Annotated in this window: 47 protein-coding genes and 2 pseudogenes (2 of these 49 only partly in view); 39 read left to right on the plus strand and 10 right to left on the minus strand. The window is 36.2% G+C overall.

Annotated elements, in window-relative coordinates; genetic code table 11:
* The 3 genes from nrdF to nrdH all read right to left on the minus strand — a co-directional run.
* A protein-coding gene (gene nrdF / locus Q9317_RS03315; RefSeq protein WP_003100111.1) for a class 1b ribonucleoside-diphosphate reductase subunit beta crosses the window boundary here: on the minus strand, positions 1-12 show its 5' portion. The gene continues 948 nt to the left of window position 1, outside the view; the window shows 12 of its 960 coding nt (coding positions 1-12); the start codon lies at positions 10-12; its stop codon lies off the left edge, out of view.
* Between the two features lie 463 nt (positions 13-475).
* Entirely contained in the window at positions 476-2,635 is a 2,160-nt protein-coding gene (nrdE, locus tag Q9317_RS03320; RefSeq protein WP_003100112.1) for a class 1b ribonucleoside-diphosphate reductase subunit alpha, read from the minus strand.
* Between the two features lie 29 nt (positions 2,636-2,664).
* Positions 2,665-2,883 carry a glutaredoxin-like protein NrdH gene (gene nrdH / locus Q9317_RS03325; RefSeq protein WP_003100113.1) on the minus strand — a complete coding sequence of 73 codons (219 nt, stop codon included), beginning with the start codon at positions 2,881-2,883 and terminating at the stop codon, positions 2,665-2,667.
* Positions 2,884-3,406: 523 nt separating this feature from the next.
* Here nrdH and Q9317_RS03330 point away from each other — a divergent pair.
* The 5 genes and pseudogenes from Q9317_RS03330 to Q9317_RS03350 all read left to right on the plus strand — a co-directional run bounded on the left by Q9317_RS03330 (position 3,407) and on the right by Q9317_RS03350 (position 10,166).
* A complete protein-coding gene (locus tag Q9317_RS03330; protein WP_000146945.1) occupies positions 3,407-3,670 on the plus strand; it encodes a phosphocarrier protein HPr in 264 nt (87 codons plus the stop codon).
* A gap of 4 nt (positions 3,671-3,674) precedes the next feature.
* Complete coding sequence (ptsP, locus tag Q9317_RS03335) at positions 3,675-5,408, plus strand: phosphoenolpyruvate--protein phosphotransferase (protein ID WP_003100126.1); 1,734 nt, start codon at positions 3,675-3,677, stop codon at positions 5,406-5,408.
* Positions 5,409-5,544: 136 nt separating this feature from the next.
* Positions 5,545-6,972, plus strand: a complete 1,428-nt coding sequence (locus tag Q9317_RS03340; RefSeq protein ID WP_031238984.1) for an NADP-dependent glyceraldehyde-3-phosphate dehydrogenase — start codon at positions 5,545-5,547, stop codon at positions 6,970-6,972.
* Positions 6,973-7,108: 136 nt separating this feature from the next.
* Positions 7,109-8,862, plus strand: a pseudogene (locus tag Q9317_RS03345) (IS1182 family transposase).
* Between the two features lie 23 nt (positions 8,863-8,885).
* On the plus strand, positions 8,886-10,166 hold the full coding sequence (locus Q9317_RS03350; RefSeq protein WP_003100130.1) for a polysaccharide deacetylase family protein: 1,281 nt from the start codon (positions 8,886-8,888) through the stop codon (positions 10,164-10,166).
* Positions 10,167-10,355: 189 nt separating this feature from the next.
* On the opposite strand, the gene Q9317_RS03355 is transcribed toward Q9317_RS03350, so the two are convergent.
* Entirely contained in the window at positions 10,356-11,444 is a 1,089-nt protein-coding gene (locus Q9317_RS03355; protein ID WP_003100131.1) for a DEAD/DEAH box helicase, read from the minus strand.
* 152 nt (positions 11,445-11,596) lie between these two features.
* On the opposite strand from Q9317_RS03355, the gene udk reads away from it, so the two are divergent.
* The 5 genes from udk (at position 11,597) to Q9317_RS03380 (ending at position 15,033) form a co-directional block, all read left to right on the plus strand.
* Complete coding sequence (gene udk, locus Q9317_RS03360; RefSeq protein ID WP_003100132.1) at positions 11,597-12,223, plus strand: uridine kinase; 627 nt, start codon at positions 11,597-11,599, stop codon at positions 12,221-12,223.
* Between the two features lie 8 nt (positions 12,224-12,231).
* Positions 12,232-12,510, plus strand: a complete 279-nt coding sequence (locus tag Q9317_RS03365; protein ID WP_003100133.1) for a DUF1294 domain-containing protein — start codon at positions 12,232-12,234, stop codon at positions 12,508-12,510.
* A gap of 98 nt (positions 12,511-12,608) precedes the next feature.
* Complete coding sequence (msrC, locus tag Q9317_RS03370) at positions 12,609-13,106, plus strand: free L-methionine (R)-S-oxide reductase MsrC (protein WP_003100134.1); 498 nt, start codon at positions 12,609-12,611, stop codon at positions 13,104-13,106.
* Positions 13,106-14,779, plus strand: a complete 1,674-nt coding sequence (gene dnaX / locus Q9317_RS03375) for a DNA polymerase III subunit gamma/tau (protein WP_003100135.1) — start codon at positions 13,106-13,108, stop codon at positions 14,777-14,779. Before msrC ends, dnaX begins: the two co-directional genes overlap by 1 nt.
* Before the next feature lie 50 nt (positions 14,780-14,829).
* On the plus strand, positions 14,830-15,033 hold the full coding sequence (locus Q9317_RS03380) for a DUF3272 family protein (protein WP_003100136.1): 204 nt from the start codon (positions 14,830-14,832) through the stop codon (positions 15,031-15,033).
* Here the strand turns inward: Q9317_RS03380 and birA are convergent.
* Positions 15,014-15,949 carry a bifunctional biotin--[acetyl-CoA-carboxylase] ligase/biotin operon repressor BirA gene (birA, locus tag Q9317_RS03385; protein ID WP_017794607.1) on the minus strand — a complete coding sequence of 312 codons (936 nt, stop codon included), beginning with the start codon at positions 15,947-15,949 and terminating at the stop codon, positions 15,014-15,016. The two genes, Q9317_RS03380 and birA, sit on opposite strands and share 20 nt — an antisense overlap.
* A 162-nt stretch (positions 15,950-16,111) precedes the next feature.
* Here birA and Q9317_RS03390 point away from each other — a divergent pair, with 162 nt between their 5' ends.
* From Q9317_RS03390 to Q9317_RS03500, 23 genes are all read left to right on the plus strand, one after another.
* Positions 16,112-18,391 carry a leucine-rich repeat domain-containing protein gene (locus Q9317_RS03390; RefSeq protein WP_121791500.1) on the plus strand — a complete coding sequence of 760 codons (2,280 nt, stop codon included), beginning with the start codon at positions 16,112-16,114 and terminating at the stop codon, positions 18,389-18,391.
* Positions 18,392-18,775: 384 nt separating this feature from the next.
* A complete protein-coding gene (gene metK, locus Q9317_RS03395) occupies positions 18,776-19,963 on the plus strand; it encodes a methionine adenosyltransferase (protein WP_003100140.1) in 1,188 nt (395 codons plus the stop codon).
* A gap of 182 nt (positions 19,964-20,145) precedes the next feature.
* Positions 20,146-21,405, plus strand: coding sequence for a UDP-N-acetylglucosamine 1-carboxyvinyltransferase (gene murA, locus Q9317_RS03400; protein WP_305981577.1), 1,260 nt, complete (start codon positions 20,146-20,148; stop codon positions 21,403-21,405).
* Between the two features lie 249 nt (positions 21,406-21,654).
* Complete coding sequence (locus tag Q9317_RS03405) at positions 21,655-23,199, plus strand: MFS transporter (RefSeq protein WP_003100142.1); 1,545 nt, start codon at positions 21,655-21,657, stop codon at positions 23,197-23,199.
* Between the two features lie 58 nt (positions 23,200-23,257).
* Positions 23,258-24,283, plus strand: a complete 1,026-nt coding sequence (locus tag Q9317_RS03410) for a sugar kinase (RefSeq protein WP_003100144.1) — start codon at positions 23,258-23,260, stop codon at positions 24,281-24,283.
* Positions 24,284-24,389: 106 nt separating this feature from the next.
* Positions 24,390-25,073: a FadR/GntR family transcriptional regulator gene (locus Q9317_RS03415; RefSeq protein WP_003100145.1), complete on the plus strand. Its 684-nt coding sequence runs from the start codon at positions 24,390-24,392 to the stop codon at positions 25,071-25,073.
* 111 nt (positions 25,074-25,184) lie between these two features.
* Positions 25,185-25,802 carry a bifunctional 4-hydroxy-2-oxoglutarate aldolase/2-dehydro-3-deoxy-phosphogluconate aldolase gene (locus Q9317_RS03420; RefSeq protein ID WP_003100147.1) on the plus strand — a complete coding sequence of 206 codons (618 nt, stop codon included), beginning with the start codon at positions 25,185-25,187 and terminating at the stop codon, positions 25,800-25,802.
* A gap of 10 nt (positions 25,803-25,812) precedes the next feature.
* Positions 25,813-27,213: a glucuronate isomerase gene (gene uxaC, locus Q9317_RS03425; protein WP_121791501.1), complete on the plus strand. Its 1,401-nt coding sequence runs from the start codon at positions 25,813-25,815 to the stop codon at positions 27,211-27,213.
* A gap of 22 nt (positions 27,214-27,235) precedes the next feature.
* Positions 27,236-28,282, plus strand: a complete 1,047-nt coding sequence (uxuA, locus tag Q9317_RS03430; RefSeq protein WP_003100150.1) for a mannonate dehydratase — start codon at positions 27,236-27,238, stop codon at positions 28,280-28,282.
* 50 nt (positions 28,283-28,332) lie between these two features.
* On the plus strand, positions 28,333-29,172 hold the full coding sequence (locus tag Q9317_RS03435) for an SDR family oxidoreductase (protein WP_003100151.1): 840 nt from the start codon (positions 28,333-28,335) through the stop codon (positions 29,170-29,172).
* A gap of 66 nt (positions 29,173-29,238) precedes the next feature.
* Entirely contained in the window at positions 29,239-30,768 is a 1,530-nt protein-coding gene (locus tag Q9317_RS03440; protein ID WP_016355878.1) for a hypothetical protein, read from the plus strand.
* A gap of 123 nt (positions 30,769-30,891) precedes the next feature.
* Positions 30,892-31,698: an HAD family hydrolase gene (locus tag Q9317_RS03445; protein WP_003100157.1), complete on the plus strand. Its 807-nt coding sequence runs from the start codon at positions 30,892-30,894 to the stop codon at positions 31,696-31,698.
* 30 nt (positions 31,699-31,728) lie between these two features.
* On the plus strand, positions 31,729-33,519 hold the full coding sequence (locus tag Q9317_RS03450; protein ID WP_003100159.1) for a glycoside hydrolase family 3 protein: 1,791 nt from the start codon (positions 31,729-31,731) through the stop codon (positions 33,517-33,519).
* 152 nt (positions 33,520-33,671) lie between these two features.
* Entirely contained in the window at positions 33,672-34,223 is a 552-nt protein-coding gene (locus Q9317_RS03455) for a GNAT family N-acetyltransferase (protein ID WP_003100161.1), read from the plus strand.
* Complete coding sequence (spxR, locus tag Q9317_RS03460) at positions 34,216-35,505, plus strand: CBS-HotDog domain-containing transcription factor SpxR (protein ID WP_003100163.1); 1,290 nt, start codon at positions 34,216-34,218, stop codon at positions 35,503-35,505. Before Q9317_RS03455 ends, spxR begins: the two co-directional genes overlap by 8 nt.
* 26 nt (positions 35,506-35,531) lie before the next feature.
* On the plus strand, positions 35,532-36,392 hold the full coding sequence (locus Q9317_RS03465; RefSeq protein WP_003100165.1) for a methionyl aminopeptidase: 861 nt from the start codon (positions 35,532-35,534) through the stop codon (positions 36,390-36,392).
* 1 nt (position 36,393) lies between these two features.
* A complete protein-coding gene (locus Q9317_RS03470; RefSeq protein ID WP_003100167.1) occupies positions 36,394-37,347 on the plus strand; it encodes a YihY/virulence factor BrkB family protein in 954 nt (317 codons plus the stop codon).
* Between the two features lie 70 nt (positions 37,348-37,417).
* On the plus strand, positions 37,418-38,701 hold the full coding sequence (gene aroA / locus Q9317_RS03475) for a 3-phosphoshikimate 1-carboxyvinyltransferase (RefSeq protein ID WP_003100169.1): 1,284 nt from the start codon (positions 37,418-37,420) through the stop codon (positions 38,699-38,701).
* Positions 38,694-39,212: a shikimate kinase gene (locus Q9317_RS03480; RefSeq protein WP_003100171.1), complete on the plus strand. Its 519-nt coding sequence runs from the start codon at positions 38,694-38,696 to the stop codon at positions 39,210-39,212. The genes aroA and Q9317_RS03480 overlap by 8 nt, the downstream gene beginning before the upstream one ends.
* Before the next feature lie 127 nt (positions 39,213-39,339).
* Positions 39,340-40,776: an LCP family protein gene (locus Q9317_RS03485; RefSeq protein ID WP_003100173.1), complete on the plus strand. Its 1,437-nt coding sequence runs from the start codon at positions 39,340-39,342 to the stop codon at positions 40,774-40,776.
* A gap of 81 nt (positions 40,777-40,857) precedes the next feature.
* Complete coding sequence (gene rlmD / locus Q9317_RS03490) at positions 40,858-42,216, plus strand: 23S rRNA (uracil(1939)-C(5))-methyltransferase RlmD (RefSeq protein ID WP_003100174.1); 1,359 nt, start codon at positions 40,858-40,860, stop codon at positions 42,214-42,216.
* Between the two features lie 269 nt (positions 42,217-42,485).
* Positions 42,486-43,364, plus strand: a complete 879-nt coding sequence (locus tag Q9317_RS03495; protein WP_003100176.1) for an SMODS domain-containing nucleotidyltransferase — start codon at positions 42,486-42,488, stop codon at positions 43,362-43,364.
* A complete protein-coding gene (locus tag Q9317_RS03500; protein ID WP_003100177.1) occupies positions 43,342-43,914 on the plus strand; it encodes an SLATT domain-containing protein in 573 nt (190 codons plus the stop codon). The genes Q9317_RS03495 and Q9317_RS03500 overlap by 23 nt, the downstream gene beginning before the upstream one ends.
* Before the next feature lie 293 nt (positions 43,915-44,207).
* Here Q9317_RS03500 and Q9317_RS03505 read toward each other — a convergent pair.
* Positions 44,208-45,410: pseudogene (locus Q9317_RS03505) on the minus strand (IS110 family RNA-guided transposase).
* Between the two features lie 287 nt (positions 45,411-45,697).
* Positions 45,698-46,803 (minus strand): IS3 family transposase gene (locus tag Q9317_RS03510; protein WP_089180059.1). Its coding sequence is split into 2 segments (ribosomal slippage): positions 45,698-46,527 and positions 46,527-46,803, totalling 1,107 coding nucleotides; the frame shifts between segments, so codons are not numbered across the junction.
* Positions 46,804-47,018: 215 nt separating this feature from the next.
* On the opposite strand from Q9317_RS03510, the gene Q9317_RS03515 reads away from it, so the two are divergent.
* Positions 47,019-47,882, plus strand: a complete 864-nt coding sequence (locus Q9317_RS03515; protein ID WP_017795003.1) for a helix-turn-helix domain-containing protein — start codon at positions 47,019-47,021, stop codon at positions 47,880-47,882.
* Between the two features lie 535 nt (positions 47,883-48,417).
* On the opposite strand, the gene Q9317_RS03520 is transcribed toward Q9317_RS03515, so the two are convergent.
* Positions 48,418-49,593, minus strand: a complete 1,176-nt coding sequence (locus Q9317_RS03520; RefSeq protein ID WP_003099066.1) for an IS256 family transposase — start codon at positions 49,591-49,593, stop codon at positions 48,418-48,420.
* Between the two features lie 601 nt (positions 49,594-50,194).
* On the opposite strand from Q9317_RS03520, the gene Q9317_RS03525 reads away from it, so the two are divergent.
* From Q9317_RS03525 to Q9317_RS03535, 3 genes are all read left to right on the plus strand, one after another.
* A complete protein-coding gene (locus tag Q9317_RS03525; RefSeq protein ID WP_003099068.1) occupies positions 50,195-50,500 on the plus strand; it encodes a lactococcin 972 family bacteriocin in 306 nt (101 codons plus the stop codon).
* Between the two features lie 161 nt (positions 50,501-50,661).
* Entirely contained in the window at positions 50,662-52,641 is a 1,980-nt protein-coding gene (locus tag Q9317_RS03530) for a DUF1430 domain-containing protein (RefSeq protein ID WP_003099069.1), read from the plus strand.
* A gap of 1 nt (position 52,642) precedes the next feature.
* Positions 52,643-53,272, plus strand: a complete 630-nt coding sequence (locus Q9317_RS03535; protein WP_003099070.1) for a putative bacteriocin export ABC transporter — start codon at positions 52,643-52,645, stop codon at positions 53,270-53,272.
* A 540-nt stretch (positions 53,273-53,812) separates the two neighbouring features.
* Here Q9317_RS03535 and Q9317_RS03540 read toward each other — a convergent pair.
* Entirely contained in the window at positions 53,813-55,558 is a 1,746-nt protein-coding gene (locus tag Q9317_RS03540; protein WP_016355882.1) for a glycerophosphoryl diester phosphodiesterase membrane domain-containing protein, read from the minus strand.
* 324 nt (positions 55,559-55,882) lie between these two features.
* On the opposite strand from Q9317_RS03540, the gene Q9317_RS03545 reads away from it, so the two are divergent.
* A complete protein-coding gene (locus tag Q9317_RS03545; RefSeq protein ID WP_003099087.1) occupies positions 55,883-56,602 on the plus strand; it encodes a CPBP family intramembrane glutamic endopeptidase in 720 nt (239 codons plus the stop codon).
* A gap of 180 nt (positions 56,603-56,782) precedes the next feature.
* Here Q9317_RS03545 and Q9317_RS03550 read toward each other — a convergent pair whose 3' ends face one another.
* Positions 56,783-57,355 carry a dihydrofolate reductase family protein gene (locus Q9317_RS03550; RefSeq protein ID WP_003099091.1) on the minus strand — a complete coding sequence of 191 codons (573 nt, stop codon included), beginning with the start codon at positions 57,353-57,355 and terminating at the stop codon, positions 56,783-56,785.
* Between the two features lie 183 nt (positions 57,356-57,538).
* Between Q9317_RS03550 and Q9317_RS03555 the strand changes: the two genes are divergently transcribed.
* Positions 57,539-57,671, plus strand: partial view of a GNAT family N-acetyltransferase gene (locus Q9317_RS03555; protein WP_003099095.1) — the start only. It continues 371 nt past the right edge of the window; 133 of the gene's 504 nt are visible here — the first part of the coding sequence; the start codon lies at positions 57,539-57,541; the stop codon falls past the right edge of the window.

Genomic DNA, 57,671 nt, shown 5'->3' on the forward strand with positions numbered 1-57,671 from the left:
GTATGTTGTCATCTTGCGGTTTTCTCCTAAAGAGTTGTTAGGTGCTAGCACCACTAGCGAACTACTGGATAAGCAGTAGCAGCTAAATAAAAAGTGAAAAGGCTAAAATAGTAACCAAAAGAGGAAAAATTTAAGTCGTTTTCGAATAAGTAGATAAGGGGTATAAAAACCAGTGCCTTTAACATGATATCAATGCTAGTAAGTTTGGTTCCAATAGCGATATCATAATTCTGTAAAAGCCACCGAACATGCGGCTTTTATAAAGTAAGTAAGTGAGCAAGGAAATTCCCCATATAAGGATTTCCATAGAAAGGATAGTTACTTTAGTAACATGCTTAATTGTTAGAATTACGACAGGGTATAAAAGTCGCCGAACATGCGGCTTTTATAAAGTCAGTAAGTGAGCAAGGAAATTCCCCATATAGGGATTTCCGTAGAAAGCATAGTTACTTTAGTAATATGCTTTCTTGCTCAATTAAATCACACAACTTTCGCATTGGTTTGCTCCAACTTCTTCACCATCATCGGTAAAGGTACGAATATAGTAGATTGATTTAATGCCCTTGTTAAAGGCGTAGTTACGTAGTATGGAAAGGTCACGCGTTGTTTGTTTGCTCTCTGTCTTCCACTCGTAAATTTCTTTTGGCAATTCACTTCTTAGGAAAAGTGTTAATGATAAGCCTTGGTCAACATGCTCAGTGGCAGCTGCATAAACGTCAATAACCTTTCGCATATCCATATCATAGGCTGAAGTATAGTATGGAATAGTATCTGTTGAGAGGCCATTAGCAGGGTAATAAATCTTACCAATTTTCTTTTCCTGACGTTCTTCAATTCGTTGGGTGATTGGATGGATTGAAGCTGAACAATCATTAATATATGAAATAGAGCCATTTGGAGCAACCGCTAGACGATTTTGATGGTAAAGTCCATCAGTCATAACAGCCTGACGTAATGCTTCCCAATCTGACCCTTGTGGAATGAAGTGGTCTTTAAAGAGTTCTTTAACAAGGTCTGATTTAGGGATGAATTTACCAGTGACATATTTGTCAAAATAAGTACCGTCAGCATATTTTGAGTTTTCAAAATCAGTGAATGTTGTTTGACGCTCACGAGCAATATTATTAGATTCAACTAATGTCCAATAATTCATTAACATAAAGTAGATATCTGTAAATTCAACTGATTCAGGACTACCGTATTCGATATGGTGCTGTGCTAAATAAGAATGTAAGCCCATAGCACCTAAGCCAAAGGTATGAGCTTGCTCGTTACCATGTTTGATAGTGGGAACAGCATCAATACTTGATGAATCTGTGACATAGGTTAAGGCACGAGTCATTGCTTTAATGGAACGCCCAAAGTCAGGAGAAGTCATCATATTTAAAATGTTAGTTGAGCCAAGGTTACATGAAATGTCAGTTCCCATTTCAACAAATTCTTGTGAATCATTGATGAGACTTGGTTTTTGAACTTGAAGAATCTCAGAACACAAGTTACTCATAATCACCTTTCCGTTAATTGGATTGGCTTTATTGGCAGTGTCAATATTAATGATATAAGGGTAACCGGATTCTTGTTGTAATTTTGAAATTTCAGTTTCTAAATCACGTGCCTTAATTTTTGTTTTAGCAATATTAGGATTGGCAACTAGCTCCTCGTATTTTTCAGTGATATCAATATAGTTAAATGGTATACCATATTCTTTTTCAATACTGTATGGGCTAAAGAGATACATATCTTCATTGTTGCGCGCTAACTCATAAAACTTATCTGGTACTGTTAAACCAAGTGACAGTGTTTTAACACGCACCTTTTCATCGGCATTTTCTTTTTTGGTTGAAAGAAAAGCAATGACGTCTGGATGGAAGATGTTAAGGTAAACGACACCTGCACCTTGGCGTTGACCAAGTTGATTTGAATATGAGAAACTATCTTCGAAAAGCTTCATTACAGGAACGACACCTGATGCAGCGCCAGCATATCCTTTAATAGGAGCACCAGCTTCACGCAAGTTTGATAAGGTAATACCTACGCCACCACCGATACGTGATAATTGTAAGGCAGAGTTGATAGAACGCCCAATAGCATTCATATCATCTGTTACTTGAATCAAAAAGCAAGAGACTAACTCACCACGACGGCTTCGACCTGCATTCAAGAAAGATGGAGTAGCAGGTTGATAACGTTGGTTAATCATTTCAATAGCTAAATCTTTAGCGAGTTCTTCATTGCCGTCAGCAAAGTAGAGGGCATTATACATGACGCGATCTTCAAGATTTTCAAGGTAATAGTTACCGTCGTTTGTTTTAAGGGCGTATTGTTGGTAAAATTTGTAAGCTGCCATGAATGATTTGAAGGAGAAGTTTTCTGCAGCAAGCAGGCTAGCTAGTTCTTCGATAAATTCGGGACGGTAGTTAGCAATAAACTCAGACTCCAGATAATCATTGTCAACAAGAAAAGCAATTTTTTCTGTAACAGAAGAAAACTGCTTGGTATTTGGAATAACATTTTCTTTGAAAAAAGCCTCGAGAGCTTCTTTATCTTTGTGTAATGGGATTTTACCATCAACAGGACGATTGATTTCGTTGTTAAGACGAAAATAGGAGATATCTCCAATATCTTTTAAACTCATAAAACTTTTCCTTACTTATATAATTTGTATTAAATAATTTCTTTTAATTTTGTTGGTTGGAAACCTGAAAAAACAAGTTTATCACTTTCGATAACAGGAGCAGAAGTGAATCCTAAACTTTTCACATAATCAATTTTTTCGGGATGGTCATCCATATTAATTTCTTGGAACTCTGCTCCATTTTGCTCTAGAAATTTTTTAGTCATTTTACATTGCATGCAATTATTTTTAGAATAGATAGTAATCATTTTGGTAGTGCTCCTTTATTTTTTCTCAAATGAGAAATCAGTACTCTAATAGCATATAAAAAATAGAGGTAAAAAGCAAGGTATTTGATTAATTAAACACAATATTTTGGGGCATGTTATTGCAGATGTTACTATATATAGTGCCTTAAAATTATCTGTCAATTCAGATATATAAATCTTTTAAAGCTGATAATGATGATATTTTTTCTTAAAGAATGCTAGTAATCCTGATAAATTTTTGATAGAACAAGACAATATTGAAAATTAGAGAAAAAGTTTCAAGAAAACAAAGAAACAACATGAAAGCCAAATTGATTTTTTCTAACAGGAGAGTCAATTGAGAATAGCTCTTGCCTTAGCAACGATAATTTGGGGATGAAAAAATAAGAAAAATATTTCAGCCTTTTTTCTTCCAAAAACATTTAATCTTGAAAATAAAAGAGCATTGTGCTATAATCTGATATTGTAAGGGTTATCATGTGATGGCTCGAAAAAACACAACTATTAAAAGGAGAACCATACTATGGCTTCAAAAGATTTTCACATTGTTGCAGAAACAGGAATTCACGCACGTCCAGCGACACTTTTAGTACAAACTGCTAGCAAATTTGCTTCAGACATCACTCTTGACTATAAAGGTAAAGCAGTAAACCTTAAATCAATTATGGGTGTAATGAGCCTTGGTGTTGGTCAAGGTGCTGACGTTACAATTTCAGCAGAAGGTGCTGATGCTGATGATGCAATTGCAGCTATCGAAGAAACTATGACAAAAGAAGGATTGGCATAAAAAAATGACAGAAATGCTTAAAGGAATTGCAGCCTCTGATGGTGTTGCTGTTGCTAAAGCATATCTACTAGTTCAACCGGATTTGTCATTTGAGACTGTTACAGTCGATGATACAAATGCAGAAGAAGCTCGCCTTGATGTTGCATTACAAGCTTCACAAGACGAGCTTTCTGTTATCCGCGAAATGGCAGTAGATAGCTTAGGCGAAGAGGCGGCGTCAGTATTTGATGCACATTTAATGGTTCTTTCTGATCCAGAAATGATTAGCCAAATTAAAGAAACTATTCGTGCAAAACAAACAAATGCTGAAACTGGTCTTAAAGAAGTGACTGATATGTTCATCACTATCTTTGAAGGAATGGAAGATAACCCATATATGCAAGAACGTGCAGCAGATATTAGAGACGTTGCAAAACGTGTCTTAGCACACCTTCTTGGGGTGAAATTACCAAACCCAGCTACAATCAATGAAGAGTCAATCGTGATTGCTCATGATTTAACACCTTCTGATACAGCGCAATTAAACAAACAATTTGTTAAAGCTTTTGTAACTAACATTGGTGGTCGTACAAGTCACTCAGCAATCATGGCCCGTACTTTAGAAATTGCTGCAGTTCTTGGAACAAACGATATCACAAAACGTGTTCAAGATGGTGATATTCTTGCTGTTAATGGTATTACTGGTGAAGTTATTATTAATCCTAGCCAAGAGCAAATTGTAGCCTTTAAAGAAGCTGGTGCAGCATATGCTAAACAAAAAGCTGAATGGGCATTATTAAAAGATGCTGAAACAGTAACTGCAGATGGTAAACATTTTGAACTTGCTGCCAACATTGGTACTCCAAAAGACGTTGAAGGTGTAAATGATAACGGCGCTGAAGCTGTTGGTCTATACCGTACAGAGTTTCTTTACATGGATTCACAAGATTTCCCGACAGAAGACGAACAGTATGAAGCTTATAAAGCAGTTCTTGAAGGAATGAATGGAAAACCCGTTGTTGTCCGTACTATGGATATCGGTGGAGATAAGGAACTTCCTTACTTCGACCTTCCACATGAAATGAACCCATTTTTAGGCTATCGTGCCTTACGTATCTCAATTTCTGAGACTGGAAATGCTATGTTCCGTACGCAATTACGTGCTTTATTACGTTCTTCAGTTCATGGTCAATTGAGAATTATGTTCCCTATGGTTGCACTTCTTACAGAATTCCGTGCAGCTAAAGCTATTTTTGATGAAGAAAAAGCTAACTTAATTGCTGAGGGTGTTGCTGTTTCGGACAATATCCAAGTTGGTATCATGATTGAAATTCCAGCAGCAGCGATGTTGGCTGATCAATTTGCTAAAGAAGTTGATTTCTTCTCAATTGGAACAAATGACCTTATTCAATACACAATGGCTGCAGACCGTATGAATGAACAGGTTTCTTATTTGTATCAACCATATAACCCATCAATCTTACGTTTGATTAACAATGTTATCAAAGCAGCTCACGCTGAAGGTAAATGGGCAGGTATGTGTGGAGAAATGGCAGGAGATCAACAAGCTGTACCATTATTAGTTGGTATGGGTCTTGATGAATTCTCAATGTCAGCAACATCAGTCTTACGTACACGTAGTTTGATGAAAACTCTTGATACTGCTAAAATGCGTGAATACGCACAACGTGCACTTACAGAGTGTTCAACAGCAGAAGAAGTACTTGAACTTTCAAAAGAGTACCTTCCTTCAAATTAATACAAAGGGAAGTTGGGTGACCAACTTCTTTTTGTCTAGGAATTGTTAAAATATTCAGAAAATGGTTGTGCCGTTTAGTTGAATTATCACTGAAAAGTGATAGAATAGTGGTACTATCAAAAAAGGAGATATGACTTTGACAAAACAATACAAAAATCTTGTTAACGGTGAGTGGAAACTTTCAGAGAATGATATTACAATTTATGCTCCAGCAACTGGCGAAGAGTTAGGAAGTGTTCCTGCAATGACGACACAAGAGGTTGATTTCGTTTATGCCTCTGCCAAAAATGCTTTGGAGGAATGGCGTCAACTTTCCTATGTTGAACGTGCAGCTTATTTGCATAAAGCAGCTGAAATCCTCGTTCGCGATGCTGAAAAGATTGGTGCCATCCTTTCCAAAGAAGTTGCTAAGGGATATAAAGCAGCTGTAAGTGAAGTGGTCCGTACTGCTGATATTATCAAGTATGCAGCTGAAGAAGGCATTCGTATGGAAGGCGAAGTGCTTGAAGGCGGTAGTTTTGAAGCAGCAAGTAAAAAGAAAATTGCGATTGTACGTCATGAACCGGTTGGTTTAGTGCTTGCAATTTCACCATTTAATTATCCTATCAACTTAGCAGGTTCTAAAATTGCACCTGCCTTAATTGCTGGTAACGTCGTTGCACTTAAACCACCAACACAAGGATCAATCTCAGGGTTATTGTTAGCAGAAGTGTTTGCTGAAGCTGGTGTTCCTGCGGGAGTCTTCAATACTATTACTGGTCGTGGTTCTGTTATTGGGGACTATATTGTTGAGCATGAAGCAGTTAACTTTATTAACTTTACAGGTTCAACTCCAGTTGGTGAACGCATTGGGCAATTGGCAGGTATGCGTCCTATTATGCTTGAACTTGGTGGAAAAGACTCTGCTATTGTTTTAGATGATGCTGATATTGAACTCGTTGCAAAAAATATTGTAGCAGGGGCTTTTGGATATTCAGGCCAACGTTGTACAGCAGTGAAACGTGTTCTTGTTATGGATAAGGTTGCAGATCAACTTATCGCTAATGTAAAAACATTGGTAGATAAACTTTCAATCGGTATGCCTGAGGAAGATGCAGATATTACACCGTTAATTGATACAAAAGCGGCTGATTTTGTTGAAGGTTTGGTACAAGATGCGACTGAAAAAGGTGCGAAAGCTCTTGGTGAGTACAAACGCGAAGGGAATTTGATTTGTCCCTTGATTTTTGATCATGTGACAACAGACATGAGATTAGCTTGGGAAGAGCCATTTGGTCCAGTATTGCCATTTATCAGAATTAACTCAGTTGAAGAAGCCATCAAAATTTCAAATGACTCAGAATATGGTCTTCAGGCTTCGGTATTTACAAATAACTTCCCACGTGCCTTTGCAATTGCAGAGAAACTTGAAGTTGGAACCGTTCATATCAACAATAAAACACAACGTGGAACAGATAATTTCCCATTCTTGGGGGCTAAGAAATCTGGTGCTGGTGTTCAAGGGGTTAAATACTCAATTGATGCTATGACGAATTTAAAATCAATTGTTTTTGATATTGAATAAATAATCACATCAAGAGGCTGGGCAAAAAGTAGCTTCAGAATAGAAAAAACGAGCATTTCCGCAGTTGGAGATGCTCGTTTTCCTATGTCATGGTTTATAATTATAATAACGACAAAACAACTAGAAAGCCATGACTATGTATAAAGAGTATAACACAAATCAACTCAGTTTGGAATTAAATCTTGCCTACGATATTCCAATGAATCATGAGGTTAGATTAATCAGTCTCTTTGTGGACAGTATTCCAAATCATATTTTGCTTGAAGAGACGTCTCACACTGGTCGTCCTGCCTTTCATCCTGCCATGCTTTTGAAGATGACGCTCTTCGCCTATGCCCGCCAGGTCTTTTCTGGTCGCAAAATAGTTCAGATGAATGAAGAAGTCATTCCCATGAAATGGTTGAGCCAGGACACCTACGTTAGCTATAAAACCATCAATAATTTTCGTTCTAGTAAACATGCCAATAACCTAATTAAGACCGCCTTTATTTATTTCACCCTCCTCATGCGTAAGAATGGCATGATTGAAGATGATGCTCTCTTTATCGATGGCACCAAGCTAGAAGCTGATGCTAATCTCTACTCTTTCACTTGGAAAAGAGCTGTTGATAAATACGAAGAGGCACTAAACGGAAAAATCTCAGAACTCTATGACCAGCTGGTTCAAGAGGGGGTAAACCTAGCTCTGTCTAAAGAAGAATGCGAAACCAGCGAGGGGTTAGTGCGCCTTTTAGAAGACACTGAACAGGCCTTGGCGGAAGTTGAGAAATCAATTTCTGAGGAACCAAAAGTTATCAAGGGAGGTTCTGCCAATAAACAAAAGCGACGTCGTATTAAGAAACTGCGCAACCAGTTGAGAAAGGATTATCTCCCTCGTAAGCAACGCTATGAGGAGGCTAGAGAGATTCTAGAAGAGCGTAACTCTTTCTCCAAAACGGACCACGATGCCACTTTTATGCGAATGAAAGAGGACCACATGATGAATGGCCAGCTCAAACCTGGCTATAATGTTCAAGCTGCCACCAATGGTCAATATGTTCTTGCATATGATATATTTCCAAATCCAACGGACACCCGAACCCTGAAACCATTTCTCCAATCCATTCAAACTCTGGACCTCTTCCAAAATATTGTCGCCGATGCCGGTTATGGCAGTGAGGAGAATTATAGTTTTATCATTGATGAGTTGGAGAAATCTCCTCTGATTCCCTATGGCATGTACCAGAAGGAATTGACTAAGAAATATAAAAACAGTCCTACTAATCCAAATAATTGGGACTACCTTGAAGAAACAGACCAATTCATTAAACCAGATGGTGTTGTTTATTCCTTTAAATATTACTCTCGTAGAAAAGATAAGTATGGCTTTGAACGGGATTTCAAGATTTATGAGGCAGAAAAAATACAAAGCACGGAAGAGTTGGAAAAACTTTCCAAAACAGAAAGTGGTCGCCAGAAACAGATCCATTACAATCCAACTTGGAATTACTTTAAAGAACTCATAAAGGAAGAATTACATAGCGAAGATGGCTCTCGAATCTATGCCAAACGGAAAATCGATGTCGAACCCGTTTTTGGCCGATTGAAGAGTGTTTTTGGCGTGCGTAGAGTCCATGTCAGAGGCAATCAAGCCGTCCAAACGGAGGTTGGATTCCTCTTCATGAGTATGAATCTCACGAAATTAGCTAAGAATCTCGACTCTAAAACTTCAAATACTCAAAAACCACACAGTGATTTTTTCATCTTGATTGTTTTCAAGACTGAAATCTCTGCGTGGTTTTATTTGAAGCTACTTTTTGCCCAGCCTCTTGGCGTTTTTGGAAGTTAGTTGCAATATTTTTTGGCAAAAATAGAGTAAAAAATAACTTTATTTCTCCTATTGTGTTATAATAACGATACAATAGGAGAAGCAAATGAAGAAATTAAATACTATCATTTTTGCCATTATCTCGGTTATCTTTATTATTTTTTGGGGGATAACGGTTAATAATTGGCAAATAAACAATCAAGTTAAAGCAATTATCAAGTCTGAAAAAAAACATACTGAGCGCTATTTGAGCATCAAGTCTGTTAAGTCTCTCGAAAATGGTGATAAGACCTTTCATTATTTTTCACCTTTAGCAAATAGTGATCACTTTTATCAGGATAATTTACCCATGTCTGTCTATCAGAAGGCTACAAACGATAAAGAAGACGTTTTTATTGAGCCTATTATTGAAGAGACCCCTCTAAAAAATGTTAAGACTGTAACAATACATGAGGTAAGGTATAAACATGGTTTATTTCAAGTAAATAAAGCATCGGATCAAGTTGTTAGTCGTTATCATGTTAATGAGGCATTTGAGCATGTGAGATTATCACAACTTTTTAAAGAAAAAGAAGAAACAGTTAATCAAAAGTTGAAAGACTTAAGTCATGGCAAGTGGAATCATGAGCATTTAGATGCTATGACAGAAAAGAAACATATTCTAACGGATCAATTTGATATTGCATCAAATCAATTGTTATTGGATGATAAAATTAGTCTACCTTTAAGTGATCTATTTGATATTGTCAATCCAGACTTGCTTGAGGGTGATGTAAAAGTTGCCTATGATGATTATCAAAAGAAAAAAGAGGAAGAACGTCAAAGGGATAAGAAAATTGTAGCTCTTACTTTTGATGATGGTCCAAACCCTGTGACAACTCCACAAGTATTGTCTATTTTGGACAAGTATCATGCTAAGGGAACATTCTTTATGTTAGGGTCTAAAATTTCTGGAAATGAGGATTTGGTCAAAAAAGTCAAGGAAGCGGGTCATGAAATTGGCAATCACTCTTGGGACCATCCTAATTTGACCAAATTAAGTCCGGATCAGGTTTCTTTTCAAATCAAAAATACCAATATGGCCATTGAAAAAGTTACTGGAAAGGCTCCTATTTTCTTTAGACCACCATATGGGGCTACAAATGCAAATGTTCAATCAATTGCAGCTTTAACACAAGTTCTGTGGACTGTAGATACTAGAGACTGGGAAAACCACAATACAGAGGCTATCTTAGCTAATATTAAGGCGCAGTTGCGGCCTGGAGGCATTATTTTGATGCATGATGTTCATCAGACCACTGTTAATGCTTTACCAACCGTCTTGGATTATTTGAAAAGTCAGGATTACAAGTTTGTAACTGTTTCTCAAGTATTAGGACACTCCTAAAAAAACACTTCAAATCGGGATAGAACTGGTTTGAAGTGTTTTATGTTATATGACTTTAAGTCTATTTGGCTCCGCAGGTGTGATACAAATTAACCACCCGTTAGACGGATGGTCATGATTGGTGTCATTAGGCGCTAGTTAGTGTTTAAGACTTATTGGTTTTGTTCAAATTATTTGTTAGATGGGGAGTTATGACTTTGTGACAATCAATTTTTGATTTCTTAAGATAAGCTCTGTGACTTTAGCAAATTTTTTCAGTTTTTTCAGGTCTTCTGGGTGTGTGATAAATGTAATCACAGCACCTTTTTTCCCCATGCGTCCAGTACGACCAGCTCTGTGAGTGTAGTTTTCTTTGTCTCTAGCGACTTCAAAATTAATGACATATTGTAAATTATCGATATCAATCCCTCGGGCGACTAAGTCAGTTCCAAGAAGCAATGAGATGTCATTGTTTTTAAACCGTTCTAATATGGTTTTACGGAATTTAACATTAACATCACTTGCTAGCGAGACAGTAGAGCTGCCATTGAAGCTTAATTTATCCTCACTTGCACCTAAATCAGACAAGCTGTTGAAAAAAACAAGTGCTCTAAAATCAGGAATATTTGAAAACTTACGAAGTAAATCAATGCGTTCTCGTTTATCAACAGAAATGTAGTAGTGTTCAATTCCTGATAATTCTTGATTAGACAAATCAATGGTTATGGTGTCTTCTTCGAGAGTGTTCGGGTCAACTTTATTGGTAGCGCTCATGTAAATCATTTGGTGATTTCTAGGGACATGATGACTAATGTTATTGACAAAATGGTATTGAGAATCGCTGAGTAATTCATCGTATTCATCTAAAATAATAGTGTCTACATTCATCATCTTGATTTTTTTATGTTTAATCAATTCGAAAACACGCCCAGGAGTTCCAATTAGGACTTGGGGCCCTTTTTTTAGACGCTCAATTTGTCGTTTTTGACTGGTCCCTGAAATAAAAAGTTGTGCTTCTATGCCTAAAAGTTGAGCCCATTCTTTGGTCACTTCAAACAATTGTCCTGCAAGTTCAGTATTTGGGGCTAAGATGAGGAGTTGTTGAGATGTTTTACTTGTAATCTTAAGTAGACTTGGCAAAAGGTAGGCCAGTGTTTTACCAGTTCCAGTTGGACTAATCCCAAGGACATTGTTACCTTCTGAAATAGGTGAAAAAACCTCTTTTTGGATTGCGGTTAATTCTGTAATGGCTTTTTCTTGTAGTTTATCTTGCCAAACTTTTGGAAATTCTGTGATCATGAGTCATCCTTTACTGTTCTTTTTTATCATTATAGCATGATTTTACTCATGCTCCTAGGATTCTTCCAGAAAGATTTGCATAAGATCCTATAGCTATATTTTCTAATTTTTGATAGAATATAGCGAAGAACTTTTTAGAGATGGGGTTTAAAATGCGTAAAAAACCGATTATTATTGGTGTTACAGGTGGTTCAGGTGGCGGTAAGACAAGTGTTTCGAGGGCGATTTTAGATAGCTTTCCAAATGCACGTATTGCAATGATTCAACACGACTCTTACTATCGTGATCAAGCACATTTGAGTTTTGAAGAGAGGATTAAAACCAATTATGATCATCCTCTGGCATTTGAAACTGATTTTATGATTGAGCAACTAAAAGAATTGCTAGCGGGACGCTCAGTTGATATTCCAATATATGACTATACGCAGCATACTCGAAGTGATAAAACATTTCGTCAGGACCCCCAAGATGTTATCATCGTTGAAGGTATTTTGGTTCTTGAAGATGAAAGACTTCGTAACTTGATGGATATTAAATTGTTTGTGGATACTGATGATGATATTCGTATTATTCGCAGGATTAAACGAGACATGATGGAGCGCGGGCGCAGTTTAGAGAGTATTATCGATCAGTACACTTCAGTTGTTAAACCCATGTACCATCAATTTATTGAGCCAAGTAAACGCTATGCTGATATCATTGTTCCAGAAGGTGTTAGCAATATCGTAGCGATTGATTTGATTAACACTAAAATTGCAAGTATTTTAGCAGAAACTTAAGGTAGCAAATGTTTTTAGATGTTTTGAGTGTTCTCTTGATTTGGAACCTTATGGTATTTGCCTTATATGGGCTTGATAAAAGAAAGGCTGTTACTAATCAATGGCGTATTTCTGAAAAAACTTTGCTTTGGTCATCTTTTCTTTTTGGTGGGCTTGGTGCCCTTTTAGGTGGAAAATACTTTCATCACAAGACTCAAAAATGGTATTTTCAAGTGGTATGGTATTTAGGAGTAGTGGTGCTGATGGCAACACTATATGCTTTAGTCGTTTTTAATCATTTCAACTAATGGCCAAAGGCTAGCAGAATTCATTTGCTGGTCTTTTTTGTTTTTTAGAAGCAGTCTAATAGTTAAAGAAAGAGAGTTCTTGTGGTATAATAGAAAACATGAATATGACTAGAAAAGAAGAAAATTATCAACTCATGTTAGCTCAAGCTCAAGCTTTGTTTATGAATGAATCTAATGCTTTAGCTAATTTATCCAATGCAAGTGCTTTATTACTAAATGCTTTACCTGATTCTGTATTTGCAGGTTTTTATTTATTTGATGGCAAAGAGTTAATTTTAGGGCCTTTTCAGGGCTCTGTTTCTTGCGTGCACATCGCACTTGGAAAAGGTGTGTGTGGTCAAGTAGCTGAGACAGAAGAAACCCTAATTGTTGCCAATGTTAAAGAACATGATAATTATATTTCTTGTGATTCAAGGGCTATGAGTGAAATTGTGGTCCCAATGGTTAAAGATGGGCAATTGATTGGTGTTCTTGATTTAGATTCTCCTCATGTTGGAGATTATGATGCTACAGATCAAGAGTATTTAGAAAAATTTGTTGCCATTTTACTGGAAAAAACACGTTTTAATTTTGACATGTTCGGAGTGGAAAACTAATGTATCAAGCCTTATATCGTAAGTACAGAAGCCAAACCTTTGATGAGATGGTTGGGCAAACTGTCATTTCAACAACTTTAAAACAGGCTGTTGAAAGTGGAAAAATTAGCCATGCTTATTTATTTTCTGGACCAAGAGGAACAGGAAAGACAAGTGCTGCTAAAATTTTTGCAAAGGCCATGAACTGTCCTAATCAAGTTGCAGGGGAGCCTTGTAATCATTGTGATATTTGTAAAGATATCACAGCTGGTAGTCTGGAAGATGTGATTGAAATTGACGCTGCATCTAATAATGGTGTTGATGAGATTCGAGATATTAGAGACAAGTCAACCTACGCTCCTAGTCGCGCAACTTATAAAGTTTATATCATTGATGAAGTGCATATGTTGTCAACTGGAGCTTTTAATGCTCTCTTAAAGACTCTTGAGGAACCATCAGAAAATGTGGTCTTTATTTTAGCGACAACGGAATTGCATAAAATCCCAGCAACCATTTTATCACGTGTCCAACGTTTTGAATTTAAGTCGATTAAACAGCAAGCAATCAAAGAACATTTGGCAAAAATTCTTTCTGAAGAAGCCATTAGCTATGAAGAAGATGCACTTTTCTTGATTGCTAAACGCGCTGAAGGTGGTATGCGAGATGCTTTGTCTATTTTGGACCAAGCCCTTAGTTTGTCTGCTGACAATCAAGTTACTCTAGCAGTAGCTGAGGAAATTACAGGTTCTATTAGTATTAAGGCGTTGGATGACTATGTGTCACAAGTAATCCAAAAATCACCAGCATTAGCTTTGGAAAATCTAACTGTGATTTTTGAAAATGGTAAAAGTATGAGCCGTTTTGCAACAGATCTTTTATCTTACTTAAGGGATTTATTACTTGCTAAAACAGGTGGTGAAAGCCTCTATCAATCAGAAACTTTTCTAGCTAATATGGTTGTTTCGACTCAGGATATTTTTGAAATGATTTCGATTGTGACCAAACATATTCCTGAAATTAAGCGAGGCACTCATCCTCGGATTTATGCTGAAATGATGACAATCGCTCTAGCTGATACAAAACGAGGTCTTACCTCTGAATCGGTTAGTCCTGATATCGCAAATCAGATTGAGGCTTTAAAAGCAGAAGTAAAATTCTTAAAAGAAAGTTTTGACGGGCTAAATCAAGGTGCAGTGGTTAAATCAAGTTCACCGAAAATGACTAGGCCAAGTGCTGTCAACTATAAGGTTGATCGCCAGAAAATTTTAACCATCATGGAAGAGACTGTTCGAAACAGCGAACAATCTCGCCAATACCTTGATTCACTTAAATCGGTTTGGAATGAAATTTTAGACAGTATTTCACCACAAGACAGGGCACTTTTGATGGGTTCTGAGCCGGTTTTGGCTAATAGCGAAAATGCTATTTTGGCATTTGAAGCTGCTTTTAATGCTGAGCAGGCGATGAATCGTACTGATTTAAATGCAATGTTTGGCAATATTATGAGTAAGGCGGCTGGTTTTAGCCCCAATATTTTAGCAGTACCAAGGGCTGATTTCAACCATATCAGAGGAGAGTTTGCTAAGCAGATGAAATCTCAAGCGGCTACTAGTCCGGTTGAAGAAGTGGTTGAAACTGTGATTCCAGAAGGATTTGACTTTTTAAGTCAAAAAATAAATACAATTGAGGATTAATAAAAAGAAAATTCTTCGTCGAATTTTCTTTTTATTGGTATAATGACACTATGACAATTAAACAATTTTTTATGACGGCTCTCATCATAGCTTTTGAGACATATTTTTTCAATGATAGTTTGTTATCAGGGGACTATCTCTTTGCCTGTTTTTGGGGCTTCTTATTTTTCAGAGACTTACGTCGTGCGCGTGCCATTGATAAGTTTTCAAAGTCACTATTAAAAGCAGCTAATGCTACCAAGAAGAAAGACTAACTTCACCACTTGGTAAGGTTTCTACCTGGCCATCAGGATGTTCAACAATAAGGTAGCCTTGGTCTGTAATGGCAATGGCTTTTCCTTCAACAAGCTTTTCATTTTTGTAATAGGTCACTTGTTTGTTTAAAACAAGTGATTTTTCTTTGTAAATTTTGATGTGTTCATGACTTGGAATTGTGAAAAATAATGTCCAAATTTCTTCAATTAATTGATTTCTTGTAATGGTGGGATGACTCTTAAAGAGTGATCCTGCTTTGTTTTTAAGCTCGTTTGGAAAGTTTGTATTATTAAAGTTGATGCCTACACCAATAATGAGATCTGTGATTAATCCAGTTTCGACTGATGTAACAGCTTCAGTTAAAATACCGGCTATTTTGTGATTTTCAAAATAGATATCATTAACCCATTTGATGTCTGTCTCAATTCCTGTCAATCTTGAAATGGCTTTAACCACACAAGAAGCTAAAATCATTGTGTATGGTTCCATTTGACTATAAGGTAAGTTAGGTCTTAAATGCATTGACATATAGATTCCAGAACCTGAAGGGGAGTAAAAACTGCGACTAAGGCGTCCCTTGCCATGAGATTGATGATTGGCTAAATAAAGGTGTGGGCAAGAAAGATTAGCTTCGATGCCATGCTTAGCATCTAGTTGTGTTGATTGGGTCTCTTCTTTGTAACTAACAGGTAGTTTAAGCTTTTGGCTTAGCTGTTGAGGTAAAAGTAAATCACCAGTCAAAATGCGATAACCTTTATTTTTGCTTGATTCTATTTCTAGCCCCTGATTTTCTAATGATTTCACAGCCTTCCAAATAGCTGTTCGGCTAAGGTTTAGGGTCTTTGCAAGGGACTCACCACTAGTGTAATCACTTGTTTGCGATAATAATTCATAAATACGTTCAGATGTTTTCATAGCTCTAGTATAGTCTATTTTTGTCATTTTTCAAAGTTTTAAGTTATTGTTAGTGGTATTATTATTAAAAAAATATGCTTTTCTCATAATAAAAAGATTGCAAAAAAATAAGAGTCTGATATAATTAACTGGTTAATAAAAAAACAATCATTCGGAGGAAAAATGAAAAAACACTCATATTTATTGATGGCGGGAATTGCCTTAACCTGTAGTTTAAGCTTATCAGCCTGTCACTCGCAAGGGGAAAAAAAGCCAAATCAACCCTCTAAACATCTTAAAAGTAAAAAAGTAGATGCTAAGAAAAAAAGTAAAACTAGCCAGAAAAAACAAAAAGGTGTAGCAGGAGTTGACTACCCAACAGACGATGGTTTTATGTTAAGTAAACAGTCAAAAATTCTATCTAAGACAGACTCTGGTATTGTTGTTGAACATGATGGACACTCGCATTTTATTTTTTATAAAGACCTAAAAGGCAGTCAATTTGCCTATTTGATTCCTGAGGGAGCTAATTTATCAAAACCAATGGTCACAGCAGAGGCTTCTTCAAACCATGGTTCAGGTCATCATTATGTTTTTAATCCTGCAGATATCGTTGCAGAAGATGCACAAGGCTATACCGTTAGACATGGGGACCATTTCCACTATATTTTGAAATCAAGTTTGGGAATGTCTGTTTCGCCGTCAACAAATATGCAAGTGCAAGCTCAACACAATTTTGTAAGAAATGTTAACTACACCCCTCAAGGCAGTGGCATTTCAGGGCTTGATTTTGCAACCAGTGATGGCTTTAAATTTGACGGTAAAGAAATTGTAGGACAAACCAAAGATAGTATTTTAGTCAACCATAACGGTCACTTGCACCCCATCACTTTTAATGATTTACGTCAATCAGGCTGGGGCGAGATTGCAGACTACTATGAGAGTCAGTCTAAAGGAGATAAAAAAAATACTCCAAAAGATGCCCTTGAAGAAGAGTTTAAAGCAAAGTTGGATTATTTGGCTAAAGAACTAGGACTATCTACGGATCTTATTAAACGTATTGAGACTAAAGATGGAAAACTTGGTTTAGAGTATCCACATGGCGATCATAGTCATGTGCTCATGTTAACTGACTTTGAAATTGGTAAAGCAATTCCAGATCCTCATGATTTATACCATGCAAGACAGCTTGAAAAACATAAAATCGGAATGCAAACCCTTAAAAATATGGGATTTGATGATGAGGTTGTTTTGGATATTGTGAGAACTCACATGGTTGCAACAGATTTCCCATCAAATGAAACAAATCCTAAGGCTATGGAAAAATGGTTAGCAAGTGTTACAAAAGTGGATTTAGGTAGCCGTAAAAATCCTTTGAAACGCTTTGGTTTATCTTACTTACCAAATTTAGAAGCTTTAGGTATTGGTTTTACACCTATCGATGATATGACACCAGTTCTTCAATTTAAAAAATTGAAACAGTTATTAATGACGGCGACGGGTGTAAAAAATTATGATTTCTTAAGTCAAATGCCAATGCTTGAAAGCATTGATGTTTCACAAAATGGTTTAGATGATTTGAGCTTTTTAGTACCTTATAAAAAGCTTAACCTAGTTGCTGCTGCTGACAACAATTTGAAAACACTGGCTCCGCTAGCAGAATTGCCCAATTTACAGTTTCTTGTTTTAAGTAATAATCAGATTAGTGATTTAAGTCCATTGGCTTCATTGTCTAAAATTCAAGAGATTCATATCGAAAATAATAAGTTGTCAAACTTAAATGCCTTAACAGGAAAAGAAAGTTTAAAAATACTTAACTTATCTGAAAATAAAGGATTTGATGCTGATAGTCTGAAACTACCAAATTTAGAAATGTTGACTTTAGAGAAAGTAGATTTAAAATCGTTAGATTTTATTAAAAACAATCCTTCATTGACAGAATTAACAGTTAGTCATAATCAACTGAAACAATTAGATGGCATTGAAGGTCATAAACGTTTGGTGAACTTGAAAGCTGAGTCTAATCAATTACAAACAATAAAACTGCCTCATAAACAAGAATCTTTGAAATATTTAAATGTTTCAAAAAATGAATTGAAAGATTTGGAAGGTGTTAATGATTATCAAAAACTTGAAACCTTAAGAGCAGCTACTAACAAACTGACAAGTCTAAAACTAAAAGAAGCAAATCATCAGGTAACCAGCTTAGATGTTAGTGATAACAATATTCCTTTAGAAGAATTGAAACAACCTCAAGAAAATGCTATTCCAATTGTTATTGCACAAAATTTCCCATCAGTAAGAGAGGGGAGTGCAGCTGACAACGGCACGGCGGAAGAAAAAGCTAAGAGAGCTACTGATGCTGAAAGTGCTTCTCATGAAGAGTTAGAGCATAGTGAAGACGATCATCATAATCATGAGCACCACCATCATGATGAAGATGAGCATGACCATGATCATTAATAAAAGGCATTGCTTTTAGCAAAAAATAATAAGGTTACATTGGAGTCGCCATAAGCTTGCTTCAATCTGAGAAGTTGACATTAGTCAGCTTCTTTTTTTGAATAGTGCAAGACAATTTTCTCAAAAATAGTAAGAAACGTGTTATAATGGAGGAGTTATGAGTCCCGAAAAGACATTTTTACTTTGACCAAATCTATGCTTTAGCGCATTAGTGGAGGAAAAGAGAAGTGGTGCTTTGTAACTCTCTTTGTTTTATGGCAACAAAACTTGCTGTTAAACAAAGGAAAACCTGTGGAATGGTCCATAGTGTTTTCAACATTTGCATTTTTTTGACGTTTTTAAAACATGAAAACGTCAATAATTATTTAAAGGGGGGACATTTTTATGTCAGAACGTAAACTTTTTACATCTGAATCTGTATCTGAGGGGCATCCTGATAAGATTGCTGATCAAATTTCAGATGCTATTTTAGATGCTATTCTCGCTGAGGATCCTGATTCACACGTTGCAGCTGAAACAGCTGTATATACTGGCTCTGTTCATGTATTTGGTGAAATTTCGACCAATGCTTATGTGGATATTAACCGTGTTGTTCGTGATACTATTGCTGAGATTGGTTATACTGAAGCCGAATATGGTTTTTCTGCAGAGTCAGTCGGGGTGCATCCATCGCTTGTTGAACAATCTTCAGATATTGCTCAAGGAGTTAATGAAGCGCTAGAGGTAAGAGAAGGGCAAAAAGATGATTTAAGTCTTATCGGAGCTGGGGACCAAGGTCTCATGTTTGGTTTTGCTATCGATGAAACAGAAGAATTGATGCCATTGCCGATTTCATTGTCACATCGTTTGGTTAAAAAATTAGCTGATTTGAGAAAATCAGGAGAGATTTCTTATTTAAGACCTGATGCAAAATCACAGGTAACTGTTGAGTATGATGAAAATGATCAACCATCTCGAGTGGATACAGTTGTTATTTCAACACAACACGATCCTGATGTGACCAATGAAACCATTAGACGTGATGTTATTGAAAAAGTGATTAAGTCGGTTATTCCAGCGAAATTTATTGATGACAAGACTAAATACTTTATCAATCCGACCGGCCGTTTTGTTATTGGTGGGCCTCAAGGGGACTCAGGTTTAACAGGCCGTAAAATTATTGTTGATACATACGGTGGCTATTCTCGCCATGGTGGTGGTGCCTTCTCAGGAAAAGATGCTACCAAGGTAGACCGTTCTGCATCTTACGCAGCTCGTTATATTGCTAAAAATATTGTAGCAGCCGGCTTAGCTAGAAAAGTTGAGGTGCAATTAGCATACGCTATTGGGGTTGCACATCCTGTTTCAGTTCGTGTGGATACTTTTGGAACATCACGTGTTTCGGAATCACAATTAGAAGCAGCAGTGAGACATCATTTTGACTTGCGTCCAGCAGGTATCATCAAAATGCTTGATTTGAAACGTCCAATTTATAAGCAAACAGCTGCTTACGGACATATGGGGAGAACGGATATTGATCTGCCTTGGGAAAAATGTGATAAAGCTGACGCATTAAAGGCCTTTTTAGCTTAAACTGTTAGTGAATAGTAGAATGAATTAATCAGAGGTAACCAAATAAGGTTATCTCTGATTTTCTGCTTTGGAAGAAGAGGTCTCGTTTTTAAACTAATTTGCTTCATCAAGGTATTTGTAATGCGTTGAAAATTGTGATAAAATGATAAGGTTGAATTCAAGTATAAGAAAGTTTTGGTTGTATGCGTAAAATTATTATCAATGGTGGTAAGCCTTTAAGTGGAGAAGTGACGGTCTCCGGTGCAAAAAACAGTGTTGTAGCCCTTATTCCTGCTATTATCTTAGCAAAAGATCTTGTTGTATTAGATGGTGTTCCAGCCATTAGTGATGTTGATAGTCTTATTGAAATCATGGAAGTTATGGGAGCCAAAGTGTCCTATGAAGGGGATTGCTTAACAATTGATCCTAGTGGTGTGGAAAGTGTACCAATGCCTTATGGGAAAATCAATAGTCTTAGAGCATCTTATTATTTCTATGGAAGTTTACTTGGTCGTTTTGGTGAAGCAACGGTTGGCTTACCAGGTGGTTGTGATTTGGGTCCTAGACCGATTGATTTGCATTTAAAAGCTTTTGAAGCTATGGGAGCAGAGATTTCTTATGAAGGCGAGAATATGCGTCTTTCAGCTCCTGATGGGCACCTTCATGGGGCACACATTTTCATGGATACTGTTAGTGTCGGTGCAACCATCAATACGATGTTAGCAGCAACAACTGCAAATGGGAAAACAACTATTGAGAATGCTGCTAGAGAACCGGAAATTATCGATATTGCAACCTTGTTAAACAATATGGGAGCACATATTCGTGGAGCTGGAACGGATGTTATCACCATCGAAGGGGTAACAGAACTTCACGGGACGACGCACCAAGTTATTCCTGATCGAATTGAAGCTGGGACCTATATTGCCATGGCTGCAGCTGTTGGGAATGGTGTTAAGGTTTCTAATGTTCTATATGAGCATTTAGAGAGTTTTATTGCAAAACTTGAAGAGATGGGGGTTCGAATGACGGTTGAAGAAGATTCAATTTACGTTGAAAAGCAAGAGCATCTCAAAGCAGTTACTATTAAAACATCACCTTATCCGGGCTTTGCCACAGATTTACAGCAACCTCTCACTCCCTTGTTGCTGACTGCTTCTGGTAGAGGAAGTATTATTTATACCATTTATCAAAAACGTGTTAATCATGTTCCTGAATTGGCTAGAATGGGTGCGAAAATAGCAACTCTAGGAGATCAGATTGTTTATGATGGGCCAGCAGTTCTAAGTGGCGCACAAGTAAAGGCTACTGACTTAAGAGCTGGTGCAGCACTTGTGACAGCTGGCTTAATGGCTGAAGGCCGTACGGAGATAACTAATATTGAGTTTATTCTCAGAGGTTATGCTAATATCATTGAAAAATTACAAGCCTTAGGCGCTGATATTCAACTAATTGAAGACTAAAAAGTAAAGAGAATCGAGAGATTCTCTTTTTACTTGTCTGATGATTGTAAAAAAATAGGATACATTCATCAGATGGTTTTTGATTTATAACGTTAAAAAAGCTTGTTTATACTTGTGTTTTAGCTTTTTTAGAAAAAATTAGCAAAAAATCATTTAAAATAGATTGACAAATCGTCAGATGAATAGTAAGATAAAAGTGTAATTAAAACGCTTCCAATAAGTGTTAGCAAAAACAAGGAGGTTTCTCTCATGGAGAAAACAATGGAACAAAGGGAAGAAGTGGTAAGCTATAATCGTGCTAAGGTGTGGCAATTAGTTCTTTTTGCTCTTAATAATGCGTCAACAAACATTTATTTATTTACATTTATGTTTGTTACTTACTTCTCGACGGGTGTTTTGGGACTAGCAGCAATCTTTGTTAGTCAGATTATGGGCTATATCCGTATTTTTGACGGCTTCATTGACCCGGCTATTGGTATTATTATTGATAAAACAGAAACAAAATTTGGCAAGTACCGTCCGATTTTGGTTATTGGTAATATTGTGACAGCTTTGTCTTTAATCCTTTTGCTATCACTTTCAGCTGTTGATCAAGGGATTCGTTTCCCCTTATTTATCCTTGTTTTGATTATCCATAAAATTGGATACTCTATGCAGCAGACAATAACAAAGGCTGGTCAAACGGCTTTAACGAATGATCCAAAACAGCGTCCGATTTTTAATATTGTAGATGCAGTTATGACAACCACATTAATGACTGGAGGTCAGTATGTTGTTTCCAGTTTCTTAGTTCCTAAATTTGGAAATTTCACACCAGAATTCTTTAAGGTATTGATTTATGGAACAATTGTTATCTCAGCAGTCTTAGCGATTGCAGCAATTATTGGTATTTGGTCAAAAGATAATAAAGAATTTTTTGGTTTAGGTGAAAATACACAAAAAACTGAACTTAAAGATTATTGGAAGGTTTTAAAAGGGAACAAGCCGCTACAAGTGTTATCTATTGCTGCAGCTTTGGTTAAGTTTGCCGTTCAGTTCTTCGGTGACTCTGTTGTAATGGTTATTTTATTTGGGATTCTCTTTGGAAACTATGCTCTTTCAGGACAATTTTCTTTGTTATATGTTGTGCCTGGTGTTGTTATTAATATTATTTTCTCAAGTATTGCACGTAAAAAAGGGCTTCGTTTTTCATATGTAAAAGCTCTTCAAGTTGGTTTGGTTGGTTTAGTTGCATTTGGTGCAGTGTTATACTTTGGTCATCCAGGTGATCTAAGTCTTGCTAAAATCAACATGTATACTATTTTATTCATTGTGACAAATATTATTGCACGTTTTGCCTCTCAAGCTCCTGCGAGTTTGGTTCTGACGATGGGGGCGGATATTTCTGATTTTGAAACTTCAGAATCAGGTCGCTATGTCTCTGGGATGATTGGGACAATCTTCTCGCTAACGGACTCTATTGCCTCTTCTTTTGCTCCAATGGTTGTCGGAGCTGTACTTGCAGGTATAGGATTTGCTAAAGCTTATCCTACTATGGAAACACCATTGACTCCAGAGCTAAAAATGGCCTTAATGGTTCTTCTTGTAGGTGTACCATTTGTAGCATTACTTGTTGCCTTAGTTTTAATGAGATTTTATAAACTTGATAAAGAAGAAATGATTCGTATTCAAGAGAAAATACAAGTTATGAAAGCTGCTTCAAGTGACGAGCGTGTTAAAGCTATTGCGAAGAATGTTCCATTAACTGATATGGATTATGTTGATGTTACCAATTATCCTGTTGATAAAGACTAGTTTTCTGAGGCAGCTCCTTTTTAAGGTAGCTGTTTCTTATTTATAAAAGGAGCAAAGTATGAAAAAAGTTATTTCACTGGGTGAAATTTTATTACGATTGACGCCACCTCAATACCAAACCTTAAGCCAAGCAAATTCCTTAGAGTGTCAATTTGGTGGATCAGAATTAAATGTATTAGCTACTTTGGCTCAATTAGGGCATCAAGTGGCGATGGTTTCAGCTATTCCAGATAATGATTTGGGAACCATGACACAACAATTTTTATTTTCCAAACAAATAGGTCAAAAAGCAGTTATTCGAAAAGGACAACGGCTGGGCCTTTATTACTATCAAAAGGGATTTTCAAGAAGAGCAAGCCGTGTGACGTATGATCGTAAATACTCTGCTTTTTGGGAAAGTCGGTTAGCGGATTACGATGTAGAGTCCTTGTTTGAAGAAGCAGATTGGTTTCATGTTTCAGGGATAACACCTGCTCTGACGAATGAGTTATACCATTTAACAGAAGTCTTAATGAAAAAGGCTAAGGAATTGGGTGTAACCATTTCTTTTGATTTAAATTTTAGAGAGAGTCTTTGGTCATCTTTTCAAGAGGCGCGGGATTTATTGTCGCCTTTAGTAGCTTTAGCGGATGTATGCATTGGTCTTGAACCTATTCATTTACCGAGTGAAGTAAATGATTTGAAAGATGAATTGGGCTTGAAGGCACCTTACAAGGATAAAATAATCCTTTTAGAGGTGCTAGAGGAAATCTGCCAATCTTATCAATTGAAAACTATTGCCTTTACGCAAAGAGAAATGGGATACCATAATGACTATATTTTAAAAGCATATTTATACTATCAGGGAAAGTTGTATGAGACGACGGAGTCACCTATACAAGTGCTTGATCGAGTTGGAACAGGTGATGCTTTTACTGCTGGTTTAATTCATGCTTTCTTAGAAGGGGAGTCTGCCCAAAAGGCACTGGATATTGCAATGGCTTGTTTCACCTTTAAACACACTATCGAAGGAGATGTTAATTTAATTTCAAAAGAAGATATAGTAAGGTTTATGAATGCGACTTCTTTTGACGTTAAACGCTAAAAAATGTAAGAGTTTCCAACAAAAAGAATTTATTAACGGATTTCTAATTACCATTACAAAAAAAATAGTGTACAATAGGAATAGCTAGATTAGAAGAGGTGAAAAGATGGCTAGACCATTAGTTGAACAAACTGCGGAACGTTTATTACAATTAATTCTTGAACGTGAGTATGAGATTGGTGCGAAATTACCAAATGAGTACGAATTGGCACAAGATTTAGATGTTGGTAGAAGTACCATTCGTGAGGCAGTTAGAAGTTTAGCGACTCGAAATATCTTAGAAGTAAGACAGGGCTCGGGGACCTATATTAGTTCTAAAAAAGGGGTATCAGAGGATCCTCTTGGATTTTCATTGGTAAAAGATACAGATCAATTGGCATCTGATTTATTTGAATTAAGACTTTTACTTGAGCCTAGAATTGCAGAGCTTGTGGCACAAAGAGTCACTGAAGAACACTATTTGGAGCTGGAGAAAATTGTAATTGCTATTGAAGAGGCTGTAGAAGCCGGGGATGAGAATCATTTGCTTTTAGATGTGCAATTTCATTCTCTGCTTGCTAATTATAGTGGGAATATTGCCATGGATAGTCTGTTACCTGTTATCAATCAATCAATTCATCTGATAAATGCTAAATATACCAATATCCAAATGAAGTCGGAAAGTTTGCATGCTCATAGAGATATTTTAAAAGCGATTAAAGAAAGAAATCCAGTTTCGGCGCATGATGCCATGCTTTTGCACATTATGACGGTTAGAAATTCAGCATTGAAACAGGTTTCAAAAAAATGAAATAAGGAGATAGTTCTAAAAAACTATCTTTTTTTAGGTCTAAATCTTGACAAGTCATCAGATGACTTGTATAATGAGATTAAGATAACGGTTTCATAAAAGGAGGTTCCTATGCTTAACCGATTGAAAGAAAATTTTTTCTTTGCTGTTGTGCGTGGTAAAACAGCAGAAGATGCTATTGAAATTTCAAAACATGCTATTTTAGGTGGTATTTGTAATATTGAAATCACTTTTTCAACTCCAAATGCCTGTCAAGTGATTAAAAAGTTATCAGATGACTTTAAAGAAGACCAGTCAGTTATTGTTGGAGCAGGAACTGTTATGACGACTGATTTAGCACAAGAAGCTATTGATGCAGGGGCAAACTTTCTTGTTAGTCCTCACTTTGATTTAGCTATTGCACAATTGGCCAATGAAAACGGTGTTTTCTATTTTCCGGGATGTGCTACTGCTACAGAAGTGGTCACAGCTATGAGAGCATCTTGTCCCATCATTAAACTTTTCCCTGGAGGAATCGTTGGTCCTGGATTTATCAAAGATATTCATGGACCTATTCCAGAGGTTGACTTAATGCCATCTGGTGGTGTCTCTATTGATAATGTGGCAGAGTGGAAAAAAGCTGGTGCAATTGCAGTCGGTGTAGGATCTGCACTGTCAAGCAAGGTTGCAAGTCAAGGTTATGATAGTGTTACAGAGATTGCAAAAGCCTTTGTTTCAGCAATTAAATAAGGAGTTAAGAATGGCTTTTAATGATGATAATTTTATGTTAAAAAATGAAGCTGCAAAGAAGCTTTACCAAAAAATCAAAAATCAACCGATTTTTGACTATCATTGCCATCTTGATCCAAAAGAGATTTATCAAGATGAGGTTTATGATAATATTGTTGACTTATGGCTGGGCGGCGACCATTATAAATGGCGACTTATGCGAGCTAACGGTGTGTCAGAAGAAGAGATTACTGGCTCTGCTTCAAAACAAGATAAGTTTAAGGCTTTTGCGAGAACCTTAGAAAGAGCTTATGGAAATCCTGTCTATCATTGGTCTGTTATGGAACTGAAAAACGTATTTGGGATTGAAGAAAACTTAACATCAGAAAATGCAGACTCTATTTACCATCAGTTGAACACTTACCTACTGGAGAATCAGATTAGTCCACGAAAATTGATTGCAGATAGCAAGGTCACCTTTATTGGAACAACAGATCATCCATTGGATGATTTAAGTTGGCATCAAAAGTTAGCTGAGGACGACAGTTTTTCAACCGTTGTTGCACCAACTTTCAGGCCAGATCAGGCTTTTATTGAACATGCACAATTTAGAACATTTATTGAAGCTTTGGGCCAAAGTGTTGAGAGGACCATTTCAGATTTTAGGACATTTGTTGAGGCCTTGGAAAGCAGAGTTGCCTACTTTGCTAAACATGGCTGTAAAGCAAGTGATATTAGTTTTACAGAGATTGTTTTTGAAAACGCTACAAGGTCTGAGTTAGATGTTTTGTTGACTAAGGTTATTGGAGGTTATTATCCTAATCAATTTGAAATTAACCAATGGCAAACAGCTGTTTTTGCAGAACTTTGTCGATTGTATAAAAAGTATGGTTTTGTGACACAAGTTCATTTTGGGGCTCTTCGTAATAATCATTCTGGTATTTACACTAAATTAGGTGCAGATGTGGGTGTGGATTCTTTAGGTGATCAAACGGCTTTGGCAATAAACATGAATCGATTATTGGATCACTTAGTTGTTACTGATAGCTTACCGAAAATGATTTGGTATAACTTAAACCCAACATATAACATCACCGTCGCAAACACTTTAGCTAACTTTCAAGCTAATGAAGAAGGTGTCAAATCCTATCTACAATTTGGTGCGGGCTGGTGGTTTGCAGATACCAAGTTAGGGATGATTAGTCAAATGAATGCTTTAGCAGAACAAGGGATTTTAGCTAATTTTATTGGCATGTTAACGGATTCTCGTAGCTTCCTTTCTTATCAACGTCATGATTATTTCAGACGGATTTTAGCCAATTATATTGGCGAGTGGATAACCGAAGGTGAAGTTCCAGAAGACTATGAGGCACTTGGCAAGATTGCTCAAGATATTGCATATAACAATGCGCAAGTTTATTTCAACAATTAATAAGAAGTTTAGAGGTAATACTATGGAAATGTCATTTAGATGGTACGGGGAAGATGATCCTGTTAGCTTAGAAAATATCCGCCAAATTCCAACGATGAAAGGGATTGTAACAGCTATTTACGATGTCCCTGTTGGGGATGTTTGGCCTGGTGAACGGATTAAACAATTAAAAGAAACTGTTGAAGCATCGGGACTTAAGATTTCCGTCATTGAGTCAGTGCCAGTTCATGAAGACATTAAATTAGGACGCCCAACACGTGATGCTTTAATTGACAATTATATTCAAACCATTAAAAACCTTGCTGCAGAAGGCATTGATACCATCTGTTACAATTTTATGCCGGTTTTTGACTGGACACGTACGGATTTGGCTTACCCTTATCCAGATGGGTCTAATGCACTGATTTTTGATGAGGAAGTGTCTAAGAAAATGGATCCGGTTAATGGTGAATTATCATTGCCGGGTTGGGATAGCAGTTATACTAAAGATGAAATGCGTGAAATTATGGATGCCTATGCTAAAGTGGATGAAGAAAAACTTTGGGAACATCTAGATTACTTTATCAAACGGATTATTCCTGAAGCTGAAGCTGTCGGAGTTAAAATGGCCATTCACCCGGATGATCCACCTTATTCTATCTTTGGTTTACCAAGGATTATCACAGGACTTGATGCGGTGGAGCGTTTTGTGAAACTTTATGATAGTAAGAGTAATGGTATTACTCTTTGTGTTGGTTCTTATGCATCGGATCCTCAAAATGATGTTTTAGCGATTTCTCGCCGTGCCTTTGAGCTTGACCGTGTCAACTTTGTTCATGCACGTAACATCAAACTTGGAGAAGGAAAATCCTTTAAGGAATCCGCTCATCCATCGGAATATGGTTCTATTGATATGTATGAAGTGGTCAAATTATGTCATGAATTTAACTTTGAAGGTGCTATTCGTCCAGATCATGGACGCATGATTTGGGGAGAAAGTGGTCGTCCAGGGTATGGGTTATATGACCGCGCTCTAGGAGCAACCTACCTCTCCGGATTGTACGAAGCTGTTCAAAAATCTGCTTTATAAGTTCTTATGATTTGATAAGCACAGGTGAAAGGTATTTAGAGGAGACTACAATGAGTAGAGTAATTGATTTTAAAGATAAAGTTGTCGTGGTTACAGGGGCAGGTGGTGTGCTTTGTGGTTTTATGGCAAAAGAATTTGCCAAAGCTGGCGCAAAAGTTGCACTTTTAGACCTTAATCAGGAATCAGCCCAAAAATATGCTAGTGAGATTGAAGCTGAAGGGGGGATAGCAAGAGCTTACAAAGCAAATGTCTTATCGAAAGAAAATTTAGAAGAAGTCCGAAAAGCTGTTGTCAATGATTTAGGGGCAGCTGATATTCTTGTCAATGGTGCTGGAGGGAACTCCCCTAAAGCAACAACAGATAATGAATACCATACCCTTAATTTACCAGATGAAACCAAAACATTTTTTGATTTAGATGAAGCTGGAATTAGTTTTGTGTTCAATCTTAATTATTTAGGAACCTTATTGCCAACTCAAGTCTTTGCTCAAGACATGGTTGGTAGGCCAGGTGCTAATATTATTAATATTTCATCAATGAATGCTTTCACACCACTGACAAAAATTCCGGCTTATTCAGGTGCCAAAGCAGCTATAAGTAATTTTACACAGTGGCTTGCAGTTCATTTCTCAAAAGTTGGGATCCGTTGTAATGCAATTGCTCCTGGATTTTTAGTGACAAACCAGAATCGTGCGTTACTCTTTTCTGAGGATGGACAACCAACAGCTCGTGCAGAAAAAATCCTCACCAATACTCCAATGGGACGTTTTGGAGAAGCAGAAGAATTAATTGGTGGCCTCTTCTTCTTAGCTGATGACAAATCAGCAAGTTTTGTTAACGGGGTTGTTTTACCAATTGATGGTGGTTTTTCTGCCTATTCGGGTGTTTAAGTATTCATATAATCATCACTTAACAATCAATACTAGTTAGGTGATTTCTATAGAAAGGAATTAATAATGGCTAAAATCTTTTCATTAAAAAGTGACCAACTTGAGAAACTTAGGACTATTAACCCCCTATTGGTATCCTACAATGTTGAATTTGCAGAAGTCACAGGAGGCACTTTTTGGAAAGCTTATTCTAACAGTCAGATAACTGGTGAAGAAGCTTTTGACGTTGAGCCGTCAGAAGAAGGTATTGAGGCAATGTACAAGGATTTGATGCAGGTCTATAAGCCAATTAACCTTTACGATGACAAGCTCCGCTATTTAGCCAAAGCATTAGGGCAAGCTTGGGTACGTGTTTCAGGAACGTGGTCTACTAAAACCTATTATGATTTTGATGGTTCCTGTAATGGACAAGTTCCAGAGGGGTATTTGAATCTTTTAACAAAAGAGCAATGGTTAGGGGTTTTAGACTTTGTAAAAGCCATTGATGGAAAGCTGAAAATTTCAATGGCAAATTGTCCAGGTTTACATAGTGCAAAAGAACCTTGGCATCCAAAGGAAGCTGAGAAAATTTTTTCAATGAGTAAAGCCTATGGGGTTCCTATTGAAGCAGTTGAGTTTGCCAATGAGCCTAATATGCTTGAAGATACGGGTTTTCCAGAAGGTTACACGGCAGCAGATTATAGACGTGATCAAGATTTATTTTTTACTTGGTTAGATCTTCATTACCCGGAATGCCTAAAGGTTGGACCGAGTACAACTGGCGGTGATAATGTTGTTTTTGGAAAAGCAAATCAACAAGGGACAGGTGGTATTGAACAGGTGGCTCGTCACCTTCTTAACTGTTCAGATTTAATGGAGGGAACTCAAGTCCCACTTGATGTTTTTTCATACCATTACTATAATGGTGTTTCTGAAAGACTTGCTTCAATTATGCCAAGTGCACATTGGTCTGCTGAGGAGGCCTTGAGCGAGGATTACCTTGCAGTAGCTTCAGATTTTTGTAAAACTTATCTGCCACTGCGAGATCGTTATGTTCCTGAAGCAGAGATGTGGGTAACAGAATCCGGAGATGCTGGTGGCGGGGGAAATACTTGGGCATCAACTTTTCTTGATGTTCCAAGGACGTTAAACGAACTAGGAACATTTGCTCGCTTAACTAATGGAATAGTCTTTCATAATACACTAGCAGCTTCAGACTATGGCTATTTAGCGCGTGATGTTTTTGATCCACGCCCCAACTACTTTGCAGTCTTGTTGTGGAAGCGCCTAATGGGGAATGATGTTTTTGATAGCACTATTGCAATTCAAGAAGGGGCTCATATCTTTGCACATTCTCGTAAAGATGGCCAAGAAGGAAAGGCTTATCTAATCATTAATAATTCGGAAAGTTCTGAGACACTTGTTAATCTCCCAAAAGAAGCAGAACTCTATCTCCTTGAAGGTGAAGCTAAAGATAAACGGGCCAGAAGAATGACATTAAATGGCCAACTTCTTCAATTAAGTGAAGATAATCAGTTACCAGAATTGTTACCTCAGACAGTTCCTGCTGGTCAATTAAGTATTCCAAAAACATCTTGTGCTTTTCTTATTTTATAAAAATCAAAGGCCAAAGGTCATATGACTTTTAGCCTTTTTAAGAGTATTTTTACAATTGACAGCGATTAACATGTGTGATACAATTAAATCATCAGATGATTCAAAGCGATTTAGGAGGCTTAAATGGCAGAAAAAAGAAATAAATTTGTCTTCTGTGTTGATTCAGATGGCTGTGCAATGGATACAATGACCTACAAACATCAGCTTTTTTTTGGACCGATTGCGGCTGACACCTTTGGTATTAAAGAAAAAAAAGATTTTTTGAAAGAATGGAATCGTGTAAACCTTTATTCTAGAACTCGTGGAGTTAATCGATTTGTCGGTTTGGTTATGGGACTTGATTATGCAGGTGTTACAGAGATTGAAAATCTTAAAAAGTGGGTAGAAACAACAGCATCATTATCTAACCAAGCTCTAGAAGAAGCTATTGCTGCTAAGGATAGTGAAGATTTAAAAAAGGCTTTGCAATGGTCTAAGGAAGTTAACCATCAAATAAGAGCGTATCAAGGGGAGGTTTTAGCTTTTCTGGGAGCACGTGAAGCATTGGCAAAATTGCAAGCACTTGGTGATGTTTATGTTGTTAGCTCTGCAAATAAAGAAGCAGTAGTCGAAGAATGGCAAAATCAAGCTTTAATGCCTTATGTCAAAGACTTGTATTGTCAAGAGCGTGGCAAAAAAGAAGATGTGATTGCAGAACTCATTGCTAAAGGGTACGACAAGGAAAAAATCATGATGGTTGGTGATTCTCCAGGTGATTTAGTAGCAGCAGAACTTAATCAAGTTCAGTTTTACCCGATATTAGTTGGAAAAGAAGAAAATTCATGGTTGGATTTAAAAGATGGTTTAGCTGATGAATTTGTAGCAGGTCATTTTTCAGATTTGGATGCCAAAAGTCTTAAAGACGCATTTTGGCAAAATTTAGATAAGTAAGTGTAATTGGAAAGCAGAAAGGATGACAAGATGACACATCTAGTGGATTTAAGTAAGAAACCCTACAATCTTGAACAAGACGCTATTGACTGGGTTGAAACTACGATAGCTTCTATGACTCTAGAAGAGAAGATTGGGCAACTATTTGTTAATATGGGAAGCAGTCGATCTGAAGACTATCTAACACAGGTTATGGCTGATTATAAATTTGCAGCTGTTCGCTATGCACCTGGGCCGGCTGCAGAGATTTGGGAACAAAACTATATTTTACAAACCAAGTCAAAAATTCCAATGCTTATTGCAGCAAATACTGAATCTGGTGGAAATGGTGCCGTTACAGATGGAACAAAGATTGGTGATGAAGTTAAAATTGCTGCAACCGCTGATCCAAAATATGCTTATGAGTTGGGAAGAATTGCTGGTATTGAAGCTTCTGCTGTTGGTTGTAATGCTTCATTTGCACCGATTATGGATTTAAGCCGTAATTGGCGTAATCCAATTATTGCAAATCGCACCTGGGGAGCAGATGTGGAGCAAGCGCTTAACCTTTCAAAAGAATATATGCATGGGATCATGGAACAGGGGATTATTCCATTTGCTAAACATTTTCCAGGAGATGGTATTGATGAGCGAGATCATCACCTTTCTTATGCTTCGAACCCAATGACAAAAACGCAATGGCTGGAGACATTTGGCCGTATTTATGGGGAAATGGCAAAAGAAGGTCTTCCAGGCATTATGGCAGGTCATATCCATTTACCAAATGTTGAAAAAGAAATGCATCCAGAGCGTGATTTTGATGACATGCTTCCTGCTTCTTTGAACAAAACACTACTTGATGAATTGTTACGTGGCGAACTTGAATACAACGGTGCCATTGTTACAGATGCTTCACATATGGTTGCTATGACAGCATCAATGCCTCGTCGAGAACTTTTACCAACAGCTATTGAAGCAGGTTGTGACCTTTTCTTGTTCTTTAATGATCCGGATGAAGATTTGCAATGGATGAAAGAAGGGTATGAGAAAGGAATCCTCTCTGATGAGCGACTGCATGACGCCTTACGACGTACCTTGGGATTAAAAGCTCTCTTAGGGTTACATCAATTTGAAGGTCGTCGGGAACAAATCATGCTAGCTAAAGAAGAAGCAATGGCTCTGATTAATACAGATGAGGCTAAGACTGTCTCGGACCAAGTTGCTGATAAGGCCATTACTTTGGTTAAGAATAAGCAAAAATCCATTTTTCCAGTAACACCTGAACGGTATAAGCGTATTTTAATTGTTGAAGTTGATGGTTATAAAGGAGGATTTGGAGCACTGATTAATTCAGGCAAAAAACGTGCTTCAGACACTTTGAAAGAACTACTTGAAGCAGAAGGTCATGATGTTTCCATTTGGGAAAATACAGAAGAACGGATAAAAAACTTACCAGAAGAGGACCGACCAGCAGCTATTCAAAATGTTTATGCTTCCAAGCGACCAATTGCCCAAATCACAGATAACTACGATTTAATTATTAATTTGGTTGATGTCAATTCTGGTGGAACAGCACAGCGTATTATTTGGCCAGCAGCAAAAGGAACACCTGATCAACCCTTCTATGTCCATGAGGTACCTACAATTGTTGTCTCTGTACAGCACCCATTTGCTCTGGCAGATATGCCACAAGTAGGAACCTACATTAATGCCTATGATGGCATGTCAAATACTGTTGCAGCCTTAGTTGAAAAACTAGCAGGTCGCTCTAAATTTACAGGTATCTCACCAGTAGATGCTTATTGTGGATTGATTGACACACATATTTGGCGTTCTTGTTAATATCTTTATGTCTAAGTGCCAACCTTCGGGTTGGTTTTTTCTTTACTGTCACCTTTCAATGTAACAGTTCAGAGTAAAATGCTATCTGTTATAGTAAAATATGATAATATTTGTTATAATTGTATCAACTTAGGCATTTTGAAAGGATAGCAATGGATATTTGGACAAGGCTTGCAGCATACTCCTTTGTTGAAACCCAAAGACTTTTTTTAAGACCTTTGACTTATCTTGATGCAGCTGATTTTTTTGACATATCGGGAAACCCGGACCAACTGGATTTTATCTTTCCAGCTCATTTTTCCAAAAAGGAAAGCGACTACTTGCTGACGCATACTTTTTTGAAAAATCCCCTAGGAATATGGGCTATTTGCAGTAAGAATAAGAATCAAATGATTGGAGTCATTCGCCTTGAGAACCTTAACCAAAGACATCTAAGTGCAGAAATATCCTATTTTCTTCATAAAGATTATCGGGGGCAAGGCTATATGACAGAAGCTCTAAAGACCCTTGTTTTTCTTTGCTTTCAAGAATTTTCTTTTAAGAAGCTTTTTATTATCACACATCTTGAAAACACAATCAGTCAGAAATTAGCCCAAAAAGTTGGCTTTAAAATGCTTCATGCCTATAAGGGAAGTGACCGTTATAGTCATAAAATGCGACATTATTTAAAATATCAATTACAGTCAGGTGATGATCATGAGTAAACATCAAGAAATTTTAGATTATTTGGAAAAATTAGCCATTGGAAAAAGAGTGAGTGTGCGAAGCATCTCGAATCATCTTCATGTTAGTGATGGAACAGCTTATCGTGCCATTAAAGAAGCTGAGAATCGTGGTATTGTTGAAACAAAACCACGCAGTGGTACGGTTCGTATTGAGAAAAAGAACCGTGTTCGCATTGATAAATTAACCTATACTGAAATTGCTAGAATTAGTGATTCTGAAGTTGTAGCGGGTAAAGCGGGACTGGGGCATCAATTTAGTAAGTTTTTTGTTGGTGCAATGACTGAAAAAAATGTCGATCATTACCTTTCAAAAACCATGGGTGGTTTGCTTATTGTTGGTGACCGTGAGAATATTCAGCTGTTAACCTTGAAAAAACACAATGCTGTTTTAGTAACGGGAGGTTTTCCTATTTCAAAACGGGTGATTGAAACCGCAGATAAATTGGGCATCCCAGTCATGGTTACAAAATATGATACTTTTACAGTAGCTACCTTAATCAATAATGCTTTGGCTAATTTTAGGATTAAAACAGACCTGAAAACAGTTGGCCAAGTGCTTGTACCAGTAGAAGATTATGGTTACCTTTATGTTGACAATTCGATTAATGATTTTAACAAATTAATTAAAACAACTAAAAATGTCAGGTTCCCTGTTCTTGATCATTCTCAAAAAGTAGTTGGTGTTGTCAGCATGCGTGATGTGGTTGATCAAACCCAAAACACCAATTTAGGCCAATTAATGACAAAGAGTCCTATTACAGCTAAAGAAAGCACCAGTCTTGCCAATATCAGTCAAAAAATGATTTTTGAAGATTTAAACATGCTTCCAGTTGTTGATGAGGATCATAAACTTATCGGTGTTATTACAAGACGCCTTGCCATGGAAAACATGCAAGCCAGTCAGAATGAAAGTAAGAACACTTACAGTAATTACATTTTGTCTGAATTAGAAGAAGCTAATAATCATTTTCAAATTATTGTTGAGCCCCGAATGATTGATAGCAGTGGTAACCTTGGTTATGGCGTTATTTCAGAACTTATTAAAGAGGTTACCTATAGCACCTTAACAAGGTCATCTCAAAAAAATATCATTATTGAACAAATGATGATATACTTTTTACATGCCGCTCAAATTGATGACCAATTACGGATTTTTCCAAAAGTCATTACAGAAACAAGACGTGGTGCAACAGTAGATTTTGAAATTTACGTTGAAAATCAAATCATTGCTAAAGCAGTTGTTACAACAAAAATTAATTAGATAAAGAGATAGAGGAGACAATCGAAATGATAACATTAAAATCTGAACGTGAAATTGAAGCTATGGATAAGGCTGGCGACTTTTTAGCCTCCATTCATATTGGTTTGCGTCAGATCATTAAACCAGGTGTTGACATGTGGGAAGTTGAAGAGTATGTTCGTAAACGCTGTAAGGAAGAAAATGTTCTTCCCTTGCAAATTGGTGTTGATGGCCATGTTATGGACTATCCTTATGCTACTTGTTGTGGCCTAAATGATGAGGTTGCTCATGCTTTTCCAAGACATTACATGTTAAAAGATGGTGACTTGCTTAAAGTTGATATGGTCTTAAGCGAGCCACTTGATAAGGCTGTTCTTGATGTGTCAAAACTTGATTTTAATAATGTTGCACAAATGAAGAAACACACAGAAAGTTATAGCGGTGGTTTGGCAGATTCTTGTTGGGCATATGCTGTTGGTCAGGTTTCTGATGAGGTGGAAAATTTGATGGCTGTAACTAAAGAAGCCATGTATTTAGGTATTGAGCAAGCTAAAGTTGGCAATAGAATTGGTGATATTGGCGCTGCTATCCAAGACTATGCAGAAAGCCGTGGATATGGTGTTGTTCGTGATTTAGTAGGCCATGGTGTTGGTCCAACAATGCATGAAGAACCAATGGTACCAAATTATGGAACAGCTGGTCGCGGCCTTCGACTTAAAGAAGGAATGGTCCTAACCATTGAACCGATGATTAATACTGGAACATGGGAAATTGATACAGACATGAAAACAGGTTGGGCACACAAAACCCTAGATGGTGGCCTATCTTGCCAATATGAGCATCAATTTGTCATTACAAAAGATGGTCCGGTTATCCTAACCAGCCAAGGAGAAGAAAGAACTTACTAGTATGGAAAAGAAAAGTTTTATTAACAGGATTATTGACAAGTGGCAATATGAACCTGTTCAAGCTTTTATGAGGCATTTTAACAGCTCAGAAATGGATTTATCCTCTATTGCTGTTGCCTACTACCTCATTTTGACGGTTTTCCCTCTGATTATTATTGCTGCTAATATCTTTCCTTATTTAAATATTGATATCTCAGATTTATTACTTTTGATGAAGGAAAATCTGCCAAAAGATATTTATCGACCAGCTTCAGCTGTGGTTACGAACATTTTTTCAAAACCCGCTGGTGGGATTTTGGGAGTGGCGACAGTAGCGGGGTTTTGGACAATGTCGCGAAGTTTAACCTCACTACAAAAGGCTATTAATAAAGCTTACGGAGCTTCTGAACACCGTGATTTTGTTGTTAGTCACTTGGTTGGACTCTTAATTAGTATTATTATTTTGTTTCTGCTGACTTTTGTATTGATTTTCTCAACCTTTTCAAAAGCTACAATTCAAGTTTTAGATAAGCACTACCATTTAAGTGATAATATCGTGTCCTTATTCTTACTTTTGATTCAACCTACAACAATTGTGATTATCTCAATTGGTTTGATGATGCTTTACTTTTTACTGCCAAATGTCAAAATCCATAAAATCAGATACATTTTGCCTGGAACGGCATTTACAGCTTTTATGATGACCTTTATGAGTAATATGATTGCCAATTATGTGGTGCATAATGTAGAACGTATGGTCGATATCAAAGCTTTCGGATCAATTATGATTTTCATTATCATGTTATGGTTCATTTTTATGGCTAGAATATTAATTTTAGGAGCTATTTTTAATGCAACCTACCAAGAGTTAGATTTAGGTAAACTCGAAGGTAGAAGAGGTGATGTTGCCTCTATTATCAAAAAAACCTTAGGCAATAATTCAACTGAAAAAGACAAAGAATCTCATCACAAATGATGAGGTTTTTTGATGCTAGAAGTAAAAAATGGCTTATGGTAAAATAGACAATAGTTGAAAAGGAGATAAGATGAAACTCAGAACCAATGCATCAGCTTTAAAAGGAAGACTTGAGATACCAGGAGATAAGTCCATCAGTCACAGGGCTCTGATTTTTGGTGCCATTGCAAATGGCCTCACAGAAATTGAAGGCTTACTTAAAAGTGATGATGTTTTGGCAACTATGGCTGCCTTTCAAGCAATGGGTGTTGCTATTATAGAAGAAGAACATAGCATCAAGGTTTATGGAAAAGGAATTAAGGCCCTGAAAAAACCTTGTCATGATTTGGATATGGGAAATTCTGGAACCTCCACACGCTTAATAGCAGGCGTTTTAGCAGGCTGCCCTTTTAAGAGCCAAATGATTGGAGATGCTAGTTTATCACGACGACCAATGGACAGAATAGCAGTCCCATTAAATCAAATGGGAGCAAAAATTACAGGCCATGGTGATAAGGTTCAACCGCCATTAGGCATTGAAGGTAGTTCTCACTTACAAGGCATCACTTATCAGATGCCAGTGGCCTCAGCCCAGGTGAAATCAGCCATTTTACTTGCAGGTCTACAAGCTCAAGGACAAACTGTTATCTATGAAAAAGCCATTAGTCGCAATCACACTGAAGACATGATTAGAGCTTTCGGTGGGAAAATAACTGTTGATGGCAAACACATTTCTTTGACTGGTCCACAAGAATTAGTGGGGCAAAATATTCAAGTTCCAGGAGATATCTCAAGCGCAGCTTTCTTTATTGTTGCGGGACTAATCATTAAAGGTTCAGACCTATTACTCAAAAATGTCGGCATCAATGAAACACGAACGGGAATCTTAGATATTGTCAAACAAATGGGAGCTAACATTGAGATTCTGAATGAAAATAAGGCAACAAAGTCTGCGGATTTACGGGTTCAATACAGCAGTTTGAAGGCAGTTAAGATCTCTGGCGACATTATTCCACGGTTGATAGATGAATTACCAATCATTGCTTTGCTGGCAAGTCAAGCAGAGGGACAAACCCGTATTTGCGACGCGCAAGAATTAAAGCACAAAGAAACAGACCGCATTAAAGTGGTTGTTGAGACGCTTTCGTCCTTTGGGGTGCCTATTGTTGCAACAGACGATGGCATGATTATTAATGGCCCTTGTCATCTTCATGCACATTCGGCTCATGCTCATTTAGATCACCGCATTGCTATGATGGTAGCTATTGCAGCCTTACTGGTAAAAGAGGGAGATGTGGAGTTAGAAGGCCATGAAGCGATTAGTAGCAGTTATCCAAAATTCTTTACAGATTTAGAAAGGTTATTACATGACTAAAGTATTACTAGGATTTATGGGAGTAGGGAAAACCACAATTGGGTCATTTTGGGACGATGACTTTTTGGATATGGACACGATGATTCAAAATCGCATTGGAATGACAATTGCTGACTATTTTGCCACAGAAGGTGAAGAAGCCTTTCGCCAAAAAGAATCTGAATTACTACAGGAATTAATGTCACGTCAAGGCCATTACCTCATTTCAACAGGTGGTGGTATTGTGACAAGTGCAGTTAACCGCAGTCTTTTGCAAAAAAACAAACACGATAATATTTTGTTAAGGGCGTCATTTGAAGTACTCTACGATAGAATTAAAAGAGATGCAAACACTCAAAGACCATTATTTTTAAGTAAGAGTAAAGTAGAATTTCTGGAACTGTATCAAAAGCGTATGTCTCTTTATCAAGGACTTGCAGATCATGTGATTGACGTGGACCATAAAACACCTGAGGAAGTTGTTGCACTTATCAAGGCTATTTCATGTAATGAAAGCCCTGGTCTTCTCTAGTGTTTAACATTAATGTGTAGTGTAAATTAAAGTTTTTTGAGACAATCAGGCCATTATAGGTTATAATGGAATTATTGAACGTATGATAAATCAGACAGTATGAGACTACTAAGAGTTGGAAAATGATATGACAAGAGATAAAAGAGGTGGCCTAAGCCATCACGAAGAATTAAGATATTTTTATTTATTAAGGAATTTAAGTTATTTAAGTGAGTCTGAAAATAGAGAATTTCGCTATCTGAAGTCTAAAATGGAAGCAGGTAAACCAGCAGGTTATCACACGCCAAGTAAGCCAAATTATGGTCAAACCTCAGAGCAAACTTATTATCCTGAAGACACTTATTACCCAAGAGAAGATTATCCTCAAAATGAAAGCTTTGCACCAGGAGGTTTACCTCTTTACCCACAAGAGGAACGCTTGTCAAGACGCAGTAAACGGTACACAAAAGATACACAAATGCAAGAACCTGTTTACTTTGATGATGCCGAGTATTACGAAGATAATCAGGAAGCTTATTACCAAGAGGACTACTTTGAAGAGCCAAAAGTTAAAGCCAAGAAGAAAAAATCTTTGAAGAAAACCTTTAAACTCATTGGAATTATCTTGGTAGTCATCGTTTTGGGCTTGATTGTGATGTTCTTTAAAGGCATGTTTGACGTTTCAAATAACAAAAAGGATTACAAACCTGCTGTTACAGAAACTTTCCATGGGGTTGACGCAGTTGATGGCACAAATATTTTAGTTTTAGGTTCCGATCAAAGGGTTACCCAAGGATCATCAGAAGCTCGAACAGACACTATTATGGTTGTCAATGTCGGTAACAAAGAAAAGAAAATAAAAATGGTCAGCTTTATGCGTGATACCCTGGTTAATATTCCTGGATATAGTTACAACGACTATACCTATGACTTAAAATTAAACACGTCATTTAATTTAGGGGAGCAAAATCATAATCAAGGAGCCGACATGGTTCGTAAAACCTTGAAACATAATTTCGATATCGACATTAAATATTATGTCATGGTTGATTTTGAAACCTTCGCTGAAGCAATAGACACCCTCTTTCCAAATGGGGTTAAAATGGATGCTCGCTTTGCTACTATTGATGGCGCAGCGGTGTCTTCAGTTGAAGTTCCTGATGATCTTCGCATGAAAGATGGCGTCGTGCCAGATCAAACCATTAAAGTTGGTGAGCAGATGATGGATGGAAGAACCTTACTGAACTATGCTCGTTTCCGTAAAGATGACGAGGGGGATTATGGACGTACTGTTAGACAGCAACAAGTCATGGAAGCTATTATGTCGCAGATAAAAGACCCAACAAAACTCTTTACAGGATCTGCTGCAATTGGTAAAATTTATGCCCTAACCTCAACCAATGTTTCCTTCCCTTTTGTCTTACAAAAAGGCTTATCAGTTATGACATCAGGAAAAGGCGTGGAACATGTGACCATTCCAGAAAATGGGGATTGGGTTGATGATTATGACATGTACAGTGGCCAAGGATTAGCTATTGATTTTGATAAATACCAAAAACGCCTAACTAAAATAGGATTGCGCTAAAGTATGCTATAATGAAGAGTACTAAAGTTACTCTTCTTTTTTAATGGAGAATGAAGAGATTTACAGAAAAAAGGAAAACGAATGAAAAAAAATGATATTGTAGACGTTGAGATTGTTGATTTAAGCCATGATGGCGCAGGTGTAGCTAAGCATGAAGGAATGGTTTTCTTCGTTGAAAATGCCCTACCTGGGGAACGTCTCTTAATGCGAATCCTAAAGCTAAACAAAAAGATTGGCTTTGGCAAGGTTGAAGAGCTTTTGGTTAAATCGCCTCACCGTAATGATGCTATAGATGCTGCTTACTTACGTACAGGAATCGCAGATTTCGGACACTTGGCTTACGCTGAGCAATTAAAATTCAAGACAAAACAAGTTAAAGATAACCTTTATAAAACTGCAGGAATCACAGATGTCCAAGTTGCAGATACACTTGGCATGGACACACCTTATGCCTACAGAAATAAAGCACAAATCCCAGTTCGTCGTGTTAATGGTCAATTAGAAACAGGATTTTTCCGAAAAAATTCTCACGATCTATTACCAATTTCAGATTATTTGATTCAAGATAAAGAAATTGACCGTTTGGTTAATTTTACCCGTGATCTCCTTCGCCGTTTTGAAGTGAGCCCATATGATGAAAAGGAAAAAACAGGATTAATTCGCAATATCGTGGTAAGACGTGGACATTATAGTGGTGAAATGATGTTGATTTTTGTCACGTCACGTCCAAAAGTCTTTCGGGTTGACCACATGATTGAAAAAATCACAGAGACCTTTCCAGCAGTTGTTTCAATTATTCAAAATATCAATGACCAAAATGGGAATGCTATTTTTGGTAAGGAATTTAGACTTCTTTATGGCAAAGACAGCATCACAGATACAATGCTAGGGAATAGTTTTGACATTTCTGCCCAATCTTTTTATCAAGTCAATACACTAATGGCTGAAAAACTGTACCAAACAGCAATCGACTTTTCAGACCTTACAAAAGACGATATTGTGATTGATGCCTACTCAGGCATTGGAACAATTGGCTTGTCTTTTGCCAAACAAGTCAAAAAAGTTTATGGAGTTGAAGTTATCGAAAGTGCTGTCAAAGACGCCGAAAAAAATGCTAGTAAAAATGGCATCAAAAACGTTTCCTTTGTTACTGATTCAGCTGAAGCTGCCATGGAAAAATGGAGCAAAGAAGGCCTTAAACCAACTGTTATTTTAGTAGACCCACCACGCAAAGGCCTCACAGAAAGCTTCATCAAAGCAAGTGTCGCAATGGCACCTGAAAAAATTACGTACGTATCATGCAACCCAGCAACCATGGCGCGTGACATCAAACAGTACCAAGAACTAGGGTACAAACTAACCAAAGTACAACCAGTAGATCTATTTCCACAAACCCATCACGTGGAGTGTGTAGTGTTGCTACAACGAAGAAAAGGGTAAAAATCCTTTATTTTAAGTAGTTTTACAAATCATCTTTACTGGTGAAGGGGAATCACTACAGAAATAAAGAGATTAAAGACTACATCAATGTTTCTGTAGTGATTGATATGGAGTGGGGAGATACAAGAAGCGTTAATTAATATTTAAACTATCGAAGTATACGAAATTTGTAATTGTGTTCTTTTTTGAATAGCATTAACAGTAAAGATTTTAGTTACAAATTATTGTACAATATAATTATGAAAAATTAAAAAGAGAGGGTAGAGCAGATGTCAGTAACTAGCAATTTTACAAATTTCTGTAATAATTTAAGGATGAGCGGCAATACTGTTGATAAAATAAGAAATCGTTACCGACAAATTACCAAACGAATTAACACTGATTATAGAGGAAATACGTCAGAAACTTCTTATAGTTACTTTGTAGGTTCGTATGGAAGAGGAACAGAAATATGGACAAGCGATATAGATATTTTAGTTCATCTCCCATTTGAAACATATGCAAAATTTAATGCGTATTCAGGCAATGGTCAGTCAGCACTTTTACAGGAAGTTAGGTCAGTTTTACAAAAAACTTATTCATCGTCATATGTAAAAGGAGATGGGCAAGTAATAGGTATTAACTTTACAGACAATATAAATTTTGAAATTTTGCCAGCATTCATAAATAAAGGCGGGAGTTATACTTATGCAGATAGTAATGGTGGGGGAATCTGGAAAAAAACTGATCCCAAAAAAGAGATAGAAGCGATAAATAAAAGAAACGCGGAAACAAATAAAAACTTGAAGAGATTGTGTAGGATGGCTAGAGCTTGGAAGTATAAATGTGATGTTCCTATTAGCGGAATTTTAATTGATACACTGGCGTATAAATTCATTAACAGTTGGGGACATAAAGATAAATCATATTTGTATTATGATATTATGAGTCGAGATTTCTTTGAGTATCTTAAAGATATTGATAAGTCTATTACTTTCTGGTTAGCACCAGGAAGCAATAGATATGTTTATAAAACAGGAAATTTTCAATCAAAAGCAAAAACAGCCTACAAAAACGCATTGAGTGCCATAGATTATGAATGCAGAGGTATGCCAAAAACTGCAAGAAACAAATGGAGAGATATTTATGGAACGAAATTCCCAGAATAGTCAAGGTTATAAATTAGAATCTCAGATTAGGGAAGCTTACGGACGGGTGACATATACGCAGACTACACAAAATAAAAAAGCAAATAGACTTATTAAGTTAGATAATAGAATTAAAATTTCGCAAATCGTATTGTCAGCTATTACTACTAGTGGATTTGTTGTAACCGTTATCTTAAATGATACGACTGCGAGTATCATTGGCGCTATAGTGTCACTTGCTCTACTAGTTTTGAATTCATATATGAAAAATTTCAATCTCGCTGAAACAGCTCAAGAACATATAGCTGCAGCAGATTCTTTATGGAAAATACGTGAAGAATACGTCTCTTTACTAACTGATTTTGAAATACTTACTTTAGAAGAAATAATGATTAAGAGAGATAATCTTCAAGAGAGAACTTTTCAAGTCTATTGTAATTCCCCTAAAACTGACATGAAAAGCTACTCTGATGCTCAAAAAGCATTGAAGACAGAGGAGGAGCAAACATTTTCTGAGGAAGAAATTGATGTTATGTTACCTAACTCAATAAGACGAAATAATAGGGATTAAAAGTAATATATATAATTTTTTTTATAATATTAATAGATGTCAAGAAGAGTTTGCTTAATGGGTGCGACAGTTGGACCATTGACAAGCTCTCTTTTCATTGTTGTAAAATGGCTCTTTTCTACTATTTGTCAAGAATAATGCGGGTTCTGACTCAAAATTATTTCTGAAAGTGTATCAATAGAGTCATTTTAGGAGGAGTTCGTGCCATTTTTTAAGAATTTAGGTACAGAAAAATGACACCTTATCTAGCATTTTTCAAAACAAGGTGTTAGAATTATAGGGCATAGGCGACTTTACCGACTTTGGGTTGAAGCGTAGTCGTAAAGTTTGTTATGCGTTAAGAGGTAATACATTGTCCGAATGAGACGATGTATAGAGGCAATTGTATGTGGCTTAGTTGAAGTCGTTTGCGATTGCCTTTTTCGTTTCTCCTAGAAGTCTGCAATATGGCAGGGATTGGTGTGGCTAGCTGAAGCAATATTGTGAATACACTTGTAGAGAATTTTTCTAGCATAGGGATTTCCACGCTTGGTGATATGTTCTTGAGCTAGGAAATTGCCAGATTCATAGTGTCTAAGATCGATACCGATAAAGGCATTGATTTGGTTTGCAGACTGAAAGCGACGGATGTCTCCTCATTCGCCAATAATGCTTGTAGCTGTTGTTTCTGCGATACCAGGAATAGAGAGAAGAATCTCGTATTCAGGTAGTGGTTCAGCTAGTTCGATCATCTGTGCTAGGACCTGGTCCCTACGGTTTGTCAGTCTCAGAAGTTCCTGTGCATGATACTTAACCTCTTCTATCATGGGAGAGGTTTTTGAAAGGGCAGGATAGGACTGCTTAGCCAGTTCGACTAACTTTTCAGCCAATCGTTCAACTCTGTTCTCAGAAATCCGTTTAGAAGTTGACTGGCGAATAGTCTCTTTCAATTCAACTTCTGATAATTCCAATACCCAATGTTTAGTTGGGAAGATGGTCACAAGGCTCCAATACTGCTCACCTGTAGGAGAAGAGAGTAGGTTCTCAATTTCTGGAAAGGCCACTTGAAGCACCTTGTGAAGTCTATTTTTATTCCTGACGATATCTTCTGTTAGATTTTGGTAGAATCGACTGAGGTCACGCAAGTTTTGATAGACTTCCTCTTGAACATAAGTTGGCTTGCGGTTAAGAATGAATTGTGATGAAGCTAGCTTTTCAGCGTCAATCTGATCGGTTTTTCTAACCCGCAAACTGTCTAGTTGCTTCTTAGCTTCTAGAGGATTTAGGCGTGTATAGGCATAGCCATTGATTTCCAGAAAGGCCTGGAGACGGCGAGAATAGACACCGGTAGCCTCGAAGATGATTTTGGGGCTATTCACAGTCGCTAGGTCCCCCAGTAGGCGATTAAACCCAATGGCATCATTGGGCATAGTATAGCCATGAACCTTTTCACCATTCACAAGAATAGCCACTTCTGAGCTTGCTTTACTCACATCAATTCCGAAAACTGTCCGCATTATAATTACCTCTTTGTCTTGAATGATTCCTTGTTTTAGTGATTTCATTTTCAATACTCGACGTCTTGCGTCCCACATACTTTGATAAAATTCTTCCTAAAACAGGTGTCTTGCCAGTTTGTCAACTGTAGTGGGTGACTTATAGCTAAGCTCTAGCGAGTACCATTTTGGTACTCGTTTTTGCTATGTTTAAAGCGAGATAGATGCGTTTCTTAAAGTTATCAAAATTCCTGTAACCAAAGGTGAAAAGGCAACACTTTTCTGTACAACATTTATAAAGTGTTTTTCTAGGCAATTAATCTTTTAGTCATTGGTGTTTGGTAGTTGAGACTACCATGAATGCGGTGGTAATTCCACCAATGAACATAGTCTTTAGTCTTAAGAACTAGTTCTTCCAGCGATTGAAAGGTTTCTTGATAAACAAATTCAATTTTGAAAGCACGATACGTACTTTCAGCTACGGCATTGTCATAAGGACAACCAGCCTGACTAAGCGAACGTGTGATTCCAAAGGCTTCCAATATTTCATCAATTAACTGATTATCAAACTCTTTGCCACGATCTGAATGGAACATCTTGACTTTGGTCAGGGCGTAAGGGATGCTTTGTATGGCTTGCTTAACGAGTTCAGCGGTCTTGTGCCAACCAAGAGACAGGCCGATGATTTCACGGTTGTATAGGTCAATGATGAGGCAAACATAAGCCCAACGATTGCCTACACGAACATAGGTTAAGTCAGTGACTAAGGCTTGTAGTGGTCTTTCTTGCTTAAACTGCCTGTCTAAGTGGTTGGGAATAGGGGCTTCATTCTTGCCTCTAGAATGTGGTTTGAAGGTGGCTTTCTGATAAACAGAAACCAAATTGAGTCGCTTCATAATGCGTCGAATCCGACGCCGTGAAAGTGTGATACCTTCGTTATTCAAGCATATTTTGATTTTTCTGGATCCGTATCTGGACTCGCTCTCGAGGAAAATTCTTTTAATAGTTTCTTCAAACTCCGTTTCAGATACTGACTCCACGGCTTGATAGTAATAACTTGAGCGTGGCATATTCAGCCAGCGACACATCTTTGAAATGCTGTATTTAGCCTTATTAGCAGTGATTATTTCCCTTTTTGTGCCATAATCACTGCCGCTTGCTTTAGGATATCTAATTGCATTTCGAGTTCTTTATTGTGTTTCCTGAGTTCAATTAGCTCCCGCTGTTCATCTGTCAGATTATCAACAGACTTGAATGAACCAGTTGTTTTGGCTTGTCTAACCCACTTATCGAAGGTGGAAGGGGTTAGCTCGTATTCCTTGATGAGGCTGCTACGCTTTCTACCAGCATTGTAAAGGTCCACAATTTGTTGCTTAAAATCATCGGTGAAGTGACGACGTACTTTTCTAGACATGGTTTTTCTCCCGTTTTTCTTAAGTGTAGAACACTTTATAATTTCTGTCTAGTTTAGTGTAACCTATTCAAATCATAAATTCATATGAATTACAAACTAGTGATTTAGTGATATAATATGTAATTATTGTATTATCTTTAAATTGAGTTTTTCTTGACAATATTTAAAATAATGATAGAATGCTTCTGCAAAAGAATAATTTAAGGGGTGGAGAAATGACGTTGTTGGCAACTCGTTTTAGAAGTAGAAGATTGGAATTAAATTTATCTCAAGCAGAACTTGCTGAGGGAATTTGTGAACAGGGACAAATCAGTCGAATTGAAAAAGGAAAATATAATCCCGGCTCCGATTTACTCTATAAATTGTCACAGAGACTTAATGTTTCAATGAATTATTTTTTTGATGAAGATATTTCAAAAGAGACTAGTACACTTAATAATTTTAAAGTCTTATCTAAAAAGTTATTGACTGAGAGAGAATATATATCTTTAAAGTATCTATATGAGTTAGAAGTTAGAAAGAAGCAAAAGCTCACTCTTTCTGATCAGTTATATCTAACATGGATTGAAGCGATTATTCTATTTCATTGTGATGATAAAAAAGCAGAAGCAATAAAAAAATTAGAAGTTACAATAAATCAAATGTCTGACAAAGAGCGTGATTACTTTATTTTTTTCAATAGTCTATTAAATTTTTATTCTCTGACAGAAAATAAGGAGATAAGTGGAGAAATGTATTTAAAAATTATTTCGCCATTGAGTAATGCTAAAATAACATTTATCGAAGATTTGGAAATACTTATTAAAGCACGATATAATTATTGTCGACATCTTTGGATAGAGGAAAAGATAGAGGATGCAATCTCTGAAATTCTAGAAACAATTGATATTTGTAAGAATCATAATCATTACTATTTATTACCTGATTTGTATTGTTTAATGGGAAATGTAAGTGAAGGTTTTGCTGAGAAGGAGGAGGTAAAAAAATATTTTTATTTATCTCAATTTTTATATACTCTAGTTGGAAACGATAAGATGAGTCTCACATTAGAAAGTTATATAAAAAAATTTAATTTATAATTTTTTATATTTTTATTTCATATAACCTAATTGTTATGTTATTAAAAACGGTTTTTTAATCTTCGTCAAGAATGATATGTTTTTATAATTTAAAAAAATTTTCTTATCGAGTATTAAGTTTATATTTTAATGATTTGTTTAAGTTTTTTGAAATTTCAATGTGAATAGGAAATCTTATCTAGCATTTTTCATAAGATATTAAAATAATCAAGTATAGATGACTCTCAAGACTTGAGGAATAGTCGGAAAGTTTGTTATGTGTTTTGAGCTGTTACACTATTCTAATGAATTTCTGTACAGAGGCAATCGTAAATAGCTTAAATAAAGTTCTTTACGATTTTTTTATAGAAGTCAGCAATATAATATGGATTGGTTTATTGGCGGATACAATGTTGTAAATGCATTAAAATAATATGTTTCCGATATATGATTTTATATATTTGTATTGTGTTATATACAAAAAAATTCCAGATTGGTAATTTATAAGGATACTGTCAATAATTTTGTGTAAACACAAGAGTAGAGTTTTTGAATATTAGTCAAATAAGCTATCAAGTGTGTCAAAACATACTCCGAATCCTTTATGAATACGAGCTCCGAACTTAATATTATAGTCTTCGAAAATACTTACAAGGCATCGTTCTAAGGCTTCTTCATTTGGAAAAACCACCCTCTTCTTACTTTGTCGCTTGATTTCTTTATTGAGTGATTCAATCAAGTTTGTAGAGTAAATACTAGACCAAATGTGATGTGGAAATTGATAGAAAGTTAGGAGATTTTCAGTTGTTTCAAGTGATGTCATAACCTTTTTGTAACGAGGTTTCCACTCAGAAACAAATTGTTCCAATAATTTAATAGCCTCCTGTAAATTTGTGGCACGATAAATCTGCTTGAACTGATTTAGAATAGGTGCCCTATCTACTCGTTTGACCTTACTGGAGATATTGCGACCAATGTGAACCAGACACCGTTGCTGTTTAGCCATTGGATAGGCTTGTTGGATGATTTGATTCACACCGTTAAGCCCGTCTGTAACAACTAGAGAAACTTGCTTAAGTCCTTGATTTTGTAGCCTCTTAAGAAGATCTGAGCAAGAGACATTATTTTCATTAGGGGCAATCTCATAGCCAAGAACTGATTTATACCCTTCAGGCGTGATACCAAGTGCAATGTGAATACATTCTTTACTGACCGTACCTCGTCGCAAGGGTAAGTAAGTTCCGTCTAGATACAAGACTGAGTAGTTAGTTTGAAAGGAACGCTCATGAAAGGCAGTGACACTTTCTTGGGTCACTTTTGTGATATTTGAAACCGTTGCTGGACTGTAGTGGTGACCATACATGCGCTCAATAATGTCACTGATTTCGCGTGTCGTAACGCCAGTTTGATAGAGTTTAATCACCATCTCTTCCAAGTGGTCATCTCGTCTAGCATAAGATGGTAATAAAACTGGTGAAAACTCGCCGTTTCGATCTCTTGGAATGATTAAATTGACTAAGCCATACTTCGTTTCAAACTGTCGAGAGTAGGTCCCATTACGGCTATTACCTGTATTGTAACCTTCTTTTTTATATGGCTCATATCCAAGGAAAGCTGATAGTTCAACCTGCAAGAGGTCATTCATAGCTATTTCTAAAGAGGATCGAAAGAATTCATCAATATCTTGTTTTTGCGCTAGGAAGTTAAGTAATTCTGTGGTAAACTGAGTCATGGGAATAAATCTCTTTCTAGTGAAGTGTCGTAACTCTACTATACAGGATTTATTCCTTTTTTGTGTTTACACAAGATATTTTACACTACCTTTATAAGCTAAATGCTAATAAAGACATTAATTTGGTTAGTAGACTAAAAATGATAAATAACACTAGTTTCTGATGATACTTGTCACTCTTGTTTGTTATTTAAAGCAATATCACAAAAATACATATTTGTTTATAAAATAAAAATAAGCATAAAAAATTGACATTATTTTACTAAAGTGATAAAATAATGTCGAAAATGAAAGGGGTTCCAAAATGAAGAAGGTAGTAAAATGTATGTTAATTGTCTTGGGATTAGCAATAATTTCTACTAGTTTAGTATCTGTTACATTTAAATCTCTAGGAATAGACCCTGGGGTAGTACATATGAAAAATAGATTATAGAGGAGGTGGTGGATATGAGAATGTATCTACTAAAAAATTCGTTAATTCTTTAACTTTTATGAGTGAATATGATACATATTTCACAGATAAGTAGTGACTATCAAGATATACAAAATGATGTTGGAGGATTTGTTAGTCACTTAACTAAAAAGAAATGAGGAATAAAAAATGAAAAAAATTTCTAAAATTTGGGCAGTTGGTTTAGTAGCCGCATCATTATCATTTGGTTCAATAGCTTATGCTGAATCAATTAGTGTAGCCGGTGGGACATGGAATTATGGTTATGGAGTTGGTCAAGCTTATTCACACTATAAGCATGACTATAACAATCATGGAGCAAAGGTTGTTAATTCAAATAACGGGGTAAAGGATTATAAAAATGCAGGTCCAGGAGTTTGGGCTAAAGCATCTATAGGAACTGTTTGGGATCCTGCAACTTTTTATTATAATCCAACTGGATTTTATTCTAACTAAAATGTAATTTGATTGATTTATATTCAATATTGTGAGTCTTTTTGATATTAATTTATCTAATACTACATGTATTAATTGCAATTTCTCACTAGTATATAAGTTATCATGAAAGAGAGGAGGAGAAATCCTCCTTTTTTAGAAAGTTTTAAGGAGGTTTAGGAATGTATGATAAATTAAAAAAATTATTATTGATATTTTCCTTCCTTTTAATTAGTTTGATAGGAATACTATTTATTAATGCTAATAGTAGTGAGATTTTTGGTGGCTTTAGAGATGTTGTAGTGGTGGAAAAGTCTCCTATTGATTTTCCTAAGGCTGTTGAAGATTTTGTTGCTAGCAATGATATTACCTTAGCAAGGAGAATAGTTGACTCTGTAGATGATTCTAATGGTCAACTCCAAAACACATATGTTCCTATTGGAAATCAACCACTACCTAAGGGGCTAAAACAACAAACAGATAATGAATTGATTGAAAATAGTTCATATAATACCGTTTATGTTATTGTGAGTGGTTTAATGGATGCGAATGAAGTTGCCAAAGGCTTGTCACAACTTAAAGCAAAAGTCAGAGTTCTACCAACAAACTATGAAATTGCACTTTTTCGCTTGCTTATAACAACACCACAATCATTTCTAATAATTCTTGGACTTTTGATTGCCTACATTTCTTTAATATTTACCAAACATATTGCAAGTATGAAAGAAGTTGGTATTTTAAGGATTTCTGGAAAAGGGAAACATGTTATAGCTTTAGAAGAAACCAAAAGGGATAGTATGTTTATCTTATGTCTAACAATAATTTGTGTTTTAGGTATTAGTGGGGTCTTATTCCTATTGAACATTTTTTCTATCTTAGCCTTATCAATAGTTTTAGTACCATTACTATCTTGGGCATCTTTAATTTTTTTGATTAATTTTTGTTTGTCTCACATTTTTTATTATATCTTGCAACATCAGCCCATAATTCTATCAATTAAAGGTAAAGCACCGGTAGGGCTTATTTTTCTTATGACTACGATTATTCAACTATTTACTTTATTTTCAGTGATGTATTGTTTTCACGGAATGATTTTAATGACTAAAGAAGTAGACCTATTGAAAACAGGAAGAAATTTTTGGCAAGACAATGTTACCTTTTATGAGATGACCTCTTTAGAAGATGGAGGATCTATTACTCAAACTCAAAAAGAAATATTTTTTAAAGAACTTCGTGATAGTAGTACTATTATTTATAGAAATGATATGTTAGACAGTATAGCCTTATCTTCCAATAAGGGAAAAAAAGTGTACGAACCGACTCCGGATTTAACATCAAACGTGATATATGTTAATGAAAATTATATCAATGAAAATCATATAATATTATCTAAAAATGCAAATTCTTTTCTTCATGAAATGGAGACCTATGATAAGATGATTTTGATTCCAAGTAATCAAAAAGAAAATTTTGATAGACTGAAAGAAAAATGGCTATATTTTGAGGAAAGAGGATTCTTACCCAAAAATGCCAGGTTTGAAAATCCTCACCCTAACTCGAAAATGAATGCTTTTTTATATGATGGTGGTGATGTATTTACCTATCCTGTTTATTCTCAGATTGGTCGGCAATATTCAAATAGAGCCTTAGTTCATGACCCAATTATCATAGTAGAAAAACCTAACTATGCTTTATTACCGACATCAACCTTATTGGTAAACAATCCTAAAAAAGTGATGGATTTAATTCGAAAACATCACTTAACAGCTGCATTTGGTTCATTGACCAATGGCTTATTATCTATTGAAACAAAAATAAATACGATGCAAACACGAAAATACATTCTAATGGTTTCAACAGCCGTAAGTATTTTTTCATCATTTTTGTTGTTTATATTAATGAATAGCATTTACTTTTATCAAGGTAGAAGAACACATTTCTTAGAACGTTTGGCTGGCAAGGGAGCATTAGCTATTCATAAGTCCTATCTTATGATGCTTTGTACGGCTTATATTTTAATAGCAGTAACCGCATTTTTTGCTGTCCAATCACACTTAGTAGCACTCGTGCCAGTTGGTTACTTATTCTTGCTACTTCTTGTATTTATGCTACAGTTAGCCAGTGAAAAAAGGGCCAATGTATTATATTTAAAAGGAGGATAGCATGATTGAACTAAGGGGGATAACTAAAACATTTGACGAGCATATTGTTTTAGAAGATTTTAGTTATAAATTTTATGAGGGGAATTCCTACGCATTAATAGGTGCATCTGGTGCAGGAAAGACAACATTATTAAACATTATTGGAAAATTAGAGCATGCCGACTCTGGAAATATATCGGTCAACAATATTGAAATAAATAAAATTAAAGAAAAAGATTATTTTAAAAACTATCTTAGTTATTTATTCCAAAACTTTGGCTTAATTGAAAATAGAACAATCCTAGACAACTTAGATCTAGCTTTTGTTGGGAAAAAGCTTGGAAATTCTGACAAGAAAAAACGAATGAGTGAAGCACTAAAAAGGGTCAACCTAAATGTTGATTTAAACAGAAAAATATACACACTTTCTGGTGGAGAAGCACAACGTGTAGCTATTGCCAAAACAATCTTAAAAGATTCCCCAATTATTTTGGCAGATGAGCCGACAGCATCAGTAGATCAAAAAAATAGTGAGGAAATTATTGAATTGATATTGGAATTGGCTAAAGAGAATAAAATTGTGATAATAGCTACCCACTCTCCCAACGTCTACAATAAAGTTGATCATATTTTAGAAATAGCAAAGAGGTAAATGACTATGAAGTTTAACCTAACAAATATTTTGTTACAATTAATGATTTTTATAAACACTTCTTTTATAATATTAACTCAAATGACTAGTCTCAGGCAGCCTGTTAAATTGCTTATTCACCTCATCTGTCTCTTGAGTTTCATGTCTTTAGCAATTGCTATTTACAATTACGTAAGATCCGAGAAAGATTAGTGAGAAGAAATCAGATGCCATGAAACTTTTTTAAGTCTTAATCTGATAGAGTGAGATGAACGAAGAACTAAGATGAGTAGTCACCCTTATTCAACTCCCATAGGGTGGAAATATCTAATATTATAATGGTTTTTATAATATTAATAGATGTCAAGAAGAGTTTGCTTAATGGGTGCGACAGTTGGACCATTGACAAGCTCTCTTTTCGTTGTTGTAAAATTTGATTTATTTTAAAATAATCTTGAGAGAAAAAATGGTCTTTCAAACAGAAAAAGCAAGGGCTGTGATACCATTGCTTAGATTAGTGTTCACTACAAATGATGTAGTTCTGTATTGTTAAATGTTATCTTAATTGAATTCTTTAAGCAGTCTTAGGACGCGGTCAAAAATTGTTTTGTCTTCTTTCATTTCGGATTCAATGTTTCTTACTAAGAGTGGGTCATCCGTGATAATGCCGTCAATTGGTTTGTCTAGGAAATGCTCGATTCTCTCGCTCTTATTGATTGTCCAAACATAGATTTTCTTTTTGCTCCAATAGGCTTGTAAAGAAAGGTATGGACGGTAGGAGAGGTCTTCAATGACAAAGAAATCAACCTTTTCATTGCCGAAAATTCCAAATTGAATAGGAATCACATGACCTGTTTCAATAGTGGGCTGCTTTTTATTGATGTCTTCCATAACTTTCAAGTTTAAAGACATGACTTTATGTTCCTTAGATAAACCTAATTCCTGGTATTCTTTCAAAAACAGATCAACATAATCACTGGGTTCTTTGGGATTTGGTTTTAACTCAATTAAGAGTTTCAGGTTTAATGCTTTTGCACGGTTAGCATAATCTTTAAAAGAAGAAATATGACTTGAGAAGTCTCCCTGTTCTATACCTACTTTTTTAACCTCTTCCAGAGTCATATCAGAAATATTTTGATCAATTCCTGCCAATCTTTTTAGATTATTATCATGTGAAACGACAAAATGACGATCTTTTGTTAGCATCAGGTCCATTTCAACATAGTCACTCTTGTCTGTTTTTGCGCCTTCTAAGGCTTCTATGGAATTTTCAACACCACGGGCAACGACCCCTCGATGGGCGATAACGGTTTTATCAACATTCGTTTGATAAAAGGCTAATCGACTCACTGAAAAGAATCCAATAGCTGTTGTTATGATAACTAAAAGCAATAATTCGACTGCAATCCTTCGGTGACTTTGGGAGTTAACTCTTGATATTTGAGGATTTCCAAGTAGAAAATGCTTGAAGATAAGTGCAAGTCCTATTGTGACAAAGGCAGTAACAAGAAATGTTACTTCCCAAATAAGTGTTAAAAAGATGCTTTGTATCCAGAAGTGATTACCCGAGCTATCTAAGGTCGAAAGCATTACTATCAAGGCCATTACAATCAAACTAAAAGAAAAAAGAATAAGGAGTGACAAGCATAAGATTCGAAGAAGAAGGGACCAATTTTTTCGAGTAAGTGACCAACTTTCTTTAATGCTTTGCCAAGCCGTTAGATGTTTTAAACTAACGAGCGGGATGACTAGCATTAAGCGAATATTTATATAAGCAATTAAAATAGCTAAGCTATAAACAAGTAGTTGCCCCTTGGTTTCTTTCATTAGCTCGCCAATAATAAAATCTGGAATCGCAATTTTTTGTGTTAGGGCTGATGCTAATCCTACGTGTAAAACAGGAATAGTCACTAAAATATAAGCTAAAAAGACAGGGAGTTGTCGCCCCCCAATGGTTTGCCAAAATTTTTTAAGGTATTGTGGCAATTGTTTTAGGCTAGTTTTAGTTAAAATGGGCTTGTTTTGAATAATAGCAAATAGTAAATAAAACTCTATATGAATAAATAAGGCCACCGAGATCATGTAAATCACTAAAATGATAAGGCATAAGGGATTTTTTAGAACTTCCCAAAAATTAGTATGGTTAATATGAGGTAAATTTGTAAGATCAAGGATTATATAAAAAAGTTCAGATAAGACTCCATTAGCAATATGAACCAAAAGAAATTGCAAAATACTTACTTTTAATACCCATAACAATTTTATTTCTTTTAAGGGTTGAAGTGTTGATTTAATAAAGTGCCCCATTACTTAATCTCCTAAATGCATTTTTTAGTTAGAATATAATCTACACCTTTTATCTTACCAAAAAAGAGTTGATTTGTAATCAATGAGAGAATTTTTTCTCATTTTTAAAAAAATAAACTAAGGAAAGAAAACTTGATTTTTTAAGGCTTAGGCCTTTTTGGAGTAGATATGATAGAAGAAGAAAAGGAGAGAGTGTCTTTTAGTAACGGCTTATACTAGTAAATAATCAAAAAGAATTCAATAATTTTTGATCTCTATGTCCAATTTTATTTGCTATTGTGTTATAATGTTATTAAATAATTATGAGAGCAGGAGTAGCTAGCGATGCTTAAGATTCAGGATAAAAAAGTGATTTTATGGCCCTTGATTTACATTTTACTTATGGGAATTGCTAATTTTTTAAGTGCACAAGTATTTCATGTGACTTATGGTGAAAGTGATTATGTTAAAACCATGTTACCTTTTATGGTTATTTTAGCTGCTTATTCGTCACTTTGCTTTTATAGTCAAGGCAAGCAGTTAGAAACGAACTGGCAACCAACTGGGAATTCTCGCATTTTTATGCTCATCTTTGTCCCTATAGTAGTAATGGCCCTATTTTTTATAGTTAGGAATGTCACATTTGAAATGTCATTTCTGATTCCCCTCTTGGTTACTTTTTTGGTAGGATTTGCTGAGGAAATGATGTTTCGTCGTGTGCTCTTTGTTTCTCTACTTAAGCAGTCTGATTTAGCAAGTGCAGTAATAGATTCAGCTATTATTTTCAGTCTTTTGCATAGTATCAATGTGTTGGGTGGATTACCATTTGGTCAAATGCTGATCCAGCTAATTATGACCTTTATTGCAGGAATTTTTTATGCTCTTATGTATCATCAAACCAAGTCAATCACTTTATTGGTTGTTTCACATTGGTTATGGGATTATCTGGTATTAGGTGGAGCTTCTCAAAAATACCCTCTTATAGGAATCGCAACAACAGTCTTAATGTTGATGCAACTGCTAGTTGTTCTCTTTTTTGTTCTAAAACAAAGAAAGGCAAAATAGAGTTATTTTCATTTTCGCAAGTCATTTAAAGATAAAGATATTTTGCAGTAAAGCTCATCAAGTAGTTATAACAATCTCAGCCTTCGACAAGAAAAGGCTGAGATTTTTTAGATTGAAAATGGGAGTTAAACTAGCAAGTTAAGCATCAGCTTTTTTTACAGAGCTAGATGGTCCTTGATTTTACAATTTTAGAACATTGTACACCAAGCCTAGGGCACCGGAGTCAAATTGTTCTGAGCTAATTAAGTCAAGTTCTGCAGTGATACCGTCAAAAAGGCCTAGCCCATTACCAACAAGTGTCGGAGAAACAGTGATTTTAATCTTATCGACTAGTTGTTCTTGAAGGAGGTATTTCGCTAGGCGAGGACTACCAAGAACAAGAATGTCCTGTCCCTCTGTATTTTTGAGGTCTTTTACTGTTTCTACTAGGTTTTCCTTAATAAGGGTTGAATGCTTCCAGTCAGCAGTTTTTAGTGTTTTTGAAGCAATGCGTTTGTCCACATTGCTAATCCATTTGGCGTGATTTTTTTCATAAGCAGTAGCTTCTGGATTTGTCAGCATTTCTGTCCAGTAGGCATACATCATCTGATAGGTTGCTCTTCCCCAGAGAATAGTGTCAACACTTGCTAAGTGCGTTTGAGCAAAATTTTCAAGCTCTTGGTCATATGCGACAAAACCAATATCCATTGCTCCATTTGGTCCTTCAACAATGCCGTCTAGAGACATGTGTAAAAATATAACTAAATTTCTCATTATTTTTCCTACTATAACATTTGATTTAGCTAGTATACAGTTTTAATAGGTCAAAGTAAACTGAAGTGTTTCTTGAAAAAGAGGCATTTTTGTAATCTATTTTGTTAGAATCATTTTCGCATCTGCTATAATAAAACTTAATAAGTGATATCATAAAACCTAAATAAAGGAATAGAAAAGAAAATGACAGTTTCGATTATAACCCTTCATGATTCTGTAACGAAAGAGTCTATTGCAAGGAAGGTACTAGTTGATTTGCCCTCTTGGTTTGGAATTCAAGAAGCTACCGAGAAATATGTGACAGATGCAAGTGAAA

The organism is Streptococcus iniae (assembly GCF_030732225.1).
GTDB lineage: Bacteria > Bacillota > Bacilli > Lactobacillales > Streptococcaceae > Streptococcus > Streptococcus iniae.

Excerpts from the sequence above, each read along its gene's own strand:
- Q9317_RS03530 (WP_003099069.1), top strand. The coding sequence starts at position 50,662 with ATGTATGATAAATTAAAAAAATTATTATTGATATTTTCCTTCCTTTTA.
- Q9317_RS03540 (WP_016355882.1), bottom strand. The coding sequence starts at position 55,558 with ATGGGGCACTTTATTAAATCAACACTTCAACCCTTAAAAGAAATAAAA.
- Q9317_RS03545 (WP_003099087.1), top strand. The coding sequence starts at position 55,883 with ATGCTTAAGATTCAGGATAAAAAAGTGATTTTATGGCCCTTGATTTAC.
- nrdE (WP_003100112.1), bottom strand. The coding sequence starts at position 2,635 with ATGAGTTTAAAAGATATTGGAGATATCTCCTATTTTCGTCTTAACAAC.
- Q9317_RS03410 (WP_003100144.1), top strand. The coding sequence starts at position 23,258 with ATGAAAAAAGTTATTTCACTGGGTGAAATTTTATTACGATTGACGCCA.
- msrC (WP_003100134.1), top strand. The coding sequence starts at position 12,609 with ATGAATATGACTAGAAAAGAAGAAAATTATCAACTCATGTTAGCTCAA.
- dnaX (WP_003100135.1), top strand. The coding sequence starts at position 13,106 with ATGTATCAAGCCTTATATCGTAAGTACAGAAGCCAAACCTTTGATGAG.
- uxuA (WP_003100150.1), top strand. The coding sequence starts at position 27,236 with ATGGAAATGTCATTTAGATGGTACGGGGAAGATGATCCTGTTAGCTTA.
- Q9317_RS03440 (WP_016355878.1), top strand. The coding sequence starts at position 29,239 with ATGGCTAAAATCTTTTCATTAAAAAGTGACCAACTTGAGAAACTTAGG.
- Q9317_RS03465 (WP_003100165.1), top strand. The coding sequence starts at position 35,532 with ATGATAACATTAAAATCTGAACGTGAAATTGAAGCTATGGATAAGGCT.
- Q9317_RS03550 (WP_003099091.1), bottom strand. The coding sequence starts at position 57,355 with ATGAGAAATTTAGTTATATTTTTACACATGTCTCTAGACGGCATTGTT.
- ptsP (WP_003100126.1), top strand. The coding sequence starts at position 3,675 with ATGACAGAAATGCTTAAAGGAATTGCAGCCTCTGATGGTGTTGCTGTT.
- Q9317_RS03455 (WP_003100161.1), top strand. The coding sequence starts at position 33,672 with ATGGATATTTGGACAAGGCTTGCAGCATACTCCTTTGTTGAAACCCAA.
- Q9317_RS03390 (WP_121791500.1), top strand. The coding sequence starts at position 16,112 with ATGAAAAAACACTCATATTTATTGATGGCGGGAATTGCCTTAACCTGT.
- Q9317_RS03485 (WP_003100173.1), top strand. The coding sequence starts at position 39,340 with ATGACAAGAGATAAAAGAGGTGGCCTAAGCCATCACGAAGAATTAAGA.
- Q9317_RS03480 (WP_003100171.1), top strand. The coding sequence starts at position 38,694 with ATGACTAAAGTATTACTAGGATTTATGGGAGTAGGGAAAACCACAATT.
- Q9317_RS03435 (WP_003100151.1), top strand. The coding sequence starts at position 28,333 with ATGAGTAGAGTAATTGATTTTAAAGATAAAGTTGTCGTGGTTACAGGG.
- Q9317_RS03445 (WP_003100157.1), top strand. The coding sequence starts at position 30,892 with ATGGCAGAAAAAAGAAATAAATTTGTCTTCTGTGTTGATTCAGATGGC.
- Q9317_RS03535 (WP_003099070.1), top strand. The coding sequence starts at position 52,643 with ATGATTGAACTAAGGGGGATAACTAAAACATTTGACGAGCATATTGTT.
- uxaC (WP_121791501.1), top strand. The coding sequence starts at position 25,813 with ATGGCTTTTAATGATGATAATTTTATGTTAAAAAATGAAGCTGCAAAG.
- Q9317_RS03350 (WP_003100130.1), top strand. The coding sequence starts at position 8,886 with ATGAAGAAATTAAATACTATCATTTTTGCCATTATCTCGGTTATCTTT.
- Q9317_RS03470 (WP_003100167.1), top strand. The coding sequence starts at position 36,394 with ATGGAAAAGAAAAGTTTTATTAACAGGATTATTGACAAGTGGCAATAT.
- rlmD (WP_003100174.1), top strand. The coding sequence starts at position 40,858 with ATGAAAAAAAATGATATTGTAGACGTTGAGATTGTTGATTTAAGCCAT.
- metK (WP_003100140.1), top strand. The coding sequence starts at position 18,776 with ATGTCAGAACGTAAACTTTTTACATCTGAATCTGTATCTGAGGGGCAT.
- Q9317_RS03525 (WP_003099068.1), top strand. The coding sequence starts at position 50,195 with ATGAAAAAAATTTCTAAAATTTGGGCAGTTGGTTTAGTAGCCGCATCA.
- Q9317_RS03515 (WP_017795003.1), top strand. The coding sequence starts at position 47,019 with ATGACGTTGTTGGCAACTCGTTTTAGAAGTAGAAGATTGGAATTAAAT.
- Q9317_RS03420 (WP_003100147.1), top strand. The coding sequence starts at position 25,185 with ATGCTTAACCGATTGAAAGAAAATTTTTTCTTTGCTGTTGTGCGTGGT.
- spxR (WP_003100163.1), top strand. The coding sequence starts at position 34,216 with ATGAGTAAACATCAAGAAATTTTAGATTATTTGGAAAAATTAGCCATT.
- nrdH (WP_003100113.1), bottom strand. The coding sequence starts at position 2,883 with ATGATTACTATCTATTCTAAAAATAATTGCATGCAATGTAAAATGACT.
- murA (WP_305981577.1), top strand. The coding sequence starts at position 20,146 with ATGCGTAAAATTATTATCAATGGTGGTAAGCCTTTAAGTGGAGAAGTG.
- Q9317_RS03330 (WP_000146945.1), top strand. The coding sequence starts at position 3,407 with ATGGCTTCAAAAGATTTTCACATTGTTGCAGAAACAGGAATTCACGCA.
- Q9317_RS03415 (WP_003100145.1), top strand. The coding sequence starts at position 24,390 with ATGGCTAGACCATTAGTTGAACAAACTGCGGAACGTTTATTACAATTA.
- Q9317_RS03500 (WP_003100177.1), top strand. The coding sequence starts at position 43,342 with ATGGAACGAAATTCCCAGAATAGTCAAGGTTATAAATTAGAATCTCAG.
- Q9317_RS03495 (WP_003100176.1), top strand. The coding sequence starts at position 42,486 with ATGTCAGTAACTAGCAATTTTACAAATTTCTGTAATAATTTAAGGATG.
- Q9317_RS03450 (WP_003100159.1), top strand. The coding sequence starts at position 31,729 with ATGACACATCTAGTGGATTTAAGTAAGAAACCCTACAATCTTGAACAA.
- birA (WP_017794607.1), bottom strand. The coding sequence starts at position 15,949 with ATGAAAACATCTGAACGTATTTATGAATTATTATCGCAAACAAGTGAT.
- Q9317_RS03365 (WP_003100133.1), top strand. The coding sequence starts at position 12,232 with ATGTTTTTAGATGTTTTGAGTGTTCTCTTGATTTGGAACCTTATGGTA.
- Q9317_RS03355 (WP_003100131.1), bottom strand. The coding sequence starts at position 11,444 with ATGATCACAGAATTTCCAAAAGTTTGGCAAGATAAACTACAAGAAAAA.
- Q9317_RS03380 (WP_003100136.1), top strand. The coding sequence starts at position 14,830 with ATGACAATTAAACAATTTTTTATGACGGCTCTCATCATAGCTTTTGAG.
- Q9317_RS03520 (WP_003099066.1), bottom strand. The coding sequence starts at position 49,593 with ATGACTCAGTTTACCACAGAATTACTTAACTTCCTAGCGCAAAAACAA.
- aroA (WP_003100169.1), top strand. The coding sequence starts at position 37,418 with ATGAAACTCAGAACCAATGCATCAGCTTTAAAAGGAAGACTTGAGATA.
- udk (WP_003100132.1), top strand. The coding sequence starts at position 11,597 with ATGCGTAAAAAACCGATTATTATTGGTGTTACAGGTGGTTCAGGTGGC.
- Q9317_RS03405 (WP_003100142.1), top strand. The coding sequence starts at position 21,655 with ATGGAGAAAACAATGGAACAAAGGGAAGAAGTGGTAAGCTATAATCGT.